The 44,836-nt window shown below is 73.5% G+C and carries 39 protein-coding genes and 1 pseudogene; 21 read left to right on the forward strand and 19 right to left on the reverse strand.

Translation table 11 applies throughout. The features are described from left to right. Positions 1-695: 695 nt before the first annotated feature. From ACZ6ZR_RS23800 to ACZ6ZR_RS23810, 3 genes are all read right to left on the reverse strand, one after another. Positions 696-1,454 carry a MerR family transcriptional regulator gene (locus ACZ6ZR_RS23800; RefSeq protein ID WP_465645380.1) on the reverse strand — a complete coding sequence of 253 codons (759 nt, stop codon included), beginning with the start codon at positions 1,452-1,454 and terminating at the stop codon, positions 696-698. Between the two features lie 94 nt (positions 1,455-1,548). Continuing rightward, positions 1,549-3,084 (reverse strand): protein kinase domain-containing protein, encoded by a 1,536-nt coding sequence (locus ACZ6ZR_RS23805; RefSeq protein ID WP_465645382.1) that lies wholly within the window; start codon positions 3,082-3,084, stop codon positions 1,549-1,551. A 64-nt stretch (positions 3,085-3,148) separates the two neighbouring features. After that, on the reverse strand, positions 3,149-4,777 hold the full coding sequence (locus tag ACZ6ZR_RS23810) for a serine/threonine-protein kinase (protein ID WP_465645384.1): 1,629 nt from the start codon (positions 4,775-4,777) through the stop codon (positions 3,149-3,151). 187 nt (positions 4,778-4,964) lie between these two features. Here ACZ6ZR_RS23810 and ACZ6ZR_RS23815 point away from each other — a divergent pair, with 187 nt between their 5' ends. From ACZ6ZR_RS23815 to ACZ6ZR_RS23825, 3 genes and pseudogenes are all read left to right on the forward strand, one after another. Beyond that, a complete protein-coding gene (locus ACZ6ZR_RS23815) occupies positions 4,965-5,519 on the forward strand; it encodes a TetR/AcrR family transcriptional regulator (RefSeq protein WP_465645386.1) in 555 nt (184 codons plus the stop codon). A gap of 160 nt (positions 5,520-5,679) precedes the next feature. Then, positions 5,680-6,765 (forward strand): agmatine deiminase family protein, encoded by a 1,086-nt coding sequence (locus tag ACZ6ZR_RS23820; RefSeq protein ID WP_465645388.1) that lies wholly within the window; start codon positions 5,680-5,682, stop codon positions 6,763-6,765. 80 nt (positions 6,766-6,845) lie between these two features. Further along, positions 6,846-8,063: pseudogene (locus ACZ6ZR_RS23825) on the forward strand (agmatine deiminase family protein). A gap of 84 nt (positions 8,064-8,147) precedes the next feature. Here the strand turns inward: ACZ6ZR_RS23825 and ACZ6ZR_RS23830 are convergent. Continuing rightward, on the reverse strand, positions 8,148-8,735 hold the full coding sequence (locus ACZ6ZR_RS23830) for a TetR/AcrR family transcriptional regulator (RefSeq protein ID WP_465645389.1): 588 nt from the start codon (positions 8,733-8,735) through the stop codon (positions 8,148-8,150). A gap of 204 nt (positions 8,736-8,939) precedes the next feature. On the opposite strand from ACZ6ZR_RS23830, the gene ACZ6ZR_RS23835 reads away from it, so the two are divergent. Genes ACZ6ZR_RS23835 through ACZ6ZR_RS23865 form a run of 7 tightly spaced genes read left to right on the forward strand, consistent with a single transcriptional unit; the run spans position 8,940 to position 16,435 of the window. Further along, positions 8,940-10,106 carry an agmatine deiminase family protein gene (locus tag ACZ6ZR_RS23835; protein WP_465645391.1) on the forward strand — a complete coding sequence of 389 codons (1,167 nt, stop codon included), beginning with the start codon at positions 8,940-8,942 and terminating at the stop codon, positions 10,104-10,106. Between the two features lie 47 nt (positions 10,107-10,153). Then, a complete protein-coding gene (locus ACZ6ZR_RS23840) occupies positions 10,154-11,161 on the forward strand; it encodes an agmatine deiminase family protein (RefSeq protein ID WP_465645393.1) in 1,008 nt (335 codons plus the stop codon). Beyond that, positions 11,158-12,813, forward strand: coding sequence for an ABC transporter substrate-binding protein (locus ACZ6ZR_RS23845; RefSeq protein WP_465645395.1), 1,656 nt, complete (start codon positions 11,158-11,160; stop codon positions 12,811-12,813). The genes ACZ6ZR_RS23840 and ACZ6ZR_RS23845 overlap by 4 nt, the downstream gene beginning before the upstream one ends. Then, on the forward strand, positions 12,810-13,769 hold the full coding sequence (locus ACZ6ZR_RS23850; protein ID WP_465645397.1) for an ABC transporter permease: 960 nt from the start codon (positions 12,810-12,812) through the stop codon (positions 13,767-13,769). Before ACZ6ZR_RS23845 ends, ACZ6ZR_RS23850 begins: the two co-directional genes overlap by 4 nt. Continuing rightward, entirely contained in the window at positions 13,766-14,632 is an 867-nt protein-coding gene (locus ACZ6ZR_RS23855) for an ABC transporter permease (RefSeq protein WP_465645399.1), read from the forward strand. The genes ACZ6ZR_RS23850 and ACZ6ZR_RS23855 overlap by 4 nt, the downstream gene beginning before the upstream one ends. Beyond that, on the forward strand, positions 14,629-15,624 hold the full coding sequence (locus tag ACZ6ZR_RS23860; RefSeq protein WP_465645401.1) for an ABC transporter ATP-binding protein: 996 nt from the start codon (positions 14,629-14,631) through the stop codon (positions 15,622-15,624). Before ACZ6ZR_RS23855 ends, ACZ6ZR_RS23860 begins: the two co-directional genes overlap by 4 nt. Beyond that, entirely contained in the window at positions 15,617-16,435 is an 819-nt protein-coding gene (locus tag ACZ6ZR_RS23865; protein ID WP_465645403.1) for an ABC transporter ATP-binding protein, read from the forward strand. The genes ACZ6ZR_RS23860 and ACZ6ZR_RS23865 overlap by 8 nt, the downstream gene beginning before the upstream one ends. A gap of 275 nt (positions 16,436-16,710) precedes the next feature. Here ACZ6ZR_RS23865 and ACZ6ZR_RS23870 read toward each other — a convergent pair whose 3' ends face one another. Then, on the reverse strand, positions 16,711-18,180 hold the full coding sequence (locus ACZ6ZR_RS23870; protein WP_465645405.1) for an MFS transporter: 1,470 nt from the start codon (positions 18,178-18,180) through the stop codon (positions 16,711-16,713). Positions 18,181-18,875: 695 nt separating this feature from the next. Between ACZ6ZR_RS23870 and ACZ6ZR_RS23875 the strand changes: the two genes are divergently transcribed. Together ACZ6ZR_RS23875 and ACZ6ZR_RS23880 are read left to right on the forward strand one after the other, a co-directional pair. Further along, a complete protein-coding gene (locus ACZ6ZR_RS23875) occupies positions 18,876-19,874 on the forward strand; it encodes an agmatine deiminase family protein (protein ID WP_465645407.1) in 999 nt (332 codons plus the stop codon). Further along, a complete protein-coding gene (locus tag ACZ6ZR_RS23880; protein WP_465645409.1) occupies positions 19,871-20,770 on the forward strand; it encodes a DUF4436 family protein in 900 nt (299 codons plus the stop codon). Before ACZ6ZR_RS23875 ends, ACZ6ZR_RS23880 begins: the two co-directional genes overlap by 4 nt. A gap of 7 nt (positions 20,771-20,777) precedes the next feature. Here the strand turns inward: ACZ6ZR_RS23880 and ACZ6ZR_RS23885 are convergent, their stop codons facing one another. Next, the gene (locus tag ACZ6ZR_RS23885; protein ID WP_465645411.1) at positions 20,778-21,392 is read right to left on the reverse strand and encodes a TetR/AcrR family transcriptional regulator; all 615 of its coding nucleotides are present in this window, start codon (positions 21,390-21,392) and stop codon (positions 20,778-20,780) included. Positions 21,393-21,539: 147 nt separating this feature from the next. Between ACZ6ZR_RS23885 and ACZ6ZR_RS23890 the strand changes: the two genes are divergently transcribed. Next, positions 21,540-22,757 carry an agmatine deiminase family protein gene (locus ACZ6ZR_RS23890; RefSeq protein ID WP_465645413.1) on the forward strand — a complete coding sequence of 406 codons (1,218 nt, stop codon included), beginning with the start codon at positions 21,540-21,542 and terminating at the stop codon, positions 22,755-22,757. A gap of 15 nt (positions 22,758-22,772) precedes the next feature. Here the strand turns inward: ACZ6ZR_RS23890 and zapE are convergent, their stop codons facing one another. Beyond that, positions 22,773-23,849 carry a cell division protein ZapE gene (gene zapE / locus ACZ6ZR_RS23895; RefSeq protein WP_465645415.1) on the reverse strand — a complete coding sequence of 359 codons (1,077 nt, stop codon included), beginning with the start codon at positions 23,847-23,849 and terminating at the stop codon, positions 22,773-22,775. 75 nt (positions 23,850-23,924) lie between these two features. On the opposite strand from zapE, the gene ACZ6ZR_RS23900 reads away from it, so the two are divergent. Together ACZ6ZR_RS23900 and ACZ6ZR_RS23905 are read left to right on the forward strand one after the other, a co-directional pair. After that, entirely contained in the window at positions 23,925-24,452 is a 528-nt protein-coding gene (locus ACZ6ZR_RS23900; RefSeq protein ID WP_465645417.1) for an Imm50 family immunity protein, read from the forward strand. Further along, entirely contained in the window at positions 24,445-24,840 is a 396-nt protein-coding gene (locus ACZ6ZR_RS23905) for an Imm50 family immunity protein (protein ID WP_465645419.1), read from the forward strand. Before ACZ6ZR_RS23900 ends, ACZ6ZR_RS23905 begins: the two co-directional genes overlap by 8 nt. 5 nt (positions 24,841-24,845) lie before the next feature. Here the strand turns inward: ACZ6ZR_RS23905 and ACZ6ZR_RS23910 are convergent, their stop codons facing one another. The 3 genes from ACZ6ZR_RS23910 to ACZ6ZR_RS23920 form a co-directional block, all read right to left on the reverse strand. Further along, positions 24,846-25,145, reverse strand: a complete 300-nt coding sequence (locus tag ACZ6ZR_RS23910) for a hypothetical protein (protein WP_465645421.1) — start codon at positions 25,143-25,145, stop codon at positions 24,846-24,848. A gap of 499 nt (positions 25,146-25,644) precedes the next feature. Next, a complete protein-coding gene (locus tag ACZ6ZR_RS23915; protein WP_465645423.1) occupies positions 25,645-26,169 on the reverse strand; it encodes a hypothetical protein in 525 nt (174 codons plus the stop codon). Between the two features lie 32 nt (positions 26,170-26,201). After that, on the reverse strand, positions 26,202-27,962 hold the full coding sequence (locus ACZ6ZR_RS23920) for a hypothetical protein (RefSeq protein ID WP_465645425.1): 1,761 nt from the start codon (positions 27,960-27,962) through the stop codon (positions 26,202-26,204). A gap of 149 nt (positions 27,963-28,111) precedes the next feature. Between ACZ6ZR_RS23920 and ACZ6ZR_RS23925 the strand changes: the two genes are divergently transcribed. Next, positions 28,112-28,531, forward strand: a complete 420-nt coding sequence (locus ACZ6ZR_RS23925) for a hypothetical protein (RefSeq protein ID WP_465645427.1) — start codon at positions 28,112-28,114, stop codon at positions 28,529-28,531. A gap of 11 nt (positions 28,532-28,542) precedes the next feature. Here the strand turns inward: ACZ6ZR_RS23925 and ACZ6ZR_RS23930 are convergent, their stop codons facing one another. Continuing rightward, positions 28,543-29,772: an erythromycin esterase family protein gene (locus ACZ6ZR_RS23930; protein ID WP_465645429.1), complete on the reverse strand. Its 1,230-nt coding sequence runs from the start codon at positions 29,770-29,772 to the stop codon at positions 28,543-28,545. Positions 29,773-29,829: 57 nt separating this feature from the next. Between ACZ6ZR_RS23930 and ACZ6ZR_RS23935 the strand changes: the two genes are divergently transcribed. Then, entirely contained in the window at positions 29,830-30,555 is a 726-nt protein-coding gene (locus tag ACZ6ZR_RS23935; RefSeq protein WP_465645431.1) for a MerR family transcriptional regulator, read from the forward strand. 14 nt (positions 30,556-30,569) lie between these two features. Here ACZ6ZR_RS23935 and ACZ6ZR_RS23940 read toward each other — a convergent pair whose 3' ends face one another. Next, complete coding sequence (locus tag ACZ6ZR_RS23940) at positions 30,570-30,857, reverse strand: DUF1905 domain-containing protein (protein ID WP_465645433.1); 288 nt, start codon at positions 30,855-30,857, stop codon at positions 30,570-30,572. A gap of 78 nt (positions 30,858-30,935) precedes the next feature. Then, on the reverse strand, positions 30,936-32,090 hold the full coding sequence (locus ACZ6ZR_RS23945) for a GDSL-type esterase/lipase family protein (RefSeq protein ID WP_465645435.1): 1,155 nt from the start codon (positions 32,088-32,090) through the stop codon (positions 30,936-30,938). A 172-nt stretch (positions 32,091-32,262) separates the two neighbouring features. On the opposite strand from ACZ6ZR_RS23945, the gene ACZ6ZR_RS23950 reads away from it, so the two are divergent. Further along, on the forward strand, positions 32,263-35,235 hold the full coding sequence (locus tag ACZ6ZR_RS23950; protein ID WP_465645437.1) for an AfsR/SARP family transcriptional regulator: 2,973 nt from the start codon (positions 32,263-32,265) through the stop codon (positions 35,233-35,235). Between the two features lie 12 nt (positions 35,236-35,247). Here ACZ6ZR_RS23950 and ACZ6ZR_RS23955 read toward each other — a convergent pair whose 3' ends face one another. Then, positions 35,248-36,843 carry an amidohydrolase gene (locus ACZ6ZR_RS23955; RefSeq protein WP_465645527.1) on the reverse strand — a complete coding sequence of 532 codons (1,596 nt, stop codon included), beginning with the start codon at positions 36,841-36,843 and terminating at the stop codon, positions 35,248-35,250. A gap of 147 nt (positions 36,844-36,990) precedes the next feature. Here ACZ6ZR_RS23955 and ACZ6ZR_RS23960 point away from each other — a divergent pair, with 147 nt between their 5' ends. Then, positions 36,991-37,632 carry a TetR/AcrR family transcriptional regulator gene (locus ACZ6ZR_RS23960; protein ID WP_465645439.1) on the forward strand — a complete coding sequence of 214 codons (642 nt, stop codon included), beginning with the start codon at positions 36,991-36,993 and terminating at the stop codon, positions 37,630-37,632. Positions 37,633-37,656: 24 nt separating this feature from the next. Here the strand turns inward: ACZ6ZR_RS23960 and ACZ6ZR_RS23965 are convergent, their stop codons facing one another. The 5 genes from ACZ6ZR_RS23965 to ACZ6ZR_RS23985 all read right to left on the reverse strand — a co-directional run bounded on the left by ACZ6ZR_RS23965 (position 37,657) and on the right by ACZ6ZR_RS23985 (position 42,464). Beyond that, the gene (locus ACZ6ZR_RS23965; protein WP_465645441.1) at positions 37,657-39,072 is read right to left on the reverse strand and encodes a NarK family nitrate/nitrite MFS transporter; all 1,416 of its coding nucleotides are present in this window, start codon (positions 39,070-39,072) and stop codon (positions 37,657-37,659) included. 219 nt (positions 39,073-39,291) lie between these two features. Then, a complete protein-coding gene (locus ACZ6ZR_RS23970; protein ID WP_465645443.1) occupies positions 39,292-39,486 on the reverse strand; it encodes a hypothetical protein in 195 nt (64 codons plus the stop codon). An 88-nt stretch (positions 39,487-39,574) separates the two neighbouring features. Further along, on the reverse strand, positions 39,575-39,859 hold the full coding sequence (locus tag ACZ6ZR_RS23975; RefSeq protein WP_465645445.1) for a hypothetical protein: 285 nt from the start codon (positions 39,857-39,859) through the stop codon (positions 39,575-39,577). A gap of 176 nt (positions 39,860-40,035) precedes the next feature. Further along, a complete protein-coding gene (locus ACZ6ZR_RS23980; RefSeq protein ID WP_465645447.1) occupies positions 40,036-41,055 on the reverse strand; it encodes a hemolysin family protein in 1,020 nt (339 codons plus the stop codon). Then, positions 41,052-42,464: a hemolysin family protein gene (locus tag ACZ6ZR_RS23985; RefSeq protein ID WP_465645449.1), complete on the reverse strand. Its 1,413-nt coding sequence runs from the start codon at positions 42,462-42,464 to the stop codon at positions 41,052-41,054. The genes ACZ6ZR_RS23980 and ACZ6ZR_RS23985 overlap by 4 nt, the downstream gene beginning before the upstream one ends. A 256-nt stretch (positions 42,465-42,720) precedes the next feature. Between ACZ6ZR_RS23985 and ACZ6ZR_RS23990 the strand changes: the two genes are divergently transcribed. Further along, entirely contained in the window at positions 42,721-43,923 is a 1,203-nt protein-coding gene (locus ACZ6ZR_RS23990) for an MFS transporter (RefSeq protein ID WP_465645451.1), read from the forward strand. A gap of 104 nt (positions 43,924-44,027) precedes the next feature. Next, positions 44,028-44,228 carry a hypothetical protein gene (locus ACZ6ZR_RS23995; protein ID WP_465645453.1) on the forward strand — a complete coding sequence of 67 codons (201 nt, stop codon included), beginning with the start codon at positions 44,028-44,030 and terminating at the stop codon, positions 44,226-44,228. The last annotated feature ends 608 nt before the right edge of the window (positions 44,229-44,836 follow it).

Raw genomic sequence — 44,836 nt, forward strand, 5'->3', positions numbered from 1 at the left:
TCGAGCAGACCCACTCCTGAGTTCGGCGCTTCAGCGCCTCGATTGGCCCGCCACGGTCCCCACCACCGAGGCCCCGCCCATCCCCAGCGCCGGGGATGGGCGGGGCCTCTGGCGTGCCGTCACGCTGGGGTAGTAAAGCGTACTGGCTATGTCGTTATGCCTTTTGAGAGCGACATTCTCACAAGAATATAGACATAGGCCCTACCGGTGAGGTTCAACCGAAATTGACTCCGGCACACGGCATTCCGACAGCGGGGTCGGCCGGGGGAGCGTGGGGTGGTCAGAAGGGGGTGGGGCCTGGTGCCACCCGGTACTTCTTCTCTTCCTCGGGCGGAGGTAGGGGGGCGAGGGTGGCAGCTCGACGGCGGCCACCTGCCGGGCGAGGTAGCCCGAGCGGCCGGCCGCAGCAGCCACCCAGGCCCCGGTGGTATTCCCGGGGCCTTCAGGCGCCCCCGTGCCTCCTTCTCTGCTGCACCAATTGGAGGGCCGATGTGGATGCTATTTCATGGCGCAGGAAAGCACTTGGGGCAGTTCCATAGCCTGTGGATCTTACACTGTTTCCTTTCGGATAGAGCCGCTTTACGGAGGAGGTCCTTTGGATCCTTTATGGGTTGTGGCGGCTTGGGTTTACCGTGGGCGCGTGGCATTCGCCGGTGGCCTCCGCGATCAGCTGGGGCGGCGGTTCTGACGGGGTGTCAGGAGGGCAGGCCCGAGGCGTAGAGCTCGATCGCCGCCTGCTGGTATTCCGCGAGTCCGGGTGCGACGGCCTCGTAGGCGGCGCGCCACTCCGGTTGCTGCGTGCAGGCCCGGCCCATCGCGCGGAACTCCTCGGCGGTCACCGGGTGGAGGTCCGTCAGGGACCGGAACTGCGCGTTGATCTCGGCCTGAACCGTGTCGGAGGCGGCCGGGGCGCCGGCGGCCATCAGCTCGGCGAGACGGATCATCACGGCCGTGCGCTGCCGCTGTCCGTCCTCGATCTCGGCGGGGTCCATCCCGGCCGTGCGGCGGGCGGTCGCCTCGGCCAGCTCGGGGAAGTCCGCCAGGCCGTCCTGGTAGCGGGCGGGGTGGATGCCTTCGAAGAGGTTCTCCGGGCGGTTGATGGTCATGGGTGCTCCGTCCTTCCTGGAACGTTCCAGGTCGGCGAGGGTGCGGGCGACGGTGGTGGCCAGCGCGTCCAGCCGGTCGCGTTCGGCCAGCAGACGACGGTGGTGGCCGCGCAGGGCCTCCAACCGGTCGGTCTGCTCGCCGACGATCCGGCCGATCTCCGGGAGGCCGAGGCCGAGCGCCCGCAGCACGAGGATTTCCTGCAGCAGCAGGAGCTGCTCCTCCCCGTAGTGGCGGTGCCCGTTGGCGGCGATCCGGGCCGGCGGCAGCAGGCCGATCTCGTCGTAGTGGCGCAGCGTCCGGGCGGTCACGCCCGACAGCCGGGCCACCTCCGCGATCGGCAGGTCCATCACCCCTCCTCACCGGGCCGGTCCGTCCGGCCCTGTCATGACCGTACGAGCTGCCGCAGCGTCAACTTCAAGTCCCGACGGGGAGCGCTCGGCGCTACGCCTTGGTCACCGAGAGGACGTCGACCACGAAGACCAGGGTGTCCGTTCCCTTGATCCTGCCCTGCCCCGACGCGCCGTAGCCGAGGGCGGGCGGCACCGCGAACTCGAGGCGGCTGCCGGCCCGCTTGCCGAGCAGGGCCTGCTCCCAGCCGGTGATCAGCTGACCGGCACCGATCTCCGCGGTGAACGGTGTGCCCCGGGCGAAGGAGCTGTCCAGCACCTCGGTGCGATCCCAGGGCTGGAGGACGTAGTCGCAGGTGGCGCGGTCGCCCTTGGCGATGGCGGCCCCGGTGCCCTGGATCAGGGTCCGCACCACGAGTTCGGTAGGGGCGGGGCCGTGCCCGACGGCGAGGGCCGGCGTCTGGCCGAGGGCCCGGCCGGAGGTGATCGCGGGAAGCGCGTCGTCGGCTGACGGTGTGTCGGAGGAGGGAGAAGCGGATGGGGTACCGGTCGTGCGGCCCTGGCCGGTGGTCCCGCCGCCGGCCAGGCCCGTCGGCGGGCCGCTGCTCGCTCCGTCGCCGACGCTCCCGCGCTGCCCGCCGTCCGGCGAGAGCAGGACGGCCGCCGTTCCGCCGCCGCCCAGGACCAGGAGCGCGCCGATGCCGCCGAACAGCAGGGACCGCCGGGTGAGCCGGCCGGTCGCCGGAGGCTTTGGGAGGACGGCGCTGCCGCGTCCGAGGATCAGGGTGGTGTGACGGGGTGGAAGCCATGGGCCGGAGGGCGCGGCGCCGTCGGGGGAGAAGAGGGCGCGCAGTTCGCCGACGGTGGGTCGCCCGGCGGGGTCCTTCGCCAGGCAGCGGGCGATGACGGGCCGCAGGGCGTCCGGCACGCCGGCGAGCTCGGGCTCGTTCTCGAGGGTCCGGTAGAGCAGCGCGATCGGGTCGCCGTGCCCGTACGGGCCCTGCCCGGTGGCCGCGTGGACCAGGGTGGCGCCGAGGGCGTGGACGTCCGCGGCCGGGCCGACCTCCTCGCCGCGCAGTTGTTCGGGGGCCATGTAGCCGGGGGTCCCGGGGGTGGTGCCGGTGACGGTGATCCGGGTGTGGTCGGCCGCCCGGGCGATGCCGAAGTCGATGACGCGCGGGCCGTCCTCGGCCAGTAGCACGTTGGAGGGCTTGAGGTCACGGTGGGTCAGACCGCTGGAGTGGATCGCCTCCAGCGCGGCCGACATCCCGGCGGCGAGCGCGCGCAGCGACTCCTCCGGCAGCGGGCCGCCTTCGTCGACCGCCTCGGCGACGGACGGTCCGGCGATGAACTCCGTTGCCAGCCAGGGTTGCCGGGCGTCGGGATCGGCGTCGAGGATGGCGGCGGTGAAGCGCCCGTGCACCCGCCGGGCGGCCTCGACCTCCCGGGCGAAGCGGCGCCGGAACTCCGGGTCCTGGGCGTACTCGGCGTGCGCGGCCTTGACCGCCACCGGGTCACGGCCGGCCGACCGGCCCAGGTACACCGTCCCCATGCCGCCGCTGCCGAGCCGTCCGAGCAGCTCGTACGCCCCGATCCGTGCCGGATCGCCGTCCTTCAACGGTTGCATCATCAGATCCCCTCCCACCGTGCGGGAGCGAGCGTACCGCCGGGGCCGTGCCGGTCCTGACGTGGGCTCAGGCCGTGGCGCGGCGGTAGGTGGTGACGGTGACCGACAGGGGGGTGTCCTCGGGGCCGGAGTCGGTGACGTGGATCAGGGCGAGGTCGGCGCCGTCGCGGGAGCGGAGGCAGAAGCCGCGGCCGTCCTGGACGGTGCCGAGTGGGACGGAGGAGACCGGGCCGGCGGACAATCCCCGGACGCAGTCGGAGAGTTGGAGGGCCCCGGTGGGGGAGACGTAGGCGGCGGCGCCCTCGGGCAGGGTGAGGTCGTCGCCGTGGCGGCCGAGGTACCAGGCCGAGACGTCCTGCGGGGTGACCTTGCCGGCGCGGAGGTCGAACTCGTAGCTGGAGTCGGGGGATCTGAGCGTCAGGTCGGTCCGGACCGGCAGGTAGCCGGGGGAGGGAGAAGGGGACGGGGAGGGCAAAGGCGAGGGCGAGAGGGAGGGGGAGGCCGAGGGGCTGGGGGACGCCGCCTCGGCCTCGGAGCCGTCGAAGTCGTACGGGTCGAGCAGGAGGAGGCCCCCGGCGGCGCCGACCAGCAGCGCACCCGCGACCACCGCTGCCCGGGCCGCGATCCGGCGGCCACCCCGCCCGCTGGTGGCGGGAGTTGGTACGGGGGCGGCCAAGCGGGTGGGCGCCTCGGGCGCAGCGGCGGGGGCGGGGGCGAGCAGCACCGTCCGAGCGGAGGCGGAGGAAGGGGCAGCGCTCGGGGCCGGGGTGGGCGGGAGTTCGCTGTGGCCGAGCAGGGTGGAGCTGACCGACTCGGGCAACCACCCTTCGGTGAACCGGAGTTCACCGCCGATGGCGGGGTGGCTGCGGACGTGGTCGATGAGTTGAGCGGTGCTCGGCCGGTCGGCCGGGTCCTTGGCGAGGCAGTGGCGGGCCGGTTCGAGGAGGGCGGGCGGGAGGCGGTCGAGGTCGGGTTCCTCGTGGACCGCGCGGTAGAGGGAGCCGGCCTCGGGGCCGAAGCCGAAGGGGAGGGTGCCGGAGCCGACGAAGGCGATCAGGGCGCCGAGGGCGAAGACGTCGGTGGCCGTGGTGGCGGTCCGGCCGAGGGCCTGTTCGGGGGCCATGAAGCCGGGGGAGCCGATCCGCAGGCCGGTGCTGGTGAGGGGGAGGGCGTCGGCGGCGCGGGCGATGCCGAAGTCGATGACGCGGGGGCCGTCGGCGGCGAGCAGGACGTTGCCGGGCTTGAGGTCGCGGTGGACGACCCCGGCGGCGTGGACGGCCTGGAGGGCCTCGGCGATCCCGGCCAGCAGGAGGAGGCAGGTCCGCTCGGGCAGCGGGCCGTGGCGGTGGACGACCTGGTGGAGGGAGGGGCCGGGGACGTAGGCGGTGGCCAGCCAGGGGAGCTCGGCGTCGGGGCCGGCGTCGACCACCTGGGCGGTGAAGAGGCCGTGGATGAGGCGGGCGCTCTCGATCTCCTGGGCGAAGCGCCGGCGGAACTGCGGGTCCTCGGCCAGCTCGGGGCGGACCACCTTGAGCGCGACGGGCCGCCCGCCGGGCGTGTAGGCGAGGTAGACCCGGCCCATGCCGCCCGCACCGAGGCGGGCCCGGAGCCGGTAGCCGCCGACCTCGGCCGGGTCCTCGGGGGAGAGCGGTGCGAACGCGCCGGGGGCCTTGTTGCCGAAGAGGTCAGCGGTCATGGGGGCTCCCAGCAGGTTGGTGCGGTACGGAAGGGGGCGGGGTCGGACGGCTCGGACTATACCCTGACCGGAATATCAGTCAGTATGGGTGTCTGACGCCGGAGCGGCCGTGCGACGGCTGCGCTGGAGGCCGGGCGGGAGCGTGCGGGTAGGGTGATCGCTTGTGGCTGACCGGAGAACCTCGATCATGGAAGCGGCCGCGCGGGTGATCGCCCGGCGCGGTGTCCGCGGGCTGCGGGTGGAGGAGCTCGCCGCCGAGGCGAGCGTGTCCACCGCGCTCATCTACTACCACTTCAAGGACCGGGCGGGGATCCTCCGCGCGACGCTGGAGTTCATCAACGACCGGGCCGGCCGGTACACCACCGAACGGCTGGCGGACGATCCGCCGCTGACGCCCCGTGGGGAGCTGGAGCAGACCCTGCTGCTGGAGTTCCAGGACACCCCCGAGGTGCGGGAGAACAGCACGGCCTGGGGTGAGCTGCGGGCCAGCGCGGTCTTCGACCCGGACCTGCGCGAGGACCTCGCCAGGGCCACCCTGGGCTGGATCCAGGAGGTGGCTGAGCTGCTCGGCCAGGTGCGGCCGATGAACGGGGCGGCCGTGCTGGCCGGCTCGGCGGAGCGGCTGACCGCGCTGGTGGAGGGGCTCAGCGTCCGGTGGCTGAGCGGCAGCCTGCCGCTGGAGCACGCGCGGGAGCTGATGGCGGGCGCGATCGACGGTGAACTGGAGCGGCTGCACCACTGAGCAGCGGTTCGACGGAGGAGGAAGGCCCCGGGCGGGGATGCGGCCCGGGGCCTTCTGCTTGGCGGCTTTCTTGACTGAAAATTCAGTCAGTGCGAGAGTGAAGGTGCGGGGCCGGGCCGACAGGCCGGCGGTCCCGTGCGATTCTCGAGATGGAGATCCCATGAGTGACAGTCGATCCTTCATCAGCCGCCTCTTCGGGGCGGCCCCCGAGCCGACGGCCCACCGGCCCGCCGGGGAGCCGCCGCAGTGGTGGGTGGACCGGGACGACGTCCCGCACGCCCGGACTTGGATGTCCTGGCCCTCCCGCCGGTCCGTCTGGGGGCGCCAACTGGGCGGCGTCCAGCAGGACATCGCGCTGATCGCCAGGACGGTGGCCCGCTTCGAGCCGGTGGTGATGTGCGCTCCGGACGAGTACAGCGTCCAGGAGGCGCGCTCGCTCTGCGGGCCGGCCGTCACCGTCACCGCCGAGATCCCGACCGACGACCTGTGGATGCGGGACACCGCGCCGGTGTTCCGCCGCGACGGTCACGGGCGGCTGGACGCCGTAGGCCTCAACTTCAACGGCTGGGGCGGCAAGCAGACCCACCGGGACGACGCCGAGGTGGCGTGCGGGATCGCCGAGCACCTCCGACTCCCGTTCTCCTACGCCGAGTTCACGGGGGAGGGCGGCTCTGTGGAGACCGACGGCGACGGGACCGTGATGGCCACCGAGAGCAGCCTGGTGAACAAGAACCGCAACCGGGGCTGGAGTCGGGACGAGGTCGAGGAGGCCGTGCTCGACGTCTACGGCGCGGACAAGATGATCTGGGTGCCCGGCATCAAGGGCCGCGACATCACCGACGACCACATCGATGTCACCTCCCGGTTCGTCGCCCCCGGGGTCGTCATGGTGCAGCTGCCGCCGGCCGACCGGCACGACGTCTGGGCGAGGGACGCCCGCGAGCAGTTCGACATCCTGTCCCGGGCCACCGACGCCCGCGGCCGCCGGCTCCGGGTGATCCGGATCGAGGGGCCGGACGAAGTCCGCTCCCGGGACTCCAAGTTCGTCGACTCCTACCTGAACTTCCACGTCGTCAACGGGGGCGTCATCACGGCCCAGTTCGGCGACCACGCCAAGGACGAGGCGGCCCGGCGGGCGATCGCCGAGGCCTTCCCCGGCCGTGAGGTGGTCCAGCTGGACGTGGACCGCCTGATGGCCGGTGGCGGCGGCATCCACTGCTCGACCATGCAGGAACCCCTGCCGTAGCACGAGCCGTACTCCCGGCCGCGACCCCTGCCGTAGCCAAGGCCCGCAGGCCCCCCTGGCCCAAGTCGTCACCACCCCACATGCAGAGCCGGAGTGATTCCGTGTCAGACCGCACCACGCCCTTCTCGCCCTCCCGCCGTACGGTGCTCCGCGCCGCCGCCGGAGCGGGCCTGCTCACCCTCGGCGCCACCGCCTGCGGCGTGCTCGACGAGGAGGGGCCCGAGCCGCCCGCCTCCACCGAGCGGCCGCCGTCCCAGCCGACCCCGCCGGTGCGGAAGGAGGGGCGCCGGTTCGGGGCGGAGTGGGAGAGCCACGCCCGGACCTTCATGTCCTGGCCCGCCTCCACCGGGATCTGGGACGACCAACTCCCGGGCGTGCGGGCGGACATCGCGCGGCTGGCCCGGGCCGTGGCCGGCTACGAGCACGTGGTGCTGTTCGCCCGCCCCAACCAGGTGGGCGCGGCGCAGAGCGCCTGCGGCAACGAGGTCGAGGTGGTGCCGCTCGCGGTGGACGACCTCTGGGCCCGGGACACCGTGCCGGTCTTCGTCGAGGAGGGCGGCCACGTCAAGGGCGTGGACTTCAACTTCAACGGCTGGGGCAACAAGCAGAAGGAGCACGGCAACGACTCGGCGCTGGCCGCCGCGGTGCTCGGCAAGTACGGCATCGAGCGGATCCGCACGCCGCTGGTCGGCGAGGGCGGCTCCTTCGAGACCGACGGCCAGGGCACCCTGATGGTCACCGAGAGCTCGGTGGTCAACGACAACCGGAACAGGGGCCGGAGCCGGGACGAGATCGAGGCAGAGCTCAAGCAGGCGCTGGGCGTCACCAAGGTGATCTGGTTCGCCGGGGTACGCGGCCAGGACATCACCGACGCGCACGTGGACTGCCTGGTGCGGTTCGCCGCGCCCGGGGTGGTGCTGCTCGACCAGCCGTTCCCCGGTGCGCCCGCCGACGTCTGGTCGCGCTCGGCGGCCCAGGCCCGCTAGGTGCTCAAGGGCGCCACCGACGCGCTCGGCCGCCCGCTCAAGGTGATCGACCTCCCGCAGCCCGACCCGGACCGGATCACCGGGCGCGGCGACGCCTTCGTGTCCTCGTACATCAACTTCTACATCGCCAACAAGGCCGTCTTCCTGCCGAAGTTCGGCGACGCGAAGGCGGACGACCGGGCGCAGCAGATCGTCCGGGACCAGTTCCCCGGCCGGGAGGTGGTGCCGGTGGTCATCGACAACATCGCCTCCGGCGGGGGCGGGATCCACTGCTCCACCCACGACCTGCCCGGTACGCCGGACGCCGGATAGCACGTCGAGCGGCAGCCCCTTCGGTCCGTACGGTCCGGAGGGGCTTCGGCGTGCGGCGACATCGGCTCAGGCGGTGGCACCGGTCTAGGCGGTGAACTCCTGGCCGAGGGGCGGGAGTTCGGCCTCGATGGCCTCCGCGAGCAGCATCCGGGCGTGCTCCAAGGGGATCGAACCGCTGAGCCAGCGCACGCTCAGCCCCTCCAGCAGGGCGGTCAGCCGCTCGGCGGAGGAGGCGTGCGCGGGGGCGGTGCCGGCCGGGTCGGCGCGGCCCAGCAGGTAGGCGATCTCGTGCACCCAGGTGTGGGTGGCGCGGGCCAGCTCCTCGCGCAGGTCCTGGTCGAAGACCGCGCTGGCCCTCAACTCGCCCCAGGCGGTGCTGTTCTCGCGCACCTCGACGGTGTCCTGGAGCTCCAGCAGCAGCACCTGGGCCAGCTCGGCGCGCGGGTCGCCGGCGAGGGCCGGGTCCTGTGCGGTGGTGTACCGGTCGGCCCGCTCGCCGATGAACTCCAGCGTCTCGCGCAGGATCCCGGCCCGGTCGGTGAAGTGGTAGTAGATGAGCGCGGCCGACACGCCGGCCTCGGTGGCGAGTTCGGCGACCCGCAGGCCGCGCACGCCGCGGCGGCTGATGACCCGCGTGGCGGCCCTGAGTATCTCTGTTCGACGGTCTGACACGGGCATTCACTCTACCTGCACAGAAGCGATCCTGACGAGATTTTCAGCAAAGAAATCCCCTGGTCCCCGGCCCGTGCGGGTACGACGGTGGCACCGGGGGCGAGTCTTCCCCGATCAGGTGCGCCTCACGCCTTGACTGAATTTTCAGTCCAGAGCAGGATGTGTGTCACCCCACACACCTCCCGAACCCTCAAGGGAGTCTTCATGAACACCCCTGTCACCTCCCGCCGGACCTTGCTGAAGTTCGGCGCGGCCGCCGCACCGCTGGCGGCCCTGGGCGTCGCCCTCCCCGGCGCCGGAGCGGCCCGGGCCGCCACCGCCCTCAACGGTGCGACCCTGCGGATGCCGGCCGAGACCGACCGCCACGTCCGGACCTTCATGGCCTGGCCGGCGCTGCGCTCGGTCTGGTCCTACGACCTGGCGGCCGTCCGGCGGGACATCGCCAACGTCGCGTACGAGATATCCCGCTACGAGCCGGTCGTGGTGCTGGCCCGGCCCGAGCAGGCCGCGGACGCCCGCTACTCCTGCGGCTCGGGCGCCTACCACCGGATCGAGGTCGAGGAGATCCGCAACGACGACCTCTGGATCCGCGACTTCGGCCCCACCTTCGTGGTCGCCCCCGGCGCGGTGGCCGGCGTGGACACCAACTTCAACGGCTGGGGCAAGACCGGCACCTCGTACTACCAGCCCTTCCAGAACGACGCCTACGCGGCCGAGGAGCTGCTGTACCGCTACGGCGTGGACCGGGTCAAGGCCGGTTTCGTCGGCGAGGGCGGCTCGCTGGAGACCGACGGCGAGGGCACCCTGCTGGCCACCGAGAGCTCGCTGGTCAACCCGAACCGCAACCCGGGGATGAGCCGGGACCGGGTGGAGCGCGAGCTCCGGTCCTCGCTCGGCCAGGACAAGGTGATCTGGGTGCCCGGTCTGGCCGGGCAGGACATCACCGACTGCCACATCGACTGCCTGGCCCGCTTCACCGCGCCCGGCAAGGTGCTGCTGGACCGGCCCGGCCCGGACACCGACCCCAAGTGGGTGCGGGTCTACGAGGAGACCAAGCGGATCCTCCAGGGCGCCACCGACGCCTCCGGACGGCGCCTGCAGATCACCGAACTCCCCGGCCCGGACAAGAAGTTGATCCGTGGCAGCGGCAAGGAGTTCCTCTCCAGCTACACCAACTACTACACCGTCAACGGCGCGGTGATCGCCCCGCAGTTCGGCGACCGCACCGCGGACGCCCTCGCGTACACCATCCTCCAGGCCGCCTACCCGGACCGCCGGGTCGTGCAGCTGAACATCGACGGCATCGCCTCGGGCGGCGGCGGCATCCACTGCGCCACCCAGTCCCAGCCCGCCGTCCCGCCGGCCTACTGAGCCCGGCCGCTGCACCCGCTGAACCACCCCTCACGAGAAGAGTTGTCATGACGTTCCGCATGCCCGCCGAGTGGACCGAGCACGAGGGCTGCCTGATGGCCTGGCCCACCCGCGAGGACCTCTGGGGGGCCGCCTTCGAGGACGCCAAGCGTGAGTACGCGCAGGTGGCCCGGGCGATCTCCGCGTTCGAGCCGGTGACCATGGTCGCCGCCCCGGGCCAGGGCGAGGAGGCCCGCGCGCTCTGCGGCGAGGGCGTCGAGGTGACCGAACTGCCCATCGACGACGCCTGGTTCCGCGACTCCGCGCCGATCTTCGTGCTCGACCGGGACGGCGCCCGCGCCGGTGTGGACTTCCGGTTCAACGCCTGGGGCGGCAAGCACAGCCCCTGGGACTCCGACGACCGGGTCTCCGGCCTGCTGCTGGAGCGCCTGGGCGTCGAGCGGATCGACTCCCGGATGATCCTGGAGGGCGGCGCCGTCACCGTGGACGGCGAGGGCACCCTGATCACCACCGAGCAGTGCCTGCTCCACCCCAACCGCAATCCGGGGATGAGCAAGGAGGAGATCGAGGCCGAGCTGATCGCCAAGCTCGGTGTCTCCAAGGTGATCTGGCTCCCGTACGGCGGCCTGCTGGACACCGAGACCGACGGCCACGTGGACGGCGTCTGCGCCTTCACCGCCCCCGGCCAGGTGCTGATCCAGCTGCCGAGCGACCCGAACCACCCCGACTACCAGCGGATGCGTGACAACCGCGCCGTGCTGGAGGCGGCCACCGACGCCCGGGGCCGCACGATCGAGATCACCGACCTCCCGCAGACGGTCTTCACCGAGATCGCCGGCCAGGAGATCGAGGTCTGCTACCTCAACTTCTACGTCGCCAACGGCGGCGTGGTCGTCCCCGTCGCCGACCTCCCCGGCGAGGAGGAGGCGCTCGCGGTGATCGCCGAGTGCTTCCCCGGCCGCAAGGTGGTCGGCGTCCGGGCCCGGGCCATCGCCTTCGGTGGCGGCGGCGTGCACTGCATCACCCAGCAGATCCCGAAGGAGGCCCGCGCATGACGCACCGTCAGTACCGCTCCGCCGCGAGAACCACCGCCCTGAGATCCGCGGCCCTGGCCGCCGCCGCCCTGCTCGCCCTCACCGCGGCCGCCTGCTCCGGGCCGCCCAAGACCGGCAAGCTCGACGGCGAGGGTTTCAAGCTCTCCGCCGGCACCCCGGCCGGCAAGGCCGGTCTGGACTCGTTCAGCTGGGCGGTCTACGCCGAACCGCCCACCCTGGACTACATCTCCGCCTTCGACTACCCGCAGAACACCGTGCTCTCCAACGTCTGCGAGAGCCTGATGCGGTGGAACCCGGACCTCACCCTGGGCCCCGGCCTGGCCGAGAAGGCGAGCAGCCCGGACCCGGCCACCTGGGTCTACGACCTGCGGCCGAACGTGCGCTTCCACGACGGCGGCACCCTGACCGCCGACGACGTGGTCTACAGCCTCGGCCGCCAGATGAACCCGGACAACGCCGCCGCCTGGGCGCAGCAGTTCCAGCACGTCAGCTCGATCACCAAGACCGGGCCGCTCCAGGTCACCGTCAAACTCACCCAGCCCGACTCGCAGTTCAACCAGTACATGGCCACCGCCGCCGGGGTGATCGCCTCCAAGGCTGGCGTCGAGGCGGCCGGCAAGGACTACGGCACCACCGGCAGCCTGGCCTGCACCGGCCCGTTCAAGCTCGGCGCCTGGACCAAGGGCCAGTCGATCGAGCTGGAGCGCTTCGACGACTACTGGGGGAGCAAGGCCAAGTCCAGGAAGGCGGTCTTCCGCTTCCTCACCGACCCCTCCGCCCGGGTCAACGCGCTGCTCAGCGGCGAGGCCGACGGCGGCTTCCTGATCCCCACCGAGGCCTATCAGCGGCTGCGCTCCAGCGGCGCCGGAACGCTGTACTTCGGCGAGGGCCTGAGCACCGTCAACGTCAACGTCACCAACATGCAGGGCGTGCTGGGCGACGTGAGGGTCCGTCAGGCGCTGTCGCTGGCGCTGGACCGCACCGGCTTCCTCAAGGCCGGGCTCGGCGGCGCCGGGCAGGTCACCGGCTCGCTCACCAGCCGGGCCGCCTGGGCCGGCGCCCCCGAGACGGTGCGCAAGCAGGCCTTCGAGGGCCTGACCCCGACCGAGCCCGACCTGGCGAAGGCCAAGGCCCTGGTCCAGGAGGCCGGCGCCACCGGCAAGAGCCTCACCGTGGCCACCAGCCCGATCGGCCTGGACGTCTCGGTGCTGGCCACCGCCGTGCAGGCGGCCGGGGCCAAGATCGGACTGGACGTCAAGCTCAAGACCATCGCGCCGAACGCCTTCACCGCGCTGTTCACCGACCCGCAGGCGCGCCAGGGGATCGACCTGTTCCCCGAGACGTACTACGACTCGATCACCGACCCGCTGGACCTGCTGGCCAACTTCAAGACCGGCGCCTACCAGAACTTCGCCTCCTACAGCGACCCGGTCTACGACGGCCTGGTGGACGAGGCGGTGAAGGCGAACGACCCCGCCCTGCGGTACGCGCTGAGCGCCAAGCTCCAGAAGACCGCCTCCGAGCAGCTTCTCTGGATCCCGGTCGCCGAGTGGCCGACCGCCGTCTTCCTCAACAAGCGGATCAGCGGCGCCCCGACCACCATCTCGTACCTCTACCAGCCGTGGGCCGCCGAGGTGGGAGCAGCACAGTGAGCTTCCTCAGATTCGCCGCCCGACGGCTGGCCGAGATGGCCGCCACCCTGGCGGCCGCCTCCTTCATGATCTTCGGGGCGATGTACCTCGCGCCGGGCAGCCCTGCCAGCTTCCTGCTGGCGGGCCGCTCGGCCTCCCCGGAGGCGATCGCGGCCGTCAACGCCCAGTACCACCTGGACGACCCGTTCTTCGTGCAGTACCTGCGCTGGGCCGGCCAGATCCTGCACGGCGACTTCGGACGCTCCGTCACCTACCGCACGGACGTCTCCCGGCTGCTCGCCGACCGCGTGCCGGCCACCCTGCTGCTGGTCGCCATGGCCCTGGTCCTGGTGCTGGCGGTCGGGCTGCTGCTCGGCTGGCTCGGCGCCGTCAAGGGCGGCGCGGTGGACTCCACCGTGCTGGTCACCACCACCGTGGCCCTCGGCACCCCGTCCTTCGTGGCGGCCGTGCTGCTCCAGGGCGTCTTCGCGGTCGGCCTCGGCTGGTTCCCCACCGGCGGGACGGGGGACGGCTTCGGCGACATGGTCTGGCACCTCACCCTGCCCGCCGTCGCGCTCGCCCTCTACCTGATCGGCATGCTGGCCCGGGTCACCCGGGCCGCCATGGCCGAGGTGATGGGCCAGGAGCACGTCACGGTGGCCCGCAGCCGCGGGGTGACGGAGCACCAGGTGATCCGCCGTCACGTCTTCCGCAACGCGCTGGGCACCGTGCTCACCACCGGCGGCCTGATCGTCTCCACGCTGCTGGTCTGCACCATCCTGGTGGAGACCGCGTTCAGCGTCGGCGGCATCGGCCAGCTGCTCGAACTCTCCACCACCACCAAGGACTTCCCCACCGTGCAGGCCATCTCACTGATCATGGTCGGGCTGTTCATGGGGGTGAACCTGCTGGTCGACCTGGTCCACCCGCTGGTCGACCCCCGGGTCACCCTCGGCTCCGGGAGGAGCGCCGGATGACCGCCACCCTGACCCGCCGCCCGGGCAGCCGCCCGGGCCTGGCCCGGATCCGCACCGACCGCGGCCCGCTCCAGCTGCTCTGCCTGGGCCTCGTCGCCCTGGTGGTGCTGGCCGCGCTGCTCGCCCCCTGGCTGGCCCCGGCCGACCCCAACGCGGTCGACCTCGGCAACGCCCTGGCCGGCCCCTCCGCCGACCACCTGCTCGGCGTGGACGCCTCCGGCCGGGACACCCTCTCCCGGCTGCTGCTCGGCGCCCGCACCTCCCTGCTCGGCCCGCTCGGCGTGGTGGCCTTCTCCACCCTGGCCGGCGTCGCCGTCGGCGTCACCGCCGCCTGGCGCGGCGGCTGGCTGGACTCGGTGCTCTCCCGCAGCACCGAACTGGTCTTCGCCTTCCCGGGCATGCTGCTCGCCATCCTGATCGTCTCGGTCTACGGGGAGGGCCTGCTCGCCCCGGTGATCGCCCTGGCCGTCGCCTACCTGCCATACGTCAGCCGGCTCACCCGCTCGCTGGTGCTGGCCGAACGGTCCCGCCCCTACGTCGAGGCCTACCAGGTGCAGGGCCACTCCGGCCTGCAGATCTGCCTGCGGCACGTCATCCCCGGCATCGCGCCGGTGGTGCTCGCCCAGTCCACCGTCAACTTCGGCTACGCCCTGATCGACCTGGCCGGCCTCTCCTTCCTCGGGCTGGGCGTCCCCGCGCTCACCCCCGACTGGGGCCGGATGGTCTTCGACGGACAGTCAGCCATCCAGAACGGCTACCCGCTCTCCGCCGTCCTGCCCTGCGTCGCGATCGTGCTGACCGTCGTCGCCTTCAACGTCGTCGGCGAACGCTGGGCCGACCAGGTCGCCAGGAGGGACCGATGACCACCCTGGAGAAGAAGCCCACCCTCGAGGTCGAGGGCTACCGGCTGCGCCTTCCCGGCACCGCCCGGCCCGTGCTCGCCGGGGTCGACCTCACCGTCGGCGCCGCCGAGACCGTCGCCCTGGTGGGGGAGTCAGGCTCCGGCAAGAGCCTCACCTCGCGCAGCGCCCTCGGCCTGCTGCCACCCGGCGCCGTCACCGAGGGCACCCTGCGGGTGGCCGGGGACGACGTGCTCACCATGACGCCCCCTCAGCTGCGCCGGCTGCGCACCCGCACCGCCGCGATGGTCTTCCAGGACCCGAGGGCCGCGATCAACCCGCTGCGCCGCCTCGGCGACTTCCTCACCGAGAGCCTCAGGCTCAACGACGGCCGCTCCTCCCAGGAAGCGGAGCAGCGCGCGGTGGAGATGCTCGACGCCGTCGGCCTGCCCGCCTCGGTGCTCGGCCGCTACCCCGGCCAGGTCTCCGGCGGCATGCTGCAGCGGGTGATGATCGCCGCCGCCCTGATGGGCGACCCGGCGCTGATCCTGGCCGACGAGCCCACCACCGCACTGGACGTCAGCTCGCAGGCGGAGGTGGTCGCCCTGCTCGACGACCTCCAGCAGCGCTTCGGCACCGGCCTGCTGTTCGTCACCCACGACCTCGGCCTGGCCGCCGCGATCAGCGACCGGGTGTACGTGATGTACGCCGGACGGATCGTCGAGACCGGCCAGGCCGAGGCGCTCTTCGAGCGGCCGCGCCACCCGTACTCGGCGGCGCTGCTCGCGGCCACCCCGCGGCTGGACGCGCCGGGTGGCCGGCTGGCCGCGATCGAGGGGCGGCCGCCCAGCCTGCGCGAGGAGCTGACGGGGTGTCCGTTCGCCCCGCGCTGCCCGATCGCCACCTTCGAGTGCACCCAGGTGGAGCCCGCGCTGCAGCCCGTCGAGGGCGAGCCGGGCCGGCTGGCCGCCTGCCACCACAGCGACCGGACCGGGGAGGTCCTGGCCCATGGCTGAGAACGCGAAGCCCGCCGCCGCCCCCGTGCTGGAGGTGCTCGGCCTGCACCGCTCCTACGGCGAGCTGCGGGCGGTCGACAACGTCTCCTTCACCCTTGCGGCGGGCGGCTCGCTCGGCATCGTCGGCGAGTCCGGCTCCGGCAAGACCACCAGCGCCCGGATCGTGGTCGGCCTCGAACGGGCCGACTCCGGACGGGTGTTGGTCAACGGCCGGGACCGGATGGCGGCCGGCCGCGGCAGGGCAGCCCGGCTGGCCCGGGCTCGCGAGGTGCAGATGGTCTTCCAGGACCCGTACCTCTCCCTGGACCCGCGCTGCACCGTCGGCACCGCGCTGACCGAGACCCTGAAGCTGCACTTCCCGCAGGCCGACCACCGCACCCGGATCGAGGAACTGCTGGAGCAGGTCGGCCTGGGGGCCCGCGAGGCCTCCGCACTGCCCCGCCAACTTTCCGGCGGGCAGCGCCAACGCGTGGCCATCGCCCGGGCGTTGGCGGTCGAGCCGGCCGTGCTGGTGCTGGACGAGGCGGTCGCCGCGCTGGACGTCTCGGTCCAGGCGCAGATCCTCAACCTGATGGCGGAGATCCGCGAGCGGACCGGTATCGGGTACCTGTTCATCACCCACGACCTGGGGGTGGTGCGGTGCGTCACCGAGGACGTCATCGTGATGCGGCAGGGCCGGATCGTCGAGCAGGGGCGGACGGCGGACGTGCTGGCCCGTCCCCAACACCCCTACACCCGGCTCCTGTTGGACTCCGTCCCGCGCCCGGGCTGGGACCCGAAGGCGATCGCGGCGGCCCGCCGGGCGCTGTAGGGGCGCCTTCCGGGCGGTGAGCGGCCCCGGCGACGTCGAACTCCGCTTCCGACGCTGCCGGGGCCGCCTGCCGCCCGGTGCCTGGCGCCGAGCTGACAGGGCGTCAGTCCGTGCGGTCCGCAGGCCAGGGGGCGGTACCCGACCTCATGGGCGGTGCGGCGGGCGCTGGCCGTCGGTACCAGCCACGTCGGCCAGTCCCGAACCCGGGCCCGCATCCGACCGTGACCGGTGCCCCGCCGGGAGGGGCGCCGGTCACGGTCGAAGCACCGGAGGGGTCAGGCGGGGTGCTCTTCGGTGCCGTGGGAATCGGTGAGGGTGAGTGCGCCGAATGCGGTGACCAGGCCGACGATGACCGCCAGCACCGCGTAGGTGATCCGCTCGCCGTGGAAGAAGGAGCCGACGAGGGTGCTGCTCCAGGTGCCGGCGGGGAGCTGGGTGGTGACCAGGGCGGCGATCAGGGTGCCGACGACGGCGGTGCCGACGCTGCTGCCGACCTCCTGGGCGGTGTCGTTGAGGGCGGTGCCCATCGAGGTGCGGTTCTCGGGCATCTTCTCGACCAGAGCGATGGCGCAGATGGTCATGACGGTGCGCAGGCCGATGGTCATCACGACCATGCACACCGCGATGGCGGCGTAGCCGTGCGAGACGCCCCAGGCGAGGCCGGCCAGTGAGCCGGCCAGGCAGGCTGCGCCGACCAGGCAGGCGATGCGGTGGCCGTAGCGCTTGGCGAGCCATTCGGAGAGCGGGGTGGCGGCGAGCATGGTGACGATGATCGGCAGGTTGGCGAGGCCGGCTTTGACGGGGCTCCAGCCGTAGGCGTACTGGAAGTGGAGGATCAGGCCGAACATGACGGCGGCCATGGCGATGGCGGTGCCGATCTGGGCGATGGCGGCGCCGCGGACGGTGCCGTTGGTGAACAGCTTCAGGTCGAGCATGGGGGCGGCGGTGCGGCGCTCGTGCCGGACGAACGCGAGGCCGGCGGCGACGGCGCCGAGGATCGAGCCGATGGTGGTGGCGGAGGTCCAGCCGTGGTCGACGCCGCTGGTGAGCGCGTAGCAGGCGAGGCCGATGGTCGCGACGCTCAGCACGGCGCCGGGCAGGTCGAGGCGGTCGCGGGTGAGGTCCTCGGGCCGGTCGGCGGGGACGCCCAGGCGCACGCCGATGGCGGCGATCAGTGCGATCGGGGCGTTGACGAGCAGCAGCCACTGCCACTTGACGTGGGCGAGGGCGGTGCCGCCGAGCAGTGGGCCGAGGACGAAGCCGGACATGCCGACGATGATCATCACGGTCATCGCACGCATCCGCAGCGCCGCGTCGTCGAAGAGCCGGAAGACCAGGGAGTTGGTGATCGGAGCCATGGCGGCGGCGGCGATGCCGAGGCCGGCCCGTAGGGCGATCAGCTGCCCGGCGCCGGTGACGAGGGCGACGCACAGGCTGAGCAGCCCGAACACGGCGAGGCCGACCAGCAGGACGCGGCGGCGGCCGAGCCGGTCGGCCATCGAGCCGGCGGTCAGCAGCAGGCCGCCGAAGGTCAGCGAGTACGCGCCGGTGACCCACTGCAGGGCGGTGGTGCCGCTGCCCAGGTCCCGGCCGATGGTGGGCAGCGCGATGGACAGCAGCGTGTTGTCGACCATCTCGACGAAGAAGGCCAGGCAGAGCGCGGCCATTGGGATCCACGCCGCACGCAGCGACGGATAGGTGCGCGGTGCCGCTGCTGGGGCGGTGGTGGTTTCGGTGTCGGTCATGGCGGCCTCCTCTCGGGGTGGGTGTCGGGGGTGGGCGTCGCGGTGCATCGATGCCGTCCGCACCGCCGCCGTGGCGCTGCCGCCCGTCTCCTCAGAGCATGCGGGAGCGCGCCGACAGGCCGCTGTCATCCCACTGACAGCCCGCCGACAGCGGGGGTGGGCGGTCACCAGGGGTTCCAAGGCGCGTCTGATGATTGATCTCGTGGCAGGTCGAGGTGAGTCGACGGACGCGGTATGGGAGCGGATAGGGCCCCTGTTGCCTCGGGTGGACGGGCGTGGCCGCCCGTGCCGGAGGGCTTGCGTCGGGTGGTGCCGTGGTCGAGCGATTCGGTGCCGGACTGGGGCCGGCAGGTCGGCGTGAGCGTGGGTCGGGCGGCCGCCGGGGCTGCCTGCTCCTGCGGTGGTGGGCAGGGCGAATCGCCCGTTCGGCGGGGTAGGGGATCACGGGGATCGGGGGGTGGCGCGCCTAGGGTCGGGAGTCTGACGTTCTGTGGGTTTTCGTGGAGCAAGGGGAACCGACCGTGAGAGAGCCAGCCCTGTCGCGCCGGACGCTGCTGAGGTCCGGGTCGGTTCTGGCCGCCGTGGCGTTGCTGGACGGGTGTTCCTCTTCGGGGGCTGACGAGGGGTCATCTCCTTCGGCTTCGGCCTCGCCGTCCTCTTCGCCCTCGCCGTCCGCCACGGCGGTGCCGCTCGCGATGCCGTCGGAGGCCAAGCCGCACACCAGGACCTTCATGGCCTGGCCCGCCCTGGACCAGGTCTGGGGCGCCGAGCTGCCCGCCGTCCGGGAGGACATCGCGCGGGTGGCGCAGGCGGTCGCCCGGTTCGAGCCCGTCGTGGTGATGGCCCGTCCGGAGCAGAGTGCCGAGGCCAGGCAGCGGTGCGGGTCGAGCGTGGAGGTGATCGACCTCGCGGTGGACGACCTCTGGGCCCGGGACACCGGGCCGACCTTCGTCACGGGCGGGGGAGCGCTGGCCGGGGTCGACCTCAACTTCAACGGCTGGGGGAACAAGCAGACCCACGCCAACGACTCGCAGGTGGCCCGCCGGGTGCTGGAGCGGTACTCGGTGCGTCGGATCGAGGCGCCGATCACCGGGGAGGGCGGCGGGATCGAGGTGGACGGCGAGGGCACGTTGATGGCCACCGAGAGCTCGTGGGTCAACCCCAACCGCAACCCGGGCAAGAGCCGCGACCAGATCGAGGCCGCCTTCAAGGAGCTGTTCGGGGTCCGCAAGGTGCTCTGGTTCACGGGGGTGGCCGGGCAGGACATCACGGACTGCCACATCGACGCCCTCGCCCGCTTCGCCGAGCCGGGCGTGGTGGTGCTGCACCGGCCCGGCCAGGACGCCGAGCCGGACATCTGGTCCCGCGCCTCCGACCAGGCGCTCCAGGTGCTCAAGGACGCCACCGATGCCAACGGGCGCAAGCTGCGGATCGTCGAGCTGGTCGAACCGGACCTCAGCCGGCTCCCGGACCGCGGCAAGGACTTCCTCGCCACCTACCTCAACTACTACGTCGTCAACGGCGGTGTCATCATGCCGAGTTTCGGCGACAAGGCCTCCGACGACCGGGCGGCCGGGATCCTCGGCGAGCTCCACCCGGGCCGCCAGGTGGTGCCCGTCGACATCAACGCGATCGCGGCGGGCGGCGGTGGCATCCACTGCTCGACCCAGCAGCAGCCGGAGCCCGTCCGGTGAGTCCGCTGAGGGCGGTGCGCCGGGCCCGTCCGGCCCGGTGGCAGGTGGCGGTGCTGGCGCTGATCGTCGTCCTGGTGGCGGCCGGCATCACGCTCTACCTGGACGAGCGGAACAGCCGTCAGGAACCGCGTCGGCTCGGGGTCGAAGTCGTGGGCGACGGCGTGGAGTTGGACATCACCGTGCAGGAGGTGGACCCGAACGCCCAGGAGGTCACGCTCTACACCGTGCTGGTCCCGCACGGCTCGCTGGCCGCCGGGCCGGAGTCACTGACCTTCACCCGCCCGGTGGAGGTCACCGTCAACTCACAGACCGCCACCCGGTTGAAGGTGGAGGCGGGCCAGGCCGCCACGCCGCAGTCGGTCACCGTCGGGCTGTACGGCGGGACGCCCAGCGACTACCCCTTCGACCGGTACAAGCTGTCGGCGAGCTGGGCGGCCTCCTCGGGCGGCCAACCGGTGCCGCTGGAGGTGCTGTTCACCGACGCCGACCCGTTCTTCCTGACCAAGGCCAAGGACGTTTCGGAGGCTCCGGCCGAGGCGGTGCTGGAGGCGACGATCACCCGCTCCCGGAGCACCTTCATCCTGGCCTGGTTCATGATCGCCGCGATGTGGGCGCTGGCGCTCTCGGTGCTGGGCGGCGCCCACGTGCTGATCCGCAAGCGCAGTCCGCTGGTCTGGCCGGCCCTGGGCTGGATGGCCGCCACCCTGTTCGCGCTGATCGGGCTGCGCAACGCCGCGACCGGCTCGCCGCCGATCGGCTGCCTGATGGACTACGTGGCGCTGTTCTGGGCGGAGGGCATCATCGCGGCGAGCCTGGTCTGCGCGGTGGCGAGCGGGCTGCGCGTGGAGCACCGCGCGGCGGCGGAGGCGGTGGCGAAGGCGGCGGCGAAGACCTGACGTGGGCTCAGGCGCCGGCGGCGAGGCCGAGGAAGAGTGCCCGGAGCGCGGGTGCCGGGTCGTAGGCCGGGTCGAGGGACTGGAAGGCGGCCAGCCCGTCCGTCCCGGCTGCCGCGGCCTCGCCGAGCGGGCGGGGGTCGACGGCGCTGCCCCGCTCGTCCGTCAGCACCGCGTACAGCGCGGTGAAGCAGGCCCGCCAGCGCTGGTACTCGGCCGCCAGCGCCTCCCGCACCCGCGCGTCGTTGACGGCGAACCAGTGCATCGCGGAGTGCAGCCGGGAGAGGTCGCCGGCCTCGGGCTGGCTCAGCATGGCCACCACGCGCTCGGAGCGCTCGGCGAAGCTGCCGGGCTCGGCGACGGTCTCCTCCAGCGGGGTGATCCACTCCGGCCGGATCGCCTCCACCACGGCCACGATCAGGTCGGTGCGGGTCTGGAAGTGGTAGTGGCACATCCCGTGCGTCACCCCGGCGCGGGCCGCCACGTTCCGCGTGGTGAAGGGCACTTCGCCGTCGCCGGCCAGGAGTTCGCGGGCGGCGGTGAGCAGCCGGGCCCTGGTCTGCTCGCCCTTGGCCGAGGCGCGGGGCTTGCGGACGGTCGGTGTCTGATCTTCGGGCTGGGCCATCCCGGCACTCTACCGAGCCGTGATCGGCCGAGGTGACGTCTGCCCGTACCAAGTACTGCGCGAAGTATTGACCGAGCGCTTGGTCAGTTTTACCTTCTGGGGCAAGGCCGTGGAGCGACCACGGCCGCACTGACGGAAGGTCACCCCATGACCAGCGCACGCGATCCCCACGCGCAGTCGCACCACCCCATCGGAAGACGCGGCTTCCTCGCCGCCGCCGGGCTGGCCGCCGCGGGCGCCACCTGGGCGGTGGCCGGCGGCGGCACCGCCGGGGCCTCGGTGGTCCGCGGAGCCGCCTCGACCGGCCTCGCGGCCGGGACCTTCGCCGTGCCGGTGGACACCGTCCGGCACACCCGCACCTGGATGGCCTGGCCGGACGACCCCACCATCTGGACCGGTCGCAGCGGGGGCCGGCGCGGCGGCAAGGTGCCGTCGCTCAGTCAGATCCAGGGCAACATCGCCCTGGTGGCCAACACCATCGCGCGCTTCGAGCCCGTGTACATGCTGGCCAACCCGGCCTCGGCGGCCCGGGCTCGCCAGCTCTGCACCGCCGCCAACATCACCGTCATCACCAGCATCCCGGTGAACGACTGCTGGATGCGCGACACCGGCCCGGTCTTCCGCACCAACGGCCAGGGCGGCCTGGACACCGTCGGCCTCAACTTCAACGGCTGGGGCGGCAACCAGACCTACACCAACGACGGCAAGGTGGCCTCGCGAGTCGCCGCCCTGCTCGGCCTGCCGTTCACCGCCGCCGCCATCATCGGCGAGGGCGGCGCGGTCGAGACCGACGGCGCGGGCACCGTGATGGCCACCAGGAGCAGCCTGCTGGTCTCCAACCGCAACCCCGGCATGAGCCAGGCCTCCGCCGAGACCGCGCTGAAGAACGCCTACGGCGCGAGCAAGGTGATCTGGTTCGCCGGTGTGGCGGGCCAGGACATCACCGGTGACCACGTGGACGCCACCTCGCGGTTCCTGGAGCCCGGCAAGGCGCTCGTCCAGTACCCCAACGCGACCGACGACCCGTCGGACGTCTGGACCAAGGACGAGATCAACCAGTACAACGTCCTCGCCGCCGCCACCGACGCGCGCGGCGTCCGCATCCAGGCCACCAAGCTCGGCGGTCCGGACTACTACTCCATCCGCCAGTCGGACCCGGCCTTCGTCGGCTCCTACGCCAACTACTACCTCTGCAACGACGCGGTCATCGCGGCCCAGTTCGGTGACTCCCGGGCCGACGCCGCCGCCAAGTCCAAGCTCCAGTCGCTCTTCCCGGGCCGGACGGTGGTCCAGCTGAACATCGACTACCTCGGCCTCGGCGGCGGCGGCATCCACTGCGTCACCCAGCAGCAGCCCGTCACGTAGTCCCCGGCCCGGCGGCTACCTGGCGGCCGGCACGCGTTGGAGCATCGCGAGGCGGCTGGCGATCCGGTCGAGGTCGCGGAGCATCTCCGGCCCGGCTCCGGCGAGCGGGTCGGCGCCGATCAGCACCAGGCGGACGTCGCGGTCGCAGCAGACGTCCACCAGGTTCCCGAAACGCTGCCGTCCGTCCGCCGTGGCCTCGGCCAGCGGGAGCACGCCGTCCACCACCACCGTGTCGAAGCGCCCGGCCAGCGCCAGGTAGTCCGGCACGGAGGTGGTGGTCTCGCACAGCTCCTCGAAGCCGGCCCACACCGTGGCGCCGCGCACCGCACGGACCGTCAGTTCGCGCAGGTGCCCGGCGACCGCCGTCCGCTCCCCGGCCGTCGGCGCGGTGAAGCCCTCGCGCTCGGCCTCCGCCAGGTCGAGGACCGCTCCCTCCGCGAACCTCCGCCCGCCGGACGGGAGTTGGCCGATCCGCCGGAAGTCGGTCGGGCCCGAGACGTCCAGTACGTCCATCCGGTCCTCGATCAGGGTGATGGTCGGCTCGAAGAGGTGGTGGTAGACCGGGTTCGGCATCAGGCCGGAGGGCGGGTAGTTGGAGGTGGTGACCAGCGCGGTCCGCCGGTCCAGCAGCGTCCGGAACAGCCGGGCCACCAGCATCGCGTCACCCGCGTCGTGGGCGTGGAACTCGTCGAAGACCAGCAGCTCGGCGTCCCCGATCAGCTCCTCCACCGCCTGGTCCACCGCGCTGGTACGGGAGTTGCCGACCCGTGGTCCGTGGTGCGCGACCCCTTCGTGCAGCAGGTGGAAGAAGTCGTGGAAGTGCAGCCGCCGCTTGCGCTCGCTCGGCACCGCCTCGTAGAAGGTGTCCACCAGCCAGCTCTTCCCCCGCCCCACCGGCCCCCAGACGTACAGGCCCCGCACCGGCGCCGGTGCCCTGAACATCCGCCGGGCACCGACCAGTTCCCCCGCCAGCCGGGCCAACCGCTCGACCGCCGGCCGCTGGGCCGGCGAGACGGCGAACCCCCGCCGCTCGGCGTCCCGCCGGAAGCTCTCCCGGACCGCCTCGTACACCTTGATCGTCTTTGCGCTCACGGGCCGCGAGCCTAGCGGAGGGCGATATCATCGCAGCTCATGCGCTTCCGGGAGCGAGAACGAAGGAGCCCCTCCGTGTCGTCCAGCGCCTGGGGTGCCGGGAATGCCTGGGGTCAACTCCTGCTCCGCTCGGAGCGGTTCGCCGCGCTCCAAAGTGAGCTGCCGTCCCTGTCGGGTCTGGTCCTGAGGTCGGTCCACCTGAGCCCTTACGGCCCCGAAGTGACCCTGCGGATCGAGTTCCCCCGCTTCCCGGACCTCGCGCCGCCGGAGTGGACCGAGGCCGGCTGCGACCGGTTCGAGGCACAGCTCAGGTTCGTCGCGGTGGGGGAGGACATGCGGATGCGGGGCGTCCCGGACGCGACGGTGGTCGACGTCGCCTTCGGCTCCTGGCTGCCCACGCCGGAGCGCCGCATCGAAGTCGCGGTGACCGGACGGGAGTTCTCGCTGCACCTCAGCACGCACGGCCTGGAGCTGGGCCGGCTGAACGCCTACCGCTCCGGTGACGGCGACCCGAGCCTGGCCCGGCGCTGGTTCGACGGGCCCCTGGAGCGGCGCCGGTACACGGCGCTGCCGCCCACCACCGCGAAGGTGTTCTATGAGTGAGCCCGACTGGTCCGCCTCGCTGGCCGACCCGGAGGTGATCCGCTCCGTCCTCGGCTCGCCCCCGCCGCCGCTGACCGGGTACACCCTGGAATCCTTCCTCGTCGACGAGCGCGGCAGGTCCGTCACCCTGCGGTTCACCGCCTTCGCCGTACCGTCCGGTGCCGCGGAGCTCTGGCGCGAACGGGGCCACAACGCCGTCGAGTTCGTCCTGGTGTGCACGGGCGTCACGGACCTGGAGGTGGACGCCTGGTCGGGCTGGCCGGTCACGACGGCGGCCCTGGGCGGCGGGAACGTCCTGATCGCCGGACGGGACAGGCGGGTGTCGTTCCGCGCGGAGGAGATCCGCGCCGAACCGCCGGTGGGGCGGTTGTGGGGCCGCACGCCGTGATGCCGCTAGCCGGTGGCCGGGCAGTGGCCGTCGGTGCAGAAGGTGGACACCACGGTCTGGTGCAGCTGCTGGAGGGCGGGCCAGCCGTCCGGTGGGCCTGCGACCAGGAGGCCGTACACGGTGCCGCCGGGGACGACGAGGAAGCGGACGATGGCGCGGCGGGGGCCGAGGCTGGGGGCGTAGGAGTACTCCAACTCGGCTCCGTCAGACGTCTGTTCGAGGCGGAGGCGGAGGTAGGCGGGTTTCTTGGTGGCCGAGTCCGCGTCCACGGCGGAGGCTGCGGCGTAGGGGCTGGGACTGTCCATGACCATGGTCTGGACGATGCGCAGCCCATCAGCGGAGACGTACTTGACGCTGAGTGGACTGTCCTCCGTGCGCTGCGACCCTTCGGGAACGGCCAGTGTGAAGCCACGGGGATCATGGACGAGCGGCGGACCGGAGCTCGTCGGCGTCGGCGTCGGCGTCGGCGTAGGAGTGGGAGTGGGCGTAGGAGTGGGTGCGGGGGTGGGGGTGGGCTCCGGGCGACTGGATGTCGGGCTCGGCTCCGAGGCGGTGGGCAGGGCGGTGGCGGCCGGCAGTTGTGCCGGGGGGCGGTCGAGCAGGGCCCAGCCGGCGCCGGCCAGGGCCGCGCAGACGAGGACGGCGGCGGCCCCGAGGAGCGCGGGGCGCGGGCTTCGGCGGCCGGCCGGGGCGGGTGGTCGCGCAGTGGGTTGCGGCCGGGGCTCGGGTGGGGCGTTGACCCACCGTTGGCGATCCGCGTCCCACTCCGCCACTTCATCTCCCCCGTCGTCAGAAGTGCGCGGCTCAGCCGAGCAGTCGGGTGATCGCCTCAACGACCGCCGCGGCGGAGGCGAGGCCGGAGACCGCCGTGACCGAGTCGGTGAGCAGGGACCGCAGCCGGACGAGCCGGCCCGCCGCCACGTGCCCGGTCTGCTCGATGGACTCCTGGACCTCGGCCAGCTGCCGGCCCACCTCGTCGATGCCGTCGCCCTCCCTCCGGGCGAACAGGGGCAGGTGCCCGCGCAGTTCGGCGACGGCACTGAGGAGGCCGAACGTCGCGGCGTCGAGGTGTACGGATTCGTCCACCGCGCGTGCCGCGTCTCCGACGGCGATGGCTCCTCCGCTGATGGTCCCGGCGACGACGCTCCCGGCCACCGGGGCAGGCGGGGTGCCCGGCGAGGGCGGCGCGGCCGCGGGCGGTACGGGAGCGCCCGCGTGCTGTGAGCGGTTCTCGGCGGTGGCGCCGCAGCCGACGGCGATCGCCCCGCCGGTGATCCGGTCGGCGGCGACTCCGCCGGGAGCGGTGGTCTCGTTCTCCCGTTCCGTCATGGTGCATCCCCCTCGGTGGTGGTGATGGGTGGTCAGAGCGCCGCGCCGCCCGCCGCGTCGCGCGTGACGTGGGTGGAGGTGCTGCGGGCGGTGGCGCCCGAGCCGGTGGCCACGGCGCCGCCGCTCATCGCGCCGATGTAGACCCCGCCGTCGTGGACCTGGACGACGTACTGCTCGAAGCGGCCGGTCTCGTAGCCCTCGCCGCGCAGCGAGTCCCGCACGCCGTCGATGATCCGTTCCTGAATGGTCTTCACGTAGCGGCTGAGGTCCAGCTCCTGGAAGAGCGTGACGGTCGGATCGGCGGCGAGTTCCCGCAGGGAGACGGCGGGCCCGGCGGCCGGCGGTGGGACGGGCGCGGTGGGCTGCCTCTGCCCCGCGGTGGTGAGGAGGGAGCGGAGGGCGGTGCCCGCGCGCGGTGGGGCGGACGGGCGGCCGTCGCCGGTCCGCAGCAGGGTGCGGATCGCCGCCGGGCCGGCCAGGGCGGCGAGGGCCGCCGAGCGGCCGTCCCCGAGGACGCTCTCCCGGCTGCCCCGGGCGAAGGCCTCCGCCAGCAGCGCGTAGTCGCGGCGGACCGGGCCCAGCACGTGCGGCACCACCTCCAGCACCAGGAGCCGGCCCTGGGTGTGGACCCGGATCAGGACGGACAGCACCAACTGCTCGTCCCAGGCGCCGACCCTGATCCGCAGGAAGTGGCGGCGCCCCTCGGCGCCCTCGTCCACCGACTCCCGCAGGTGCGCGGCCACGGTGGCCTCGTCCCGCTGGATGTCCGCCCGGTGCGCGCCGACGGGCAGGTAGACGAACTCCTCGATCTCCAGGTCCTTGAGCCGGTCCCGGCTGGTGTCGGCCGCCGAGCGCCGCAGTGCCTCCAGCTTGGGGACGACGAGGTCGAGGACCGCGCGCGCGGTGAGCTCGCCCGCCCCGGGGGCCGGGTCGGGTAGGCCCTTGGCACGCTTCAACTCCAGGGCGAAGGACCAGGGCTGGTACGGGGTGCCGGCGCCGAGGAAGGGTCGGGCCGGATCGTAGACCGTCAGGCGGGAGAACTGCTCGCGGTCGATCGCGTCGCCCACCGCCCAGTACTCGTGCGGCAGTTGGAGCCGCGCGGCGGGCGGGTGGTCGGGGTTCAGCTCGTCGTGGACGATCCTGGCGACCCAGCGGCGGTGGTTCCAGACCGGCACGCTCAGCAGCAGCGGGAAGAGCACGCCCTCGACGTGCCAGGAGAATGCCGAGACCAGGGCGAGCACCACGTAGAGGGCCTGGGCGAGGAAGGCGAAGACCGCCAGGACCCCGGGCCCGGCCTTGGCTTGCGTGCTTCCCGGCGCCGGGGCGGCGACGGCCAGGGTGTAGAGGGCCCGGTCCCGGTCGGCCGGGGGCTTGGCGTACCAGGACAGCACGCAGACCAGCGCGAAGAGGAACGCGAAGGAGGGCCCCGGCAGCTCCCTCACGGAGAGTGCCTCCCCCAACCACCGCCCCAGCCAGTCCGATCCGGCGCCGGCGCCCGGCAGGAGGAAGGAGACCAGGAAGAACGCCACCCACAGGCCCAGGACGGCGGCCCCGGCCCGGGCCTCCGCCGCGCGGGCCCGCAGCGCGTGGGCCAGCACGGGTATCAGGTCGAAGCCCAGCGAGGGTGCGACCGACCGGTGCCGGTGCGCGACCAGTTCGCTGATCACCCGCCGCCGGAACGCCGGATCCACGTACATGCCCACGCAGAGCAGCCTGGTGGCCTCCGAGGCGAACGGCGGCGTGGCACTCCGATCGGCCTGAGCGGAATCCCCCGTACCGGTCGAATTCGTCATACGCCCCCCCCGGCGTCGAATCAACTCCGTTGAAGTATGGGGCTCTTGGCGGCACTTGGCTACTGTTCGTGTCGCGGTCCGGTCACCGGTTCGCACCGGCTCCCCGGTGGAGCTCCCGCCGCGCCCGGGCGGCTGCCTACGCTCGGGGCATGACTGCTGCCCAGTGGTACGTCCTCATCGAGGAGGACACCCGTATGACCAAGCACGCCGACGGTGTCGAATTCAAGCTCCACCATTGGACGGTGGTCGCCACCCACCCGGTGAGCGGCACCGAGCGGGACGCGCTCGCCGTCGCGGAGCAGGCCGCGCTCAAGCACCTGCCGGACCTGCTCGCCCGCCACGCCCGGCCGGGGGACGTCCCGGCCCGTCAGGCGTTCCGCAGCTCGGACGGCTCGTGGCTGGTCCTGCTGAAGCAGGGCCACCGCGAGTGCCACCTGCGCGTCACCACCGCGCAGTTGATCCACCGGGTGCCGGGGGCCGACGCCCCGCCGAAGACCCTCCGCGAGAAGCTCCGCAAGGCCCTGGACGGCCCCGATCCCGCTCCCGCCCGGTGGGCTCCGGGCCAGTAGCGCACTGGTCGTCAGATGGAGCGGAGGAAGACCACGGCGTCGGCCCGGCCGACGGTGGCGGGGTCGAGCGGGGCGTAGGTGTGGTCGGCCGGGGTGCGGACGGGGGTGCCCGGAGGGAGGGCGGCGGCGAGGGCTGGGGCGGGGAGGAGCGTGCGGGGGTGGGGTTGGGCGGTGAGCAGGAGGCCTTCGAGGGTGTCGGGGGCCGGGTGGTCGGGCGCGGAGCCGTCGGGGCCGGGGTGGTCGCCGGTGCGGGTGCCGAAGGTGGTGGCGGCGAAGGCGTAGCGGTCGGCGAGGCGGGTGGAGAGCAGGGCGCCGCCGCTCCACCAGGTGAGGCGTCGGCCGCCGAACTGCATGCTGCTCTCGGTGCGTTGGAGGTGGCTGTTGTGGGCGAAGACCAGGGTCGGGCCGCGGTGGGCCTCGCGGTCGGCGACGGCGGAGAGGTTGTCGGCCATCATCAGGTCGCGCAGGCCGACCAGGGTGGCCATCCGCTGCGGGCCGGTGTCGGCCAGTCCGGCGTGGTAGCGGAGCAGACCGGTGGCGGTGCGGGCGTACAGACCGGACAGCCAGAGGTGGTCGGGGGAGGTGGCGGCCAGCAGGTGTGGGGTCCGGGCGGCGAGCAGGGCGGTGAGGTCGTCGGCGATCAGGCGCAGCCGGTCGGCCTCCGGGGTGCGGCCGACCGACTTGGCCGGGTCCCACATCACACCCGGGTCGGTCCACCGGCCGGGGTCGCCCAGGAGGGTGGTCAACTCGTCCAGGGTGACCGGGAGTTCGAGGTGGGAGGAGAGCAGTCCGTGGAGGGCGGTGAGGGCCGGGCCGGGGGCGGCGGCGCCGCTGATCTCCAGCGGGCCGTCGATGCCGTCGAAACGGAGGCGGTCCTGCGGCGGGTGGGCGGCGTTCCACTCCCGCATCCAGCGCAGCAGCTCGCGGTTGCCGGCGTAGGCGCCGAAGCCGTGGCTGAAGCCGTGGTCCGTCGCGTGGTCGAGGCCGTCGGTGTCGCCGGTGCCGCCGGCGACGTAGGCGTCCGCGGTGAGGGCTGACAGGCAGTCGGATTCCAGGGCGATCGAGCGGTAGCCGTGCCGCTCGACCAGGTGGCGGAAGAGCTCGTTGCGCAGGTCGAGGAAGGCCTCGGCGCCGTGGGTGGGTTCGCCGAGGCCGAGCACCCGGACGGCGGGGGAGAGGAGGGCGGCGAGGGCCTCGCCGCTGAACGGGGCGGCGGCCCCGGAGAGGGTGGAGGAGGTCATGGATTCCACCGTATCCTTGAACCTTCGGTGGAAACTTTCGGAGGTCTGGACCCGAGAATGGGCGACAAAAGTCTCAAGAGCGGGTTGCGCCCGGTCGATCTGGCCCGGGAGCACGGCCTCTCCACCCAGGCGGTGCGCAACTACGAGCAGGCCGGTTTCCTCCCGCCCGCCGAGCGCTCGCCGCACGGCTACCGCGCCTACACGCCGCTGCACGCCACCGCCCTGCGCACCTTCCTCGCCCTTGTCCCCGGGCACGGCCACGCGACCGCCGGGGCGGTGATGCGGGCGGTGAACGGCGGCGCGGTGGAGGAGGCGCTGCGGCTGGTCGACGGGAGTCACGCGCTGCTGGCGGAGGACCGTCGGACGCTGGAGTCGGTGGCGTTGGCGCTGGGGGACCTTGAGCCGGGTGGCCTGGAGCCGGGGGAAAACCAGGAGGGCGGGCTGCTGATCGGTCACCTGGCACACCGCCTGGGCCTGCGCCCGGCCACGCTGCGCAAGTGGGAGGCGGCCGGGCTGGTGGTGCCCGAACGGGACCGCCGCACCGGATACCGGGTGTACCGGCCCGCGCAGGTGCGGGACGCGCTGCTGGCCCGTCAACTGCGGCGCGGAGGCCACGGGTTGGAGCGGATCGCGCTGGTGCTGGAGCAGGTGCGGACGGCCGGCGGCGCCGAGCCGCTGCAGGCCGCGCTGGCGGAGTGGAACGCGCGGCTCACCGCGCGCGGGCGGGCCCTGCTGGCGGGGGCGGCGGCGCTCCACGCCTACCTGGACGAGCGGGCCGGCTGAGGGCGGGTCAGGGGTCAGAGCCGGACGGTCAGTTCCACGTCCACCGGGTCGCCGGTGGCCAGGCCCAGCGGGGTGCGGACGGCGAGCTTGAGCGGCAGCAGGTAGGCGCCGTCCTTGGGGAAGAGCGAGGTGGTGAAGGAGCTGGCGCCGATCCGGGCCTCCACCGGGATCACGCCCCAGCCGTAGCTGGCCCGCGCCGCCACCTCGCGGACGGCGGCGGACTCGTCCGCCGGGACGGGGACGTAGTAGTACGGCGCCGGGCCGCGCCACTCGATCACGTGGCCGGAGAAGGTCAGGTCCATGCGGGGGCTCCGTTTCGACGGGAGGGGGCCGGCCCAGCGTACCGAGCCGGGCCGGCCCCCGAGCGAGTCAGCCGCCCGTCAGCTGCGCGGGAGCAGCCGCATCGCGGTCGGTGAACCGTCCCCGAGGTAGTCGCTCTCGCAGCTGTAGCGTCCGGGCCGAGTGGCCGAGAGCAGCGAGAGACAGGCGCCGAGGGCACGCTGGCCGAAGGCGTTCGGGTGCATCGACTCCTCCAGCGTCCCCTGGGTGTTGGCGTAGTCGAGGAAGCGGAACCACTCGTGCTTGCGGGCGTCCGGGCCGCTCTGGCCGACCTGGGTGGTGCCGAGGGAGCAGACCTCGTGGCCGCTCATGGTCTCCTGGAGGTCGAGGAACTCGGCCCCCTTCGCGGCCGCCACCGAGCCGACCAGGTCGGAGAGTTGGGGAACCAGGGAGTAGCGGGCCCAGGAGGCGTCCCGGTTGTTGAACGGGCAGCCGTCGCGGTTCAGCCGGTTGGAGTCGCCCTCGCGGAGGCGGAACTCCTCGCCGCCCGGGATCGGGGACGGGTAGGACTGGAGCACCAGCCGGTAGTCCGCGTTCCGGTACCCGGCGGCGGTCATGACGGCGCGGATGTCGTCCACCACGGCGGTGACCTTGGCCCGGACCTCGGGGAGCTTCTGGTCGACGATCTGCTGCTGCTCGTTCATGCAGAGCCGGCTGAACGCCCAGTCGTAGGCGCACTCGCCGATGATGTCGCCGAAGCCGAGGTCGTTGCCGCCGATCGAGAGCACGACCAGCGAGACCCGCTTGGTGCGGGCCAGTTGGGCCAGCCGGTCGTTCTGCGGGGCCTCGCCCTTGAGGGCCTGGCCGCCCGCCGCCGAGCTGAGCACGTGCTCGGTCTCGGCGCCCGAGCAGGCCAGGTTGTACCGCTCGGCCACCGGCAGGGCGGCGGCGCTGTTCAGCTCGGCGGTGTCCGAGCGGTGGCAGCCCTCGACGGCGCCGGTGGTGCCGTACACCCGGGCGGGGTCGTACCGGGTGCCGGTCCAGGCGCGGTCGGTGCCGTTGCGGCTGCCGTCGTAGCGGGCGGTGTTGCCCAGCCAGCGGCCGCCCTCGCCGGAGATGAAGCTGTCGCCGAGCGCGACGGCGACCACGGGGCCGGACGGCAGGGCCGGGGCGGCGGCGTGGCCGGTGGCCGGGACGGCGAGGGTGAGAGCGGCGCCGAGCAGGAGGGCGGCGGTTCTCCGCCAGCGGGTACGCATGGGTGGGCCTCCGTGAGGTGAGGGTGGGTGGGGGCAGTGGGGGCAGTGGGGGCACGGACGGGACGCGGGGCTCTTCGCCGTCCGGCATGTGCACGCTACGATCGGCGGCCACTGGTTCCCCATCGGTCGGCCATCGGGGCAGTGGTGACGGGACCTCAGGGGGCGGGGGCTGATGGAGTTCGCGGTGCTCGGTCCGGTCCGGGCGACCGACGGGGACGGGCGGGACGTGCCGCTCGGCGGGCCTCGGGACCGCCGGGCGCTGGCAGTGCTGTTGCTTGACGCCGGCCGGGTGGTGACCGTGGGCAGGGTGGCGCGCGCCCTCTGGGAGGAGCCGCCGGCCACCGCGCGGGAGCAGGTGTTCAACGTGGTGGGCGCCCTGCGGCGGCGGCTCGCCGGACGGGAGGGCGGCGCGGGGGTGGGGCCGGAGCGGACGGGGGACGGGTTCGTCCTGACGGTCGGTCAGGAGAACCTGGACCTCGGGAGGTTCAGGGCCCTGGTGGCGCGGGCCGCCCCCGGTGGCCCGGCGCAGGCCGCCGGACTCCTCCGGCAGGCCTTGGCGCTCTGGCAGGGCCCGGCCCTGGGCGGGATCGGCGGCCCGGTGCTGGACGCTGCGGCGGCGCAGTTGGAGGAGGAGCGGCTGAGCTGCCTGGAGCGCCGGGTCGAGGCCGATCTGGCACTCGGCCGGCACCGCGAACTCGTCGACGAGCTGGGCGGACTGACCACCGAGCACCCGCTGCGCGAACGCTTCGCCGAACTGGCCCTGCTCGCCCTGCACCGCTCCGGCCGGCGGGCCGAGGCCCTGGAGCTCTACGCCCGGACCCGCCGCACGCTGGCCGAGGAGCTCGGCCTCGACCCGGGCGCCGGACTCGTCCGCCTGCACCGGGCCGTACTCGCCGACGAGCCCCCGGAGGACGGGAGGGAGGACACGGGCCTGCCGGTGCCCGCCCAACTGCCCGCCGACACCCAGGCGTTCGTCGACCGACCGGCCGCCGTCCGCGCGCTGTCCGGAGCCCTCGACGCCGACCGGTGTCCGGAGGCCGTCCCCGTCTGCCTGATCAGCGGTCAGGCCGGCGCCGGGAAGACCGCGCTGGCCGTCCACGTGGCCCACCGGCGGCGCGCCGCCCACCCCGACGGCCAGCTCTTCGTCGACCTGCGCGGTGCCGACGAACACCCGGCCGACCCCGGGGAGGTGCTGGCCGGCTTCCTGCGCGCCCTCGGCGTGGACGGCCGCCGCCTGCCCGGCACCACCGCCGAACGCGCCGCCCTCTACCGCAGCCTGCTGGCCGGCCGCCGCATCCTGGTGCTGCTGGACAACGCCGCCGACGAGGAGCAGGTGCGCCCGCTGCTGCCGGGCACCCCGGGCAGCGCCGTCCTGCTCACCAGCCGCCGACGCCTGCCCGGCCTGGACCTGCGGCTCTCGCTGCCGCTGGGCCGCCTCGACGAGGCCGCCGCCCTCGCGCTGTTGGCCGCCGTCGCGGGCCCGGCCAGGGTCGGCGCCGAACCGGCGGCGGCCCGCACCCTGACCCGGCTCTGCGGCCATCTTCCGCTGGCGGTAAGGATCGTGGCCGCCAAGCTGGCCGCCCATCCGCACCGGGGCCTGGCCGATCTGGTGGAGCGTCTGGCCGACGAACGCCGCCGCCTGGACGAGCTGACCCACGGCACCCTGGGAGTCCGGGCCGGCCTCTCGCTCACCCACCGGGCACTCGCCGAGGAGGCCAGGGCACTGCTGCGCCGCACCGCCCTGCTGGACGCACCCGACTTCGCCGCCTGGACGGCCGCCGCCGCCCTCGGCCGCCCGCAGGCCGAGACCGAGCGGCTGCTCGACGCCCTGGTGGCGACCCACCTGCTGGAGGCGGACCGCCCGGCCGGGGCGCGGCAGGTGCGGTACCGATTCCACGACCTGGTGCGGGCGTTCGGGCGGGAGCGGGCCGAGGCGGAGGAGCCCGCCGAGGAGCGGGCGGCGGCGCTCGGGCGGGTGCTGCGCTGCTGGGTGACCCTGGTACGGGCCGGACGGGTGGCCCACCAGGGCAGCGACTACCCGGCCAGGATCGGCGAGCCGGCGGAAGTGCGGTGCGTGCGGGAGGAGTTGACGGAGCGGGAGGGAGGGGCGGCGCCGCACCCGGCCGTGCTCGCGGCGGTGACCGCCGACCCGGTCGGCTGGCTGGGCGAGGAGCGGGAGGCACTGGTGGCCACCGTGCGGCAGGCGGCCGGTCTGCCGCCCGGGGACGAATCCGGCGCCGCCTGCTGGGAGTTGGCGGTGCTCGGGGAGTACCTGTTCGACCTGCGCAGCGATCTGGCGGGCTGGCGCACCGTGCAGGAGCTCGGCCTGACGGCGGCCCGGGCGGCGGGGGAGCGCCGGGCGGAGGCCGCGCTGCTGGTGGGCCTGGGGCGCTGCAAGGCCACCCACGAGGAGTGGGACGCGGCCCGGGAGACCCTGGAGGAGGGGGCGGCGCTCTTCGGTGAGCTGGGCGACGAGCACGGCCGGGCGTACGCGGGCTGGGTGCTCTCCTACCTCGACCGGCTCCAGGGGCGGACGGGCGAGGCGATGGTCCGCTGCCGGCGCGGGGCCGAGGTGTTCGCCGGGGCCGGAGACCTCTACGGGCAGGCGCACGCGCTGCGCGGGATGGGGCAGTTGCTGCTGGCGGAGGGCCGGCGGGAGGAGGCGTTGGGGCTGTTCCGGGAGGCGTTGGAGACCGCGGGGCGGGGTGGTGCGGTCTGGCCGAGGATGAGCATGCTGCGCTGGGTGGCCGAAGCGCACCGCCTGCTCGGCCACCACCGGGAGGCGGCCCGCGACTTCGCGGAGGTGCTCGCCCACACCCGGGAGGGCGGCGACCTGGCGGGCCAGACCGCCGCCCACACCGGCCTGGGCCGGGTGGCCCTGGACCGGGGTGATCTCCCGTGCGCGCTACGGGAGTTGAGCACCGCCGCCGCGATCGGACGCCGCTCCGGCCAGACCGTGATGCACGCGCTGGCCGTCGACCCGCTGGCCGAGGCCCTGCTCGCGGCGGGCCGGCCGGCCGACGCCCGCGACGTCCTGGACGGACCGATCACCGACTGCCGCACCATGCGCACCGGCCCGCTGCTCGACCGCCTGCTGGCCCGCCGGGAGGAGGCCCGGCGCGTGGTGGCGGCGGGCGGGGAGTGACGGGCGGTCAGATCAGCCGGCCCGGTGGGTGATCCGGCCGTTCGACACGGTCAAGGCCACCGGGGATCGGGCCAGTTCGTCCGCCGGGACGGTGAGCGGGTCGAGCGCGAGAGCGGTGAGGTCGGCGCGCAGACCGGGGGCGATCCGTCCGGCACGGTCGGCCTCGCCGGCGGCGACGGCGGCGTGCGTGGTGCAGCCCTCCAGCGCCATCAGCGCGGTGAGGCCCTGCTCGGGGACCACCGGCGGGATGTCCGTGCCCGGGGCCCGGCGCAGCTGCGCGTGGGCCAGCAGCGCACGCGGGTCGGAGTTCGCGACCGGCCAGTCGGAGCCCAGGACCAGCACCGCGCCGGTGTCGCGCAGGGTGCGGCAGGGCCAGGCGCGCGCGGCACGCTCGGGGCCGAGGCGCCGCGCCCACTCGTCGGTCCGGTCGGCGCGGGTGAAGGCGGAGTGGGCGGGCTGCATGGAGGCGATCACGCCGAGCTGCGCGAACCGGACGGCCTGCTCGCGCGGAAGGGTCTCGATGTGCTCGACGCGGTGGCGCATCCGCCCGCCCGGGCCGAGCGCGGCGACGGTGTCCAGGACGTGGCGCACGCCCGCGTCACCGATCGCGTGGGTGGCCGTCCGCATCCCGGCGGCGTGCAGGTGGTGGACCGCGGCGGTGTACTCGGCCGGGTCGAGCCAGAGGCCCTCCCGGCTCTGACCGTGGCAGTCGCCGTGCTCCAGCCAGGCGGAGCCGCCCTCGACGGTGCCGTCCACGAAGAGCTTGACGCCCCCGACCAGCCAGCCGCGCCCCGCGGTGCCGTGCATCGCGGCCAGTTCGTCGAGCCCGTCCCGGTCGGTGCCGGGCATGCACCACGGGTTGATCCGCAGTCGCAGCGGCAGCTCGTCCCGCTCCTCGATCGAGCGGAGCAGGTCCAGCACCTCGCCGCCGGCGTCCATCACGTGAGTGCCGGTCAGGCCGGTGGAGGCCATCTCGGTGAGCAGGCCGAGCAGCGCGTCGCGGCGCTCGGCGAGCGGGCGGCGCGGCAGGATCGCGGTGACCGGGTCCATCGCGGCGTGCTCGACCAGGTGGCCGGTGGGGACACCGTCGGCGTCGCAGACGACGGTGGCGCGCTGGGCGAAGGTGCGCGGCCCGTCGATCCCGGCGGCGCGCAGGGCGGCGCCGCTGACCAGCGCGGAGTGGACGTCGTACAGGCGGAGGAAGACGGGGACCTCCGGGCCGAGTACGGACTCCAGCAGCTCGCGGTGGAGGGGGCGGCCGCCGAACGCGTTGTGGTCCAGCCCCCAGCCGACCACCCACCCGTCGATCCGCTCGGCGGCGGTCAGCGCCGCGCGCAGTCCGTCCAGGTCGCGCACGGCGGAGAGGTCCGTGCCGGCGGCCATCTCCAGGCCCAGGGCCGGGTGGGTGTGGCCGTCGGTCAGGCCGGGGACGAGGGTCGCGGCGCCGAGGTCGATCACCTCGGTGCCGGGCCCGCGCCAGTCCCGGGCGTCCCGGGCGTCGCCGACGGCGGTGATCACGCCGTCCCGGACCGCGACGGCGGTGGCCCGCGGCCGGGCCGGGTCCAGGGTGTGCACCCGGGCGGCGAGCACGACGAGGTCGGTGGGCACGGTGAACTCCTGGGCGTCGAGGGTGGTCTGACGGTGGGTCACGGGGCTCCGGGGGCCCTTTGCGGAAACCTAAAGCATGATGGTTTTCGCACCCTAGCCCGCGCGGCTAGGGTGTGGGAAGAGCCGGCCACCCGAGGAAGGGGAGCGATGGGGCGCCCCAGGAAGGCCTTGCTGGACCAGGAGCGGATCGCGGCCGCCGCGTTGGCCCTGGTCGACGAGCACGGCGACTTCTCCGTGCCGCAGATCGCCAGGCGGCTCGGTGTGCAGACCGCCTCCGTCTACCACCACGTCGAGGGCCGGGCCGGGATCGTCGAACTGCTGCGGCTCCGGCTGGCCGCCGAGATCGACCCGGGCACCCTCGAACTGCGGCCCTGGGACCGGGCGATGGAGGCCTGGGTGCTCTCCTACCGCGCGGCCTTCGCCGCGCACCCGCGCGCCATCCCGCTGCTGTCGATGGCCCAGGTCGCCGCGCCCGAGGTGCTGGCCCACTACGACAAGGCGGTCGCGGTGCTGCTGGAGGCCGGTTTCGCGGACTCGGTGGTGATGGTGCTGATCGCCGCGCTGGACAACCTGGTCCTCGGCTCCGCGCTCGACCTGGCCTCCCCCGAGACGATGTGGGAGCCGGCCCCGGACGGCTCGACGCCGCTGCTCGCCCGCGCCCTCGCGGCCGTCCCCGAGGGCCGCCGGGCCGATGCCGCCTTCGACTTCGCCCTGGAGGGCTTCCTCGCCCACGCCCGGCGCACGCTGGCCGGGCCGCAGGGAGGCGGCCCGGCCAGCGTGGAGCAGTGACGTGGATGTGGGAGTGACGCGGGGTCAGCTCGGGTACTCGGCGCCCTTGCGGGCGTAGTACCACCAGGTGACCGCGAGGCAGCTGAGGTAGAAGGCGACGAAGCCCCACATCGCGCTGGTGACGGCGAAGTTGGCGAACATCGCCGGGATGAAGAAGAAGCCGTAGGCGGCGATCGCGGCGGTGAAGCCGGTGACGGCGCCGGACTCCATCTCGGCCTGCTTGAGGGCCTGGTCGTGGGCGGCGGTGCCCTCGGTGAGGCCCTTCAGGGCGCGGGCCCGGAAGATCACCGGGATCTGCCGGAAGGTCGAACCGTTGCCGATGCCGGAGAAGAAGAAGGCGGCCAGGAAGCAGGCGAAGAAGCCCCAGAACGAGCCGCCGTCACCGCCGGAGGGCAGGAAGGTGATCACGCCGACGATCGAGACCGCCATCCCGGCGAAGGAGAGCAGGGTGACCCTGGCGCCGCCGAGCTTGTCGGCGATCCAGCCGCCGGCCCAGCGGGCGAGGGCGCCGATCGCCGGGCCCATCCAGGCGTAGGTGGCGACCGAGTAGTCCGGGAAGGTGGTCTTGATGAGCAGCGGCAGGGCGGCGGCGAAGCCGATGAAGGAGCCGAAGGTGCCGACGTACAGCCAGGTCATCAGCCAGGTGTGCTTGCGCCGGAAGATGACCTTCTGCCGGCTGAACGGGGTGGAGGCCACCTTGAGGTCGTTCTGCCCGAACCAGCTGATCGCGGCCAGCAGGACGATCACCGGGATCCAGACGAAGGCGGCGTTCTGCAGGTAGACGGCGGTCCCGTCGGCCTTGTGCTGGGCGGAGCCGATGGCCAGCACCGAGGCGGTGATCAGGATCGGGGTCAGCAGCTGGACCACCGAGACGCCGAGGTTGCCGAGGCCGCCGTTGATGCCGGTGGCGTTGCCCTTCTCCTTCTTCGGGAAGAAGAAGCCGATGTTGGCCAGCGAGGAGGAGAAGTTGGCGCCGCCGAAGCCGCAGAGCGCGGCGATCGCGGCGAGCACCACGTACGGGGTGGAGGTGTCCTGGATGGCGATGCCCAGCCAGAGCAGCGGGACCACCAGCACGATCGTGGAGAGCGCGGTGAAGCGGCGCTGGCCGATCTTCGGGCCGAGGAAGGTGTAGAAGATCCGGGCGGTGCCGCCGGTCAGGCCGGGGATGGCGGTGAGCCAGAACAGCTGGGAGGTGGAGAGCCCGAAGCCGACGTCCTTGAGGTTGGTCGCGGTGACCGACCAGACCTGCCAGACCACGAAGCCGACCAGCAGGGCGGGGACCGCGATCCAGAGGTTGCGGTTGGCCACCTTGCGCCCGGTGGTCCGCCAGAAGGACGGGTCCTCCGGGTCCCAGGTGGTGACGGTGCGTCCGGGCCGGTACTGCCCGGGGTCGGGGGCGTCGGCGGGCTGCTGTCCGGCGCGTTGGACGGTGGAACTCATGGCGTAACCCCTGCTGTCGAGACGGCATCGGCCGAGCGGGGCGGCGGTGTCCGCGCCTCACTGGTCTAGACATCTCCAATGTCCGCCTTCACGCGGGCTTTACCGAGAGTCCTACGTCGCGAGTGGGGGCGGACCAAGGTCCCGGGCCAGGCCCCGGGCCAGGTCCCGGACACGGCGGCGGGCCGCCCTCCGGGGGAGGGCGGCCCGTCCGACGGGGCGTCAGGAGCGCGGGGAGGAGAGCTCCTCGCCGGCCGAGAGGCCGAGGGCCTCCAGCAGCAGCAGGCAGTCCTCGCCGTCCCTGGCGTGGGCGGCGACGACGCCGCGGACCCGGGCCCGCAGGGCCGGGGGCACGACGTGGTCGGTCGGTTCGATGGTGTCGGCGATGGTGGTCAGGTCACGGTTGGCACGTGGCATCGGGTCCGCTCCTCGCAGGTCGCGACGGATCGCCCACGGTACCGCCTGCGGCGCGCGAACGCCGGGGACGCGCGGGCGCGGTGCCCCGCTACGCCCCCGGTACCCAGTAGTTGTGGACCTGGAGGACGGACGGCCGGCCGGGGGAGGTGTCCCAGCCCAGCTCCGCCGCGACGGGCATCATCTTGGCCCCGAAGGCGTCCATCTGCGCCTCGGTCTCCCAGAGGTCGAATATCTCCAAGCCCTGCTCGGTCGGGGCGCAGACGTGCGAGAGGCAGCCCTCGAAGATCTCGGGGGTCTGCTGGAGCCGGGCGTTCAGGGTGTCGTACTGCTCGACGGTGATCCCGGGGAGCACGGCGTGGACGAGGACGGCCATGGCCGGTCACTTCCTCTCGGAGGGTGTGCTGCCCGCCGTCCGGACGGACGGCGGCCCCCACCTGCCAGCACACCACCAACCTTCGCGGGCGGCATCCGTACGGCCGAGGTACGGCCGAGGGCCCGGCGGTGCCACCCCGTGAAGGGGGACCGCCGGGCCCTCGGGCCGGACCGGGATCAGTGGGCGGCCGGGCCGACCAGCTCCTTGAGCACGTCCTCCAGGGTCACCAGCCCGGTGGCGGAACCGTCGGGGGCGACGGCCGCGGCCAGGTGGGTGCCGGAGCGCCGCATCGCGGTGAGCACGTCGTCCAGCGGCGTGGACTCGGCGACCCGGGCGATCGGGTGCAGGGCGCGGGACGGGAACGGCAGGTCGCGGTTCTCGTCCTGCTCCAGCGCGTCCTTGACGTGCAGGTAGCCGGAGACCGTCCCGTCCGCCCGCAGCAGCGGGAAGCGGGAGAAGCCCGTCTGTGCGGCCAGCTCCTCCAACTGCGCGGGGGTGGTGCCGGGCCGGGCGAAGACCACCTGCGCGGTCGGGGTGACCACCTGGGAGACCGGGCGGCTGCCCAGCTCCAGGGCGTCCTGGAGCAGCTCGGTGTCGCGCTCGCTGAGCAGCTCGGCGTCCGAGGAGTCCTGCACCATCCGGGAGAGCTCGTCCTCGGTGAAGACCGAGCCGACCTCGTCCTTGGGCTCCACCTTGAGCATCCGCAGGATGGCGTTGGCGAAGGCGTTGATCGAGAAGACCAGCGGGCGCAGCGCCCTGGTGGTGGCCACCAGCGGCGGCACCAGCAGCATCGCCGCCTTGTCCGGCGCGGCCAGCGCCAGGTTCTTCGGGATCATCTCGCCGAGCAGCATGTGCAGGTAGGTGGCCACCGTCAGCGCGATCGCGAAGGCGATCACGTGGGTGAGCGCGTCCGGCACGCCGACGGCGTGGAAGGCCGGCTCCAGCAGGTGGGCGATGGCCGGTTCGGCCACCGCGCCGAGCACCAGGGAGGAGACGGTGATGCCGAGTTGGGCGGTGGCCAGCATCGCCGAGACGTGCTCCAGGCCCCAGATGACGGTCCTGGCCCGGCGGTCGCCCGCCTCCGCCTGCGGCTCGATCTGGCTGCGGCGCACCGAGATCAGGGCGAACTCGCCGCCGACGAAGAAGGCGTTGGTGACCAGGGTCAGCAGGCCGATGAAGAGCTGGAGCGCGATCACCGGTCCTCCTCCGTGCGCTCGGCGGTGCGGTCCGCCGCGCGTTCGGCGGCGCGGTCCGTGCTGCGGTCGGTGGTGCGGGCATCAGACGGGTCGTCGGCTGACGGGGGTTCAGGGGCGGTGATCCGCACCCGTTCCGCCACGTGGTGGTCGACGCTCTCGACCTCCAGCCGCCAGCCCTCCAGCAGCACCAGGTCGCCCGGGGCCGGGATCCGGCCCAGCCGGTGCGCGATCAGCCCGGCCAGGGTCTCGTACGGGCCCTCGGCGGAGGGCAGCCCGAGCGTCTCCAGCTGGTCGGTGCGGGTGATGCCGTCGGCGTCCCACTGACGGCGCCCGTCGGTGAGGGTGCCGACCAGGAACAGGTCGGGGACCTCGGTCGGGTCGTGCTCGTCGCGGACCTCGCCGACCACCTCCTCGACGATGTCCTCCAGCGAGGCGATGCCGGCCGTGCCGCCGTACTCGTCGATCACCACGGCCAGGCTCTCCTCGCCGCGCAGCTGGTCCAGCAGCCGGTCCACGGTGAGGGTCTCCGGCACCAACAGCGGCGGGGTCATCAGGGTGGTGACCCGGCGGCTGGCGCGCTCGGCGGCCGGCACGCCGAGGGCGTGGCGGATGTGCACGGTGCCGACCACCTGGTCCATGCTGCCCCGGTAGACCGGGAAGCGGGACAGGCCGGTGGCCCGGGTCAGGTTGGCCACGTCGGCGGCGGTGGCGTGCTCCTCCAGGGCCTGCACGTCCACCCGAGGGGTCATCACGTTCTCCGCCGTCAACTCCCGCAACCGCAGCGCCCGGACGAACAGGTCGGCGGTGTCCGGCTCTATCGCGCCCTCGCGGGCGGAGTGCCGGGCCAGCGCGATGAGCTCCTGCGGGGTGCGGGCGGAGGCCAGCTCCTCGGCGGGCTCCAGGCCGAAGCGGCGCACCACCCGGTTCGCGGTGTTGTTGAGGTGCCCGATCAGCGGGGAGAAGGCGGCCGAGAACAGGTACTGCGGACGGGCCACGATCTTGGCCACCGCCAGCGGACGGGAGATCGCCCAGTTCTTCGGGACCAGCTCGCCGGCCACCATCAGCACCACGGTGGAGAGCAGCACACCGAGGAAGACGGCCAGCGTCTCCACCGCTCCGGCCGGCAGGCCGAGCGCGGTGAGCGGCGCGTGCAGCAGCACGGAGACCGAGGGCTCGGCGAGCATGCCGATGACCAGGCTGGTCACCGTGATGCCCAGCTGCGCCCCGGAGAGCTGGAAGGTCAGCCGCTTGACGGCGGCCAGGGCACCGGTGGCGCCGCGTTCGCCCGCGGCGGCGGCGCGCTCGACCTCACCGCGCTCGACCGTGGTCAGGGAGAACTCGGCGGCCACGAAGACCGCGCAGGCCAGGGTGAGGGCCAGGGCGAGCAGGAGCAGCAGGACTTCGGTCACCGTGCCACCCCCGCTCCGGACTGGTCGTCCTGCTGTACGGGAACGGCACGGGTGGAACTGGGAGGCTCGTCCATCGCGGGGACCGCGGCTCCTTCTTTCGTCGTCAGTCTTGTACGGGCTGGTCTACAGGAGTGTAAACGAATGGCAAAGCAAGATCACTGAGACCGGTGTCACGTCCGTGGGCCGTTTCGAATGCTATAATCCCGTAGTCAGCCTTCGACGCCGCCCGCACCGGGCGCGCCCGGAGGCTTTTTTCATGCCCATCGACACCCTGACGCCGGCCCGTACCGGCTACCTCACCCTGCTCCGCGACCGTGAGTTCGCCGGACTGTTCTCCTCCTTCACCCTCACCGTCGCCGCCACCACCCTCTCCGGCTTCGCCCTCGGCTCCCTGGTCGACGAGCGCACCGGCTCGCCGTTCCTGACCGCAGTGAGCATGTACGGAGCCACCTTCGCCACCGTGCTCGGCGCCCTGACCCTGATGTCGGTGGCCGACGGCCGCCACCCCCGCCGCACCCTGCTGGCCCTCCAGGGCGTCGCCCTGGCCGGCGCCGCGGCCCAGGCCCTGCCCGGACTGCCGCTGGCCGCCCGCTTCGGGCTGCTGCTGGTGCTCGGCCTCTTCCAGTCGCTGGCCACCGGCACCCGGCTCGGCCTGCTCGCCGAGGTGGTCCCGCCGGGTGGCTATGCGTCAGCTCGCTCGCTGACCAACGTCACCTCCGGAGCCACCGCCGTCCTGGGCTACGCGCTGGGAGGCCTGCTGATCGGACACCTGACGCCGTACCAGCTCTTCGGGCTCGCGGCCGTGCTGAACGGGGGCGCCCTGGCCCTGATCGCGGTGACGGCGCGGGAGCGCTCGGTGCGGCTCGCCCGGCGGCCGGGGCTGCGCGCCACCTGGACCGCGAACGTCGAGCTGCTCGGCGACCCCGGGCGGCGCCGGCTGCTGCTGAACCTCTGGGTCCCCAACGGGCTGGTCGTCGGCTGCGAGGCGCTGTTCATCCCGTACGCGCCCGGGCAGGCGGGCGTGCTGCTGGCCGCCGCGTCGGCCGGGATGCTGCTGGGGGACCTGACCGTGGGCCGGCTGCTGGACGCGCGGCAGCGGCGGCGCTGGGCGTTCGGCCTGCGGCTGCTGCTGGCCGTGCCCTTCCTGCTCTTCGCGGTGCGGCCGCCGACGGCCGTGCTGGCGGTGGCGGTACTGGTGGCGGGGGTCGGGTTCGCCGCCACCCTGCCGTTGCAGGAACGGCTGCTGGAGGCGGTGCCGGATTCGGTGCGGGGGCAGGTCCAGGGGGTCGAGTCGGCCGGGCGGATGACCTGGCAGGGGATCGGGGCGGCGATCGCCGGAGCGGCGGCGCAGCTGGCCGGGCCGGGGGTGGCGATCACCGCGGTGGCCGCGCTGTCGGTGACACTGACCCTGGTGCTGCGGCAGCCTGATGCCAAGAGGCCTACGGCAGAGGGCAGTTGAGCGGCAGATTCGGTTCGGGGGTGGGTTGCGGGCGGGTGATTCGCGGGATGCTGCTCCCGACATCACCGTGCCGGCACCCCCGGGCCCCGCGCAGGAGGTCTGCCATGCCCCTCGACGCCCTCGTCGCCGACGCCCCGGTCGAGCTCACCCTCTCGCCGCCCGAGGCGGACGGGCTGGACCTGATGGCCGCTCAGGTCAAGGCCGCCGTCAACCAGGACAGTTGCCCCAGCTGCCACTCGGGCTTCGACTGGTCCTTCGGCCGCTCGGCCGCGTTCACCCTCGGCGGCGCCGTGGCCGCGGGCTGACCGGAGGGACGGGAGGACGGGCTGCGCGGGGAGATGGACCGGCTCGGAGTCGGGCTCACCTATGTGCGGGGCCTGGAGCGCCTGTTGGAGGAGTGCGGGGGCTGCTGCGGGAGCTGATCCTGGAGTTCCGGGCCGGTGCGCTGGCCGGGACGCTGGTGCAGACGGTGCGGCTGCTGCTGTTGACGCTCGGTGAGGCGGGGGTGCGGGAGCTGCTGGCGGGCTACGCGCGGCAGCGTACGCCCGAACTCTTCGCCACGGAGGAGGCCTTGGCCTTTGCGGAGCACCTGCGGCGGACCTGCCCCGCGGTGCCGCTGCTGCCGGACGTGCTGGAACTGGACCTCGGCCTGATGCGGGTCCGCCTGGACGGCGAGCCACGGACGGTGGAGCTGAGCACGGACCCCGGTGTGCTGCTCGCGGAGCTGGGCGCCGGCCGCCTGCCGGTGGACCCGCCACGCGGTGTCTTCCGCCTGCGGCTGGTGGACGCGCCGGGGGGGGGGGGGGGGGGGGGGGGGGGGGGCGGGGGGCGGGGCCCCCCCCGGGGGGGGGGGGGGGCCGGGGGGGGGGGGCCGGGGGGGCGGGGGGGGGGGGGGGGGGGGGGAGGGACTTGT

This window comes from Kitasatospora sp. NPDC088742 (assembly GCF_055584905.1).

What these genes read in the sequence shown, in the direction of transcription:
- ACZ6ZR_RS23800 (WP_465645380.1), bottom strand. Translation starts at nt 1,454, where the DNA reads ATGGACCTGCCGATCGCGGAGGTGGCCCGGCTGTCGGGCGTGACCGCC.
- ACZ6ZR_RS23805 (WP_465645382.1), bottom strand. Translation starts at nt 3,084, where the DNA reads ATGATGCAACCGTTGAAGGACGGCGATCCGGCACGGATCGGGGCGTAC.
- ACZ6ZR_RS23810 (WP_465645384.1), bottom strand. Translation starts at nt 4,777, where the DNA reads ATGACCGCTGACCTCTTCGGCAACAAGGCCCCCGGCGCGTTCGCACCG.
- ACZ6ZR_RS23815 (WP_465645386.1), top strand. Translation starts at nt 4,965, where the DNA reads ATGGAAGCGGCCGCGCGGGTGATCGCCCGGCGCGGTGTCCGCGGGCTG.
- ACZ6ZR_RS23820 (WP_465645388.1), top strand. Translation starts at nt 5,680, where the DNA reads ATGAGTGACAGTCGATCCTTCATCAGCCGCCTCTTCGGGGCGGCCCCC.
- ACZ6ZR_RS23835 (WP_465645391.1), top strand. Translation starts at nt 8,940, where the DNA reads ATGAACACCCCTGTCACCTCCCGCCGGACCTTGCTGAAGTTCGGCGCG.
- ACZ6ZR_RS23840 (WP_465645393.1), top strand. Translation starts at nt 10,154, where the DNA reads ATGACGTTCCGCATGCCCGCCGAGTGGACCGAGCACGAGGGCTGCCTG.
- ACZ6ZR_RS23845 (WP_465645395.1), top strand. Translation starts at nt 11,158, where the DNA reads ATGACGCACCGTCAGTACCGCTCCGCCGCGAGAACCACCGCCCTGAGA.
- ACZ6ZR_RS23855 (WP_465645399.1), top strand. Translation starts at nt 13,766, where the DNA reads ATGACCGCCACCCTGACCCGCCGCCCGGGCAGCCGCCCGGGCCTGGCC.
- ACZ6ZR_RS23860 (WP_465645401.1), top strand. Translation starts at nt 14,629, where the DNA reads ATGACCACCCTGGAGAAGAAGCCCACCCTCGAGGTCGAGGGCTACCGG.
- ACZ6ZR_RS23865 (WP_465645403.1), top strand. Translation starts at nt 15,617, where the DNA reads ATGGCTGAGAACGCGAAGCCCGCCGCCGCCCCCGTGCTGGAGGTGCTC.
- ACZ6ZR_RS23870 (WP_465645405.1), bottom strand. Translation starts at nt 18,180, where the DNA reads ATGACCGACACCGAAACCACCACCGCCCCAGCAGCGGCACCGCGCACC.
- ACZ6ZR_RS23875 (WP_465645407.1), top strand. Translation starts at nt 18,876, where the DNA reads ATGCCGTCGGAGGCCAAGCCGCACACCAGGACCTTCATGGCCTGGCCC.
- ACZ6ZR_RS23885 (WP_465645411.1), bottom strand. Translation starts at nt 21,392, where the DNA reads ATGGCCCAGCCCGAAGATCAGACACCGACCGTCCGCAAGCCCCGCGCC.
- ACZ6ZR_RS23890 (WP_465645413.1), top strand. Translation starts at nt 21,540, where the DNA reads ATGACCAGCGCACGCGATCCCCACGCGCAGTCGCACCACCCCATCGGA.
- ACZ6ZR_RS23905 (WP_465645419.1), top strand. Translation starts at nt 24,445, where the DNA reads ATGAGTGAGCCCGACTGGTCCGCCTCGCTGGCCGACCCGGAGGTGATC.
- ACZ6ZR_RS23910 (WP_465645421.1), bottom strand. Translation starts at nt 25,145, where the DNA reads ATGGACAGTCCCAGCCCCTACGCCGCAGCCTCCGCCGTGGACGCGGAC.
- ACZ6ZR_RS23915 (WP_465645423.1), bottom strand. Translation starts at nt 26,169, where the DNA reads ATGACGGAACGGGAGAACGAGACCACCGCTCCCGGCGGAGTCGCCGCC.
- ACZ6ZR_RS23920 (WP_465645425.1), bottom strand. Translation starts at nt 27,962, where the DNA reads ATGACGAATTCGACCGGTACGGGGGATTCCGCTCAGGCCGATCGGAGT.
- ACZ6ZR_RS23925 (WP_465645427.1), top strand. Translation starts at nt 28,112, where the DNA reads ATGACTGCTGCCCAGTGGTACGTCCTCATCGAGGAGGACACCCGTATG.
- ACZ6ZR_RS23930 (WP_465645429.1), bottom strand. Translation starts at nt 29,772, where the DNA reads ATGACCTCCTCCACCCTCTCCGGGGCCGCCGCCCCGTTCAGCGGCGAG.
- ACZ6ZR_RS23935 (WP_465645431.1), top strand. Translation starts at nt 29,830, where the DNA reads ATGGGCGACAAAAGTCTCAAGAGCGGGTTGCGCCCGGTCGATCTGGCC.
- ACZ6ZR_RS23940 (WP_465645433.1), bottom strand. Translation starts at nt 30,857, where the DNA reads ATGGACCTGACCTTCTCCGGCCACGTGATCGAGTGGCGCGGCCCGGCG.
- ACZ6ZR_RS23945 (WP_465645435.1), bottom strand. Translation starts at nt 32,090, where the DNA reads ATGCGTACCCGCTGGCGGAGAACCGCCGCCCTCCTGCTCGGCGCCGCT.
- ACZ6ZR_RS23950 (WP_465645437.1), top strand. Translation starts at nt 32,263, where the DNA reads ATGGAGTTCGCGGTGCTCGGTCCGGTCCGGGCGACCGACGGGGACGGG.
- ACZ6ZR_RS23960 (WP_465645439.1), top strand. Translation starts at nt 36,991, where the DNA reads ATGGGGCGCCCCAGGAAGGCCTTGCTGGACCAGGAGCGGATCGCGGCC.
- ACZ6ZR_RS23965 (WP_465645441.1), bottom strand. Translation starts at nt 39,072, where the DNA reads ATGAGTTCCACCGTCCAACGCGCCGGACAGCAGCCCGCCGACGCCCCC.
- ACZ6ZR_RS23970 (WP_465645443.1), bottom strand. Translation starts at nt 39,486, where the DNA reads ATGCCACGTGCCAACCGTGACCTGACCACCATCGCCGACACCATCGAA.
- ACZ6ZR_RS23975 (WP_465645445.1), bottom strand. Translation starts at nt 39,859, where the DNA reads ATGGCCGTCCTCGTCCACGCCGTGCTCCCCGGGATCACCGTCGAGCAG.
- ACZ6ZR_RS23990 (WP_465645451.1), top strand. Translation starts at nt 42,721, where the DNA reads ATGCCCATCGACACCCTGACGCCGGCCCGTACCGGCTACCTCACCCTG.
- ACZ6ZR_RS23995 (WP_465645453.1), top strand. Translation starts at nt 44,028, where the DNA reads ATGCCCCTCGACGCCCTCGTCGCCGACGCCCCGGTCGAGCTCACCCTC.